We start from the raw sequence: 56,698 nt of genomic DNA, 5'->3' as shown, positions 1-56,698 counted from the left end.
CGCGGCGATGGCATCAGGCCGCAGCGAACGCCAGCAGGTCGGCGTTGAGCTGTTCGCGGCTGGTGTCGCCCAGCGAGTGCGAGCCGCCGGGATAGATCTTCAGCGTCGCACCCGGTACCAGCTTGGCCGACAGCCTGGCCGAGGCATCGATCGGCACGATCTGGTCGTCGTCGCCGTGGATGATCAGCGTGGGGACGTCGAACTTCTTCAGGTCCTCGGTGAAGTCGGTTTCCGAGAAGGCCTTGATGCAGTCGTAGGCGTTCTGGAAGCCGGACTGCATGCCCTGCGTCCACCAGGCGCGGATGTTGCCCTCCGACACCTTCGCGCCGGGCCGGTTGTAGCCGAAGAACGGACCGCTGGCGACGTCGAGGAAGAACTGCGCACGGTCGGCGAGATACGCCTGGCGGAAGCCGTCGAACACCGACATCGGCAGACCGCCCGGGTTGGCGTCGGTCTTCAGCATGATCGGCGGCACCGCGCCCATCAGCACGGCTTTCTTCACCCGCTGGGTCCCATGCCGGCCGATGTAGCGCGCGACTTCGCCGCCACCGGTCGAATGACCGATCATCACCACGTCCTTGACGCCCAGGTGCTCGAACAGCTGCTCCAGGTCGTCGGCGTAGGTGTCCATCTCGTTGCCCTGCCAGGGCTGGCTGGAGCGGCCATGCCCGCGGCGGTCGTGGGCGATGCAGCGGAAGCCGTTGCTGGCCAGGTGGAAGATCTGCGGATCCCAGGCGTCGGCGCTGAGCGGCCAGCCGTGGCTGAAGGAGACCACGGGCCCCTTGCCCCAGTCCTTGTACCAGATCGTCGTGCCGTCTTTGGTGGTGAAGGTCGCCATGCGTCGTTCCTCGTGGGGGATGGTGGGAGAGCGGGTGCCCGCTGCCGTCAGCGACAGGGCGGGAAGCGCGGCGAGCGCGGTGGCCGCCGCGCCGGCGACCAGTACGCGGCGTCGTTGCGGGTCGGCGGGCGTGGCGTCGTGATCGCGCATGCTGAGGGTCGCCTTGCGGGTGTGGAGACCGTGTCAGCGTGCACGCCCGCCATGACGGCGCGATTGCACATCCGTGCGCGAACCCGCGCCGCGGTCAGAGCGGCATGATGCCGCGCTTGATCGCGATGGTGACGGCATGGGTGCGGTCGTTGGCGCCCAGCTTGGAGAGGATGCTCTTCATGTGCGCCTTGACCGTCTCTTCCGAGATGCCCAGGTTGCGCGCCACGCGCTTGTTGGCATTGCCTTCGGCCACCTGCCGCAGCACGTCGATCTCGCGTCCGCTCAGGCCGTCATCGGCCACGTGCGCCGCCAGGCTGTCGGCGACTTCCGCCGGCACGCGCCGGCCGCCGGCATGCACGGTGCGGATGGTGTCCACCAGTTCGCGGCGCAACATGCTCTTCAGCAGGTAGCCATGCGCACCGGCGCGCAGCGCACGCAGCGCCTGCACATCGCCCTGGTAAGTGGTCAGCACCACGATCCGCGCGGCCGGATCCTGTTCGCGGATCGCGCGGATCGCGCTGATGCCATCCATGCCCGGCATCTGCAGGTCCATCAGCACCACGTCCGGGCGCAGCCTTGCATACAGTGCGACCGCCTCGGCGCCTTCGCTCGCCTCGGCCTGCACGCGCATGTCCGGCTGCGTGGCGAGCACCGCAGCGATGCCTTCGCGCAACAGCGGATGGTCGTCCACGACCAGCACCCGGATCGTGCCATCGGATGCGGAAGGACTTACGGAAGAAGGAGAGGCCAAGGGTGCGGGCTCAGGCCGGAGTGCGCGCCACCATAGCGCGCCATCCGGTCCGGCGCGAAGCCCCAATACGGGGGACCCGCGCATGGCCGGCACGTGCTTGCGGCTGCCCGGCGCCCGCCGGGGATCGGCGACGCCGCAGCCTCCCCCGATTGGGGGAGCGGTCGACTACGCCGATTGGGGTTCCGGTGCTGCGCGCGTCCCCGCACCTTAGACGAAGGGGACCACGCGATGCGCACAGCGCACGCCACATAGCCGACCACACACCATGACGCCAGCCTGCCAGGATCTCCACGCTTCCGATCCACGCCCTGCCGCCGGCCTGAACGAGCGCGCCTTCCGCCGTGCGGACACCTTCATCCTGCACAACCTCGGCCGGAACTTCACGCTCGCCGACATCGCCTCGGCCGCCTGCATCAGCCGCTTCCATTTCGCCCGCCAGTTCCGCCAGCGCACCGGCTGCAGTCCGATGGCCTACGTGATGCGGCTGCGCCTGGAGCGCGCGAAGGAAATGCTCGCGCGCGGCGACCAGCGCATCGCCGATACCGCGGCCGCCCTGGGTTTCTACGACCAGAGCCACTTCACCCGCACCTTCCGCCGCGCGATCGGCGTCTCGCCGCGCACGTTCTCGCGCCAGCACCATCACGCCGGTACCACGGGGGCGGTGCGCACACTGGCCCCGTCGGAACCGTCCTACGCGCACGCACATCCCTGAGGAGCAATGACGATGGCCAGGATCCTGGTACTGTACTACTCCGCCTACGGGCATATCGAAACGATGGCGCAGGCGATCGCCGAGGGCGCGACCGGCGCCGGCGCGCAGGTCGACATCAAGCGCGTGCCCGAACTGGTGCCCGAGGACGTGGCGCGCGCCTCGCACTACAAGCTGGACCAGCCCGCGCCGATCGCCACGATCGCGGAACTGGCCGACTACGACGCGATCATCGTCGGCACCGGCACGCGGTTCGGGCGCATGAGTTCGCAGATGGCCAACTTCCTAGACCAGGCCGGCGGCCTGTGGGCGCGCGGCGCCCTGCATGGCAAGGTCGGCGCGGCGTTCACCTCCACCGCCACCCAGCACGGTGGCCAGGAGACCACGCTGTTCTCGATCATCACCAACCTGCTGCATTTCGGCATGGTGATCGTGGGCCTGGACTACGGCCACGCCGGGCAGATGACGCTGGACGAGATCACCGGCGGCTCGCCCTACGGCGCCAGTACCATCGCCGGCGGCGACGGCTCACGCCAGCCCTCGGAAAACGAACTGAAAGGCGCCCGCTACCAGGGCCGCGTGGTGGCCGAGACGGCGATCAGGCTGCACGGCTGACCGCCGAAGCCTCCGCCTGTCAGCGCATCGCCCGCAGCGCGGACCACGCTTCCGGCGTGTTGCAGTTGCGTAGCGCCGCCCGCCACGGCGGTGCGGGCATGCATCTCGCCTGCAAGCGCGCCTGCAGCGCACGCAACGACCGTGCGCGCTCCTCACATGCGCCGATTTCGTCCATCACCGCACGCACCCGCGCATCGATCCGCAGCACCATCGGCAGCGGGTGATCCTCCACGCAGGCGCAGGCGGCGTCGGTCGCCAGCAAAGCCTGCAGCAGGTCGGCGGACAGTAGTGGCATGTCGACCGGCACCACCATCCATGTACCGTCCTGCAGACGCGGCGCGAGTTGCGCCAGTGCGCCCATCGGCCCGGTGTCGGGCATGCCGTCCGGTATGCCGTCGAACTGCGGGTGATTCCCGCTGACGACCACGTCGTTCGCGCCCGCAGCGAGCAGCAACGTGCGCATGTGCTTCAGCAGCGTGCCGTCGCCCCAGGGCAGCGCAGCCTTTTCCGTGCCCATGCGCGAGGAGCGCCCGCCTGCGAGCAATACCGCACGCCATTCGCGCGTCATGCCGGAAGCCACCCGGGCGGATGCAGATGGCCGTGGCCATGCACCTGCACGCGTGTCCCCGCGTCGATGCGGGCGGCGTCGGCAGGCACGCTGATCCACACCGACGACTGCGCGAACGGCAGCAGGCGGAACGAGGCCTGCGCCTCGGCGACATGGGCGTGCAGCCGGCCTTCCCCGTCGCAACGCAGGTGGCCGTGGAACATGGCGTGCAGCCCGGCGCGCTTGTCGCAGGCGGCCGCCAACGGCAGGCGGCGCTCCGGTTCCGGCCGCATCCCCAGCCATGCGCGAAGCAGCGGCTCGACCAGGAAGCGGAAGCCCACCGCCGTCGACAGCGGATTGCCGGGCAGGCCGACGACCACCGGACCTTCGCGCAGCCGCGCCGCCAGCAGCGGCTTGCCGGGCCGCATCGCCACGCCATGGAAGCACCGTTCGGCCTCGCGCGCCTCCAGCGCGGCGGGCACGAAGTCGTAGCAGCCCTTCGACACCGCACCCGTGCTGAGCACCAGGTCGACGTCGAGCGCCAGCGCCGCATCGATGGCGGACTGGAAGGTGGCCACGTCATCGCCAACGCGCGCGTGGTGGACCAGCTCCGCGCCTGCGGCCGCGATCGCGGCCGCGAGATACGGCGACGTCGCGTCATGGATGCTGCCGGGCGGCAGTGCCTGGCCGGCCGCGATCACTTCGCGACCGGTCGCCAGCACGGCCACGCGCGGACGTCGTGCGACCGCGACCTCGTGCTGTCCGACGCCCGCCAGCAGCATCAGCTGCGCGGCGTGGAGTACGGTGCCCGACGCCAGCAACGCGTCGCCTTCCCGCACGTCCTCGCCGCGGCGGCGTATATGCGCCCCCGGCGACGCGTCATCCCGCAGGCGGACACGCGCGTCCGGCAGCCGCTCGATGCCTTCGAGCGGCACCACGGTGGCCGCCCGCGTCGGCAATGCCGCGCCCGTCATGACCTCCCAGGCATGCGCGTCGTCCTGCGGCGGCACGTCGCCCGCCGCGATCCGCGACGCCAGCGCCCAGCAGCTGCCGGCGCGTGCTGCCGGTCCATCGCCGGCCAGCGCTACTCCGTCCATCGCGGCGTTGTCGAATGCCGGCAGCGCCATCGGACTGACGATGTCGCCGGCCAGGATGCGCCCGGCCGCACGGCCCAACGCGACGCACTCTTCGCCGCACCGCTCGGCGCCCTCCAGCAGCCGTGCCACCGCCTCGTGATAACCGATCACTGCCTCTCGCTCTTACGAACCCAGATGCCGGGCAGCCTAGTGCCACCGTGCGCGCTTGCCAAACCGCCGACCGCTGCGTGAGCCATGAGCGACCTGATGATTCCCCTGTTCCGGCATCATGTAAACGAGCGCCGTCCTTGCGGCCTTGGCCGCGCCCCGCCCTGAGTTCCGCCCCGGCGCACTGCGCACGGCGGTGCACGACCGCGGCTCCGATGACCCTGCCCCTGCCCGAGGAACCCGCATGACCACGATCCGCACCGCGACCGACGACGACCTGCCGCGCATCCTGGCGCTGCTGACGCAATCGTCGCTGCCGACGGAGGATCTGGCGGATGCGATGGCGACGTTCCTCGTCGACGAGCGCGACGGTGCATTGGCCGGCGTCATCGGCTTGCAGCGCTTCGGCCAGGCAGGCCTGCTGCGCTCGCTCGCCGTGGCGCCCGCGTACCAGGGCCAGGGCATCGCGCGCCGGCTGGTGGCGGCACTGGAAACCGAAGCGCGGCTGCAGGAGATCGATGCCCTGTATCTGCTGACGCAGACCGCGGAGCGCTTCTTCACCCTGCAGGCATTTGAAGCACTGCCTCGGGAGCAGGCGCCTGCCGCACTGCAGGCTTCCGCGGAATTCCATTCGCTCTGCCCGGCGTCAGCGGTGTGCATGCGCAAGCGGCTGTCCGCCGTGGCGCCGCGCTGAGGCCGCCACCGACAACGCTCAGGCCAGGCCCGGCAGTTCCACCGACACGGCCAGGCCGCCAAGCTGCGACGACGGCGCCAGCCGGATCGTGCCGGCATGCGTGATGACCACTTCCTTGACGATCGCCAGGCCCAGCCCGCTGCCCTCGTGGTGGCTGCCCAACCGGCGGTAGAAGCGGTCGAACACGCGCTCGCGCTCCTCCTCGGGAATGCCCGGGCCGCTGTCTTCGACCGCAAGGAAGGCCTTCTCGCCGCTCTTCCACGTGCGCACCGCGATGATGGCGCCGGCGGGTGCGTGGCGTGCGGCATTTTCCACCAGGTTGCGCACCAGCAGGCCGAGGGCGACCTCGTCGCCGGACACCTGTACGGGTTGCAGGTCGAGCCGCAGCACCTGGCTCCTGGCATCGAGCAAGGGCCGCGCCGCATCGATCTCGGTGCCTGCCAGCGCCGCCAGGTCCAGGCGCGCGCGTTCGAGAACACGTCCCGTGCTTTCGGCGCGGCTCAATGACAGCAGTTGGGCGACCAGGCGCTCGACGCGCAGCACGCTGGCCGCCAGTTGCTGCTGCGAGGCATCGCGCTCCTCATCGTCGCGGGCGTGACGCGCGTTGTCGGCATGCACCTTCAATGCGCTGATCGGCGTGCGCAGCTCGTGCGCGGCGTCGGCCACGAAGGTGCGCTCGCGTGCCAACGCGATGTCCAGGCGGTGCAGCAGGCCATTGATGGCGTCGACCAGGCCGCGCGCTTCCTGCGGCACGTCGGCCGGATCCAGCGGCGCCAGCCGTTCCGGATCGCGCTGGCCGATCTCGTGCGATATCCGCCGCAGCGAACGCGTCGCCAACGCGACGCTCCACCAGACCACCAGCGCGATCAGCGGCAGCGACAGCAGCAGCGGCAGCAGCGTACCGCCGGCGATATCGCCGGCGAGTTCCTCGCGGATGTCGGTGCGTTCGGCGGACTGGAACCAGCGGCCGTTCGGCGATTGCAGCGTGAACGCGCGCCAGTGCGCGCCATCCACCACCACGTCCTCGTAACCCGCCCGCAACGTCGCCAGCGGACGCACGGGCGCGCTGTCCGAGCGCAACAGCAGGCGGCGCTGCGCATCCCAGACCTGGAACGCCAGCTTGTTCTCGTAGGCATGCCCGTCGTCGAACGCCAGCGCCTCGCCGACGCCATGCGCCTCGCCATGCCAGCCCCGCAGCACGATCGGTTCGCCCGGATAGGCGTTGAGTTCGCTGAGCGGCTCATCGACCAGGCTCACCAGCACGCGCGTGGACTGCACCAGGCGCGCATCGAACATCTCGCCGGCTTCCTGCAGGCCGGCGCGATAGCTGAGCAGGCCGGCGGCCGCCATCACCACCGCCAGCGCGCCCAGCAACAGCCACAGCAGGGTCGCGCGCATCGACCTCATGCCGCGTCTCCGGCGAGATCGCCCAGCGCATACCCCAGGCCGCGCACGGTGCGGATGATGCCGGGCTCCAGCTTGCGGCGGAGCTGGTGGACATGCACATCGACGGCGTTGCTGGCGACATCGGCATCCCAGCCGTACAGGTGCTGCTGGATGGCCTCGCGCGCCATCGGCCGACCGCGCTGCTCCATCAGCACGCGCAACAGGGCGAACTCGCGCCGGGTCAGGTCGAGCGGACGCCCTTTCCAGGTGGCGGTGAGTGCGGCGGGATCCAGCCGCAGCGGGCCCGATTCCAGCGAAGGATGCGCGCGGCCCGCGCTGCGCCGGATCAGCGCGCGCACGCGTGCGAGCAACTCGGCGGTATCGAACGGCTTGCCCAGGTAGTCGTCCGCGCCGACATCCAGGCCGAGCGTGCGATCGGCCGGACGCTCGCGGGCGCTGAGCACGAGGATGGGCACCGCGTCGCCGGCGGCGCGCAACTGGCGGATCACCTCGATGCCATCCATCCGCGGCAGCCCCAAGTCCAGTACGACCAGATCGAAGCCGCCGTCGCGTGCCGCCAGCAGGCCGCTGGCACCGTCCTGCACCCAGTCGACGGCGAAGGCACCGCGCCGCAACGCGGTCCGGATGCCTTCGCCCAGCGACAGGTCGTCTTCCACCAGCAGGATGCGCATGTGGCCAGTCTGGTCGGCACCCCCTCAGTGCGCAAGATGGGTGTTGACGTCTTTCAAGCGGGTCTGCGCTTCCTGGCGGCGACCGGCGTCGGCGACCTCGCGGCCGGGACGCGCCGGCGCCGCCAGTGCCTTCTGGAACGCGGTGCGCGCGCCGGCCCAGTCCTTCTGGTCGCGCAGGAAGTCGGCGTAGAAGTAGTTGGCGTCGATGCCGTCCGGATCGATCGCCAGTCCCTTGCGCAGCATCGTGCGTGCGGTGTCGTCATCGCCGAAGCCGAGCGGCCAGCCGGGCACCTGGTAGTACAGCGCGCCGAGGCTGGTATAGGCCGCACCATCGAGCGCATCGGGCGCGATCTGGATGGCCGCCTCGAAGTCGGCACGCGCGCGCTTCACCAGCCCCAGCGCGCCCACGCCGCCTTTCTCGCCGGCCAGGCTCGACAGCACGATGCCTTCCCAGATCAGCGCGGACGCGTCGCGCGGATGCGCCTGGCGGATCTTCTCGGCCTGGTGCAGCAGGTCCTCGAAGGCCGATTCGCGCTGCGCCTTCGGCACCTGGTAGTTGATCTGCGCCCAGCGGTCGCGCACCTGGGTGGCGGTGGTGGCGCCAGGTTCGGCGGCCATCGCGATGCCGACGACCAGCGCGGTGGACATGAGGAGAAGGAAGAGCATGGACTTACCGTGATTGAGGTTCATGACGAAGGGTCTCGACAGCAGACGGGCGGGATCGTCGCGCGTGGCGACGGACGATGGGCAGGCTGGCGCGCAGGTTGCGGTCGACCAGACCGGGTACCAGCCCGTTGAGGCGTGCGAACAGTTTTTCCGGCCAGCCGAGCTGCAGCCGCGAGGTGCCCTGGGTGATCGCGGCGATCAATTGGCGCGCGACCTCGGCGGGCGCATCGCTGGCCACCTTCAGTTCGGCATTGAGGGCATCGACCGCCGGCGTGTTGAACGGCGTGCGGGTGGCGCGCGGTGACAGGTACTGGAATCGCAGCGACGTATCGGCGTACTCGCGCGCCAGCGCTTCGGTCAGTCCGCGCAGGCCGAACTTGCTGGCGCTGTACGCGGCGAAACCGGGAAACGCCAGGCTGCCGAAGGTCGAACCGACCACGACGACCGACGACATCGCATGCATGCGCAGTACCGGCAGCAAGCCATGCACCAGCAGCATCGGCGCCACCAGGTTGGTCTGCATGAGCCGCGCCATCTCCTCCGGCGACTGGTCCTCGAACAGGCCGAACGCGGCCTGCGCGTGCGCAAGCACCAGTACCGACGGCGTGGGACGGGCGGCATGCGCGGCGTCGAGCACGCGCGCGCGGCCTTCTTCGGTCGCGACATCGCCCACCGCCCATGACAGGCGCCCGGCGGGCAGTTGCTGGGCGAGGCGACGCAGCCTGGCTTCGTCGCGCCCCACGGCCAGCACGTGCGCACCGGCGGTGAGCAGCGCCGCACACAGCGGCACGCCGATACCCCCACTGGCACCGGTGACGATCACGGTCCTGCCGGCGAGGTCCATCATGCGGCTTCCGCCAGGCGCACACCGCCGTCGCGCAGGGTGCGGAAGATGTCGCCGTAGAGCACGTAGAAGCGGCGCGCCGCGTGCACGATGGCGGCCTGGTCGGCGGGGTCGTCGATGCGATCCATCAGCTGCCGGAAGAAGCCGACGTGCTCGATGTCCAGGTCGCCATGCGAAAGCAGGTAGCTGAAGGCGTTGCGTGGGAGGTCCAGCGATTGCTGGATCGTGTTGGCCGCACGCGTGGCCAGCGCCACGCTGGTGCCTTCCAGCACCAGCACCATGCCGAAGAAGGCGACCGGGTTGCCGCGCTGGATGGTGTCGTAGGCGTAGCTGACCATCAGTTCGGTCGCCAGCGACGGCGCGGACGCTTGCGCGGCGGCGCGGTCCTCGCCGCAGGCGGCGATGTCGTCCAGCACCCACTCGTGGTGGCCCATCTCCTCGTCGATGTACTCGCCCACCGCCGTGCGCAGCCACTCCAGGCGCGCCGGCAGGCGCGCGCCGCAGGCCATCAGCAGCGGCACGGTGTGGCGGACGTGGTGGAAGGCCTGGGTGAGGAAGGCGACGTAGTCGTCGCGCGCGATGCGGCCGGCCAGCGCCGACTGGATGATCGGAATGGACAGCAGCCCATTGCGTTCGTGCGTGGTCTGGGCGACCAGCGCGTCATGGAAACTCATGCGGGAACTCCGGCAGGCAAGGCGTTGGGGGGACGCTGGTAGCAGGCATCGACATCGGCCTGGTAGCGGGACAGGATCGCGTCGCGTCGCGGCCGGCCATTGGCGGTCAGCAGGCCGGCGTCGGCAGTGAAGGGGGCGGCCGCACGCACGAAGCGCGCCACGCGCGCGTAGTCGGGCAGCCCCGCGTTGACCTCGGCCAGGGCGCGACGCAGGCGCGTGTCGTCGAGGTCGGCGCGGCGCGGCACCAGCACCGCCACGTTGTCCGCCTGGCCTTCGCCCCAGACCACGGCCTGGCCGATGGCCGGATGCGCGAGCAGTTCGCTCTCGACCCATTCGGGCGACACGTTGCGACCGAACGCGGTGATGAAGACGTTCTTGCGGCGGCCGGTGATGTGGATGAAGCCGTCGTCGTCGCGATGGCCCAGGTCGCCGGTGCGCACCGGCCCGTCCGGCAGGGATTCGCCGCCGAGGTAGCCCAGCGCACGCGCGCCGTCGACGCAGAGCTCGCCGTCGATCAGCGAGACCCGCGCATGCGGCAGCGGACGCCCGACGCTGCCATCGCGCAGGGCGTCCGGCCGGTTCAGGCATACCACCGATCCGCACTCGGTCAGGCCATAGCCTTCGAACACCGGCATGCCGAGCGCGCGGGCGCGCTTCAGCAGGCCAGGCCCGACGCGGCCACCGCCGACCGCGATATAGCGCAGCGACGCCGGCAACGGCGCGCCCTGCTCGGCCGCCATCACCAGCGCCAGCAACAGCTGCGGCACCAGGATCACGCTCTCCGGCTGGTAGCGGTGCAGGCAGCGCAGCAGCGTGGGCACGTCCAGGCCGGTGGCGCCGGTGTAGCCGATCTCCGTCAAGGACGGCAGCGCGATCTCGGCGTCGGCCAGCAGCGTGGCGTACAGGCCGGCCACGTTTTCCAGCAGCGTCGCCAGCGGCATCAGGCACAGGTGGCGGCGCGGCGCGATGATCGCAGCGGCATCCACCAGCGAGGCCGCGACGGTGAACAGGGTGTCCGCGTCCAGGCACACGCCGCGCGGCCGGCCGGTGGTGCCGGAGGTGTAGGTGATGCACGCCGTGCGCGCCGGCAGGGGGGCCGCCGATGACCCGTCGGCCGGCGTACGCCAGCAGGCCAGGCGTTCGCCGTCGACGAATCCGGTCAGCGCTTCCGCACCCGGCGGCATGGCGTCCTCGCGCGCGGTGACCACGCATTGCGCGCCGCTGTTGGCCAGTGCGTGCCGCATCTGCGCCTCGGAGAAGAACATCGGCAGCGGCACGTGCACGCCGCCGACCTCGCGCAGCGCCAGGTCCAGCACGAACCAGGACGGCCCGTTGTCCAGACGGCTGGCGACGCGGCGCATGCCGGTCTTGGCCAGCCACATGACCAGCGCGTCGATCCGCGCCGCCAGTGCGCGATCGTCCAGCGCACCCTGCGCCGTGATCACGCGCGGCACGGCGCGATCACCGGCGCTGCGCAGCACGATATCCATCGGCCGCGTCATGGCGTGCCCGCCAGGCAGAGATCCAGGCCCACGCAGGCCGGCGGCCGCTGCGTACCACGCAGGTAGGCGACGCCATCGGCGAGGTTGCCGCAGATCAGCCGCGGCCGAGAGGCGTAATAGCGGCCCCAGTCGCCGCCGCTGTCGCCCAGCCGCTCGGCGCGCGCTTCGGCCAGCTCCACCATCGGCAGGCGCAGGCGCTCGAAGGCGTTGCGCAGCTGCTGCGTGGCCACCAGCAACACCCAGTCCATGCCGGCCGACTGCAGGGTCAGCGCGAGCTGCAGGATCAGTTCGCGGGCGATGCCCGGCGACGTGGCAGCAAAGTTGCCGACCTCGACCACGCGCTGCCGGTCCACCCGGGCGACGTGGCGCTGCGCCATGGCCTGTTCCACCGGCGCGTCCAGGTAATGTTCGACGAACAGCGGCCCCTCGCCGCCGGCGCGGATGCCGACCGCGGCGGCGAGACGGCCATCGCTGTCGCGGTAGGCGAGCAGGTGCGGGAAGAACGTCCGCAGCGTCGCGCCGTAGCGGTCGTGGTAGACGCGGGCGATGAAGGCTTCCACCTCGCCGCGACCGGGATCGTCCCGGTCGAGCAGGTGGACGCTGACGAACCGGCCGGGCAGCGGCGCGAGGGCGATGTGGGAGCGGATCCAGTGCATGGCGGGCATGCTGGAAGCGCTGGATTAAGGCTCAATTAGCCCGAAGTTAAGCACCCATTAGATTCCCGGAACGAATTCGTGAGGATCCGCGCCGCATCACGCGCTGGCTAAATCCCCTCTGAATCCTGCCGCGATCCGGCTCACCAGTTGTCGCTGCGGAACGGCGACGCGGGCAGCCCGTCGGTGTTGACCAGGTCGGCGGCGGCCGGGTTGTCGGACCAGCCGTAGCGCACGGCCGCCGGACGCGGCACCGCCGCGCTGCGCACCACCACGCGTCCGTCCTGCAGCACCGCCTCCGCCGGATGGAACACCTGGTCGGTGCCGGCCAGCGCGAATCCCCGCACGCGCGTACCGCCGCCGCGGACGGCCAGCGTGCCGCCCGACGTACCGAACTCGACATGCGCCGCCTTGCCCTCGAAGCGGGTGTACTGCGGCGTGGGACCGTGGAAGGCCACGGCCTCGCCGTACGCCACGTGGCGTGCCGCCAGGGCCAGCCGTCGTCCCACGTCCTGCTTGTTGCGCGGATGGATGTCGGACGGATCGCCGATGTCGATGGTCACCGCCTGCGCCGTGCCCGGCATCCACAGCGTCATCGACTGCGCCTCGCGCAGCACCGCCCACGGACTCGCGTCGCCGCGGTCCTTGCCCGAGGAATAGTTGGCCAGCTGCACCCACAGGAACGGCAGGCTGGGCGCGTCCCACTGCGTGCGCCACTGGCCGCGCCACTGGTCGATCAGCGCGGGGAACTGCCGGCGGTAACGCAGCGCGTCTTCCACGGTGTTGGCATTCGATTCGCCCTGGTACCAGATCACGCCGCGCATCGCGTAGGGCTGCAGCGGATGGATCATGGCGTTGTAGAGCAACGCGGGACGCTGATTGATGTCGTCGTCCTCGCCCAGCGACGCGGCGTCTGCCGCCACCTTGACCTCGTCCAGTCCCTGCGACGGCGCATCGATCCAGGCTTCGATGCGGCTGCCGCCCCAGGTGCTGTCGATGATGCCGACCGGCACCCCGGTGACCGCGCGCAGCTCGCGCGCGAAATGATGGGCGACCGCCGAGAACCTGCCCGCCACCTGCGGCGACGCGGCCACCCATTCGCCCCCGGCGAGCTGCGCCTGGGGCGTGCCGGCCCAGGAGCGGGGAATCTTGAAGTGGCGGATCTGTGGATCGGTCGCGCGTGCGATCTCGGCGTCGGGGTCGGCGGCCTGCGCGATCGACCACTCCATGTTCGACTGCCCGCTGGCCAGCCACACGTCGCCGACCAGCACGTCGTTCAGCACGCGCGGCTGCTTGCCGTCGTCGATGCGCATCACGTGGGGTCCGCCGGCGGTCTGCGCCGGCAGCTCCAGCGACCAGCGGCCGTCGGCATCGGCCTGCGTGGCCGGCGCCGCCGTACCGGCGAAGCTCACCGTGACCTGCGCGCCCGGCGCCGCGCGGCCCCAGACCTGCACGGGCTGGTCGCGCTGCACGACCATGCCATCGGAAAACAGCCGCGGCAGTTCCACCGCGTGCGCGGCGGGAACAGCCAACAGGACGAACAACGCGGTTGCGATTCGGTTCAAGGCGCCTCTCCGTGCCGGAGGCCGCACCCTGCGGGAGGGCATGGCCGTGCGGGCACCATGCCCGTCACCGTCCGGATGATGCCGGAACCGCGACGGCGCGCCGAGTGCCGCAGGTCCCGGCCGCGCCAGGGCCGCCGGCGACCGGGCGCAGGCCGGTCAGGGGGCGCGGCGTTCGGCGTCGCGGTCGTTCTCGCGCAGCTCGTACCACATGCCGTTGAGGATGGCGAAGCTCGCGGCCAGGCCGGCGCCCAGGATCCAGCTGAAGTACCACATGGCGATGCTCCTCAGTACGCGTTGGGGTTGCGGCCCATGCCGTGCTGGTCGACCTTGCCGCGCAGCACGCGGAAGACCCAGGCGGTGTAGAGCAGCACGATGGGCAGGAAGAACGCCGTGGCCAGCAGCATGATGAAGAGCGTCATGTGGCTGGACGAGGCGTCCCACAGCGTCAGGCTGGAACCGGGTTGTGTGGACGACGGCAGCAGGAACGGAAACGCCGCCACGCCCAGGGTCAGGATGATGGCGGTGATGCTGGTCGCCGACGACAGGAAGGCCTGCCCGGCGCGCCCGGCACGCAACAGCAGCGCACTCAGCAACGCACCCGCCACGCCTAGCCCCGGCAGCAGCCACGCCAGCGGCCAGCGCGCGTAGTTGTCCATCCACGCGCCGGGCTGCGCGACCACCACCTTGGCCAGCGGATTCGAGGCGCCGGCGGGGTCCATCGCCACCTGCAGCGCATAGCCGTCGATGCGCGCGACCCACAGGCCGCCGATCACGAACAGCACCGCCGTCGCCAGCGCCGCAAGGCTGCCGTAGCGGCGCGCACGCAGCGCGATGTCGCCGGAGGTCTTCATCGCCAGCATGCCGGCGCCGTGCATCACCAGCATCGCCACACTGACCAGGCCGCACAGCAGCGCGAACGGCGTCAGCAGGCCGAACAGCCCGCCTTCGTAGAAGATCCGCAGGGTGTCGTCGAAGTGGAACGGCACGCCCAGCAGCACGTTGCCCATCGCCACGCCGAACACCAGCGCCGGCACCAGCCCGCTGACGAACAGCGACCAGTCCCACGCGGCGCGCCAGCGTGGATCGGGCACCTTGCTGCGGAACTTGAAGCCGACCGGCCGCAGGATCAGCGCGAACAGGATCAGGAACATCGCCAGGTAGAACCCGGAAAAACTGACCGCATACAGCGGCGGGAACGCGGCGAAGATCGCGCCGCCGCCGAGGATCAGCCACACCTGATTGCCTTCCCACACCGGACCGATGACGTTCAGCACGATGCGGCGCTCTTCGTCGGTGCGCGCCACTGCGGGCAGCAGCGTCGCCACGCCCAGGTCGAAACCGTCCATCACCGCGAAGCCGATCAGCAGGATGCCCAGCAGCAGCCACCAGATCAGGCGCAGCGTGGCGTAGTCGAGCGGAATCGTGTCCATGCGTCTCTCCCGTCAGCCCGCCGGGGCCGGTTGTGGTACGCCTTCCCCATCGGGCTGCGGCGCCGACAGATGCTCGGGGCCCTTGAGGATCAGCTTGCGCATCAGCCACACCTCGATGATCGCCAGCACCGTGTAGACCAGCACGAAGCCGGTGAGCGAGATCACGACCTGGTGCAGCTGCAGTCCGGACGCGGCGAGGAACGTGGGCAGCACGCCGTCGATGATCCATGGCTGCCGCCCGTACTCGGCGATCAGCCAACCGGCTTCGATCGCCAGCCACGGCAACGGCAGGCTCCAGAACGCCACCTTCAGGAACCACCGGTAGCGGTCCAGCCGCTGCCGGCTGGCCAGGTAGAACGCCACCGCGAAGAAGGCGATGAAATAGAAGCCCAGCCCCGCCATCAGCCGGAAGCTCCAGAACAGTGGCGCCACGTGCGGCACGGTGTCGTGCGCGGCACGCACGATCTCCTCCTCGGTGGCGTTGCCGATGTCCTCGCGGTAGCGCTTCAGCAGCAGGGCGTGGCCGATGTCGCGCCAGTGCGCCTCGAAGACCTGCCGCGCAGTGCCGTCGTGCTTGTTGGCGCGCAGCGTCTGCAGCGCCTCGTAGCCCAGCAGGCCGTTGCGGATGCGGCCCTCGGCGCGTTCCACCAGGTCCAGGATGCCCGGCATCTCGGTAGTGAACGAGCGCGTGCCGATCAGTCCCATCACGTACGGGATGTGCAGCGCGTAATGGTTGGTCTGGTTCTTCTGGTCGGGAAGCGCGAAGGCGTTGAAACCAGCCGGCGCGGGTTCGGTCTCCCACATCGCCTCGATCGCGGCCAGCTTCATCTTCTGGTGTTCGCTGGTGGCGTAGCCGCTCTCGTCGCCCAGCACCACGACCGACAGCGCCGCGGCCAGGCCGAAGCTGGCGGCCACCGCCATCGAGCGCTTGGCGAAGTCGACGTTGCGGCCGCGCAGCAGGTAGAACGCGCTGATCGCCATGACGAACATCGCACCGGTCACGTAGCCGGCCGATACGGTGTGCACGAACTTCGCCTGCGCCACCGGATTGAAGATCACCGCCATGAAGTCGGTGATCTCCATGCGCATGGTCTCGGGATTGAAGACCGCGCCGACGGGATTCTGCATCCAGCCGTTGGCCACCAGGATCCACAGCGCCGAGAAGTTGGACCCCAGCGCCACCAGCCAGGTCACCACCAGGTGCTGCACCTTGCTCAGCTTGTCCCAGCCGAAGAAGAACAGGCCGATGAAGGTGGCTTCCAGGAAGAACGCCATCAGGCCTTCGATCGCCAGCGGCGCCCCGAAGATGTCGCCGACGTAGTGGCTGTAGTAGGACCAGTTCATGCCGAACTGGAACTCCATCACGATGCCCGTGGCCACGCCCATGGCGAAGTTGATGCCGAACAGCGTGCCCCAGAACAGGGTCATGCGCCGCCAGATGTCGCGCCCGGTCATGACGTAGACGCTCTCCATGATGGCGATCAGGAAGGAGAGCCCCAGCGTCAGCGGGACGAACAGGAAGTGGTACATCGCGGTGAGCGCGAACTGCAGCCGGGACAGTTCGACAACGGTCATGTCGGGCATGGGGAGCTCCTGGGACCTTGCCGGGGATTCTAGCCCTGTCATGTCACAGCGAGGGGCGACCGTCTGTCGCACCCCCTTTCCCTGGCCTCGCCCTCCCTCTCCCGGCCTCCCGCGCGCCCCCTCTGCCATCGACCACCACGAGGGGTTGATCCTGATCAATGCGGTTCCGTCGGCCGGTCCCGAGAATCCGCCGTACCAGAACAGGAGAGGCCGCATGCAAGGCGTCCAGGGGACTTACAACGACAAGGTGGTGCGCCAGTTCACGGTGATGACCGTGGTCTGGGGGATCGTGGGGATGCTCGTGGGCGTACTGATCGCCGCCCAGCTGTACTGGCCGGCGCTGAACTTCGACGTGCCGTGGCTGAGCTATGGCCGGCTGCGCCCGCTGCACACCAACGCGGTGATCTTCGCGTTCGGCGGCTGCGCGCTGTTCGCCACCAGCCTGCATGTGGTGCAGCGGACCTGCCATGTGCGGTTGCTGTCCGACAGGTTGGCCGCGTTCGTGTTCTGGGGCTGGCAGCTGGTCATCGTGGCCGCGGCGGTCTCGCTGCCGCTGGGCCTGACCCAGGGCAAGGAATACGCCGAGCTGGTCTGGCCGATCGACGTGCTGATCGCGGTGGTGTGGGTGTCCTACGCGGTGCTGTTCTTCGGCACCATCGCCCGGCGCGCGGTCAAGCACATCTACGTGGCGAACTGGTTCTTCGGCGCCTACATCATCGCCGTGGCGCTGCTGCACATCGTCAACAGCCTGGCGCTGCCGAGCGGGCTGCTGCATTCGTACCCGGTCTACAGCGGCGCGGTCGATGCGATGGTGCAGTGGTGGTACGGCCACAACGCGGTGGGCTTCTTCCTGACCGCCGGCTTCCTCGGGATGATGTACTACTTCGTGCCCAAGCAGGCCGGCCGCCCGATCTATTCTTACCGGCTCTCGATCGTGCACTTCTGGGCGCTGATCGCCATCTACATGTGGGCCGGTCCGCACCACCTGCACTACACCGCGCTGCCGGACTGGGCACAGAGCCTGGGCATGGTGTTCTCGCTGATCCTGCTCGCGCCCAGCTGGGGCGGCGCCATCAACGGCGTCATGACGCTGTCCGGGGTGTGGCACAAGCTGCGCACCGACCCGATCCTGAAGTTCCTGATCGTCTCGCTCTCGTTCTACATGATGAGCACGTTCGAGGGGCCGATGATGTCGATCAAGACGGTCAACTCGCTGAGCCACTACACCGACTGGACCATCGGCCACGTTCACGCCGGCGCGCTGGGCTGGGTGGCGATGATCACCATCGGCTCGGTCTACGCGCTGCTGCCGAAGCTGCTGGGCCGCGAGCAGATGTTCTCGGTCAAGGCGATCGACACGCACTTCTGGCTGCACACGCTGGGCGTGGTGTTCTACATCGCCTCGATGTGGATCGCCGGCGTGATGCAGGGCCTCATGTGGCGCGCCACCAACGCTGACGGCACGCTGACCTACAGCTTCGTCGAGGCGTTGAACGCGACCTATCCCTACTACCTGGTGCGGCTGGGCGGCGGCCTGCTGGTGTTCGCCGGCATGCTGATCATGGCCTGGAACACCTGGAAGACCTTCCAGGTCGCCAGCGCCCGCGCCACCGCCCCGCAGCCGATCCTGCCGCCCGATGCCAGCCAGGCGCGCGCCTGAGGAGCCCACGACATGAGCAATGGAAATTCACACGAGAAAGTCGAGAAGAACGTCGGCCTGATGGCGGTGCTGATCGCGGTGGCGGTGTCGTTCGGCGGCCTGGCCGAGATCGTCCCGCTGATGTTCCAGGCCGAGGCGATCAAGCCCCTGGAAGGCGTGAAGCCCTACCCTGCGCTGCAGCTCGCCGGCCGCGACATCTACATCCGCGAGGGCTGCTACAACTGCCACTCGCAGATGGTGCGCACGCTGCGCTTCGAGTCCGAGCGCTACGGCCACTACTCGCTGGCCGGCGAATCGGTCTACGACCGCCCGTTCCAGTGGGGCAGCAAGCGCACCGGGCCGGACCTGGCCCGCGTGGGTGGCCGCTACTCCGACGACTGGCATCGCGTGCACCTGATCAATCCGCGCGACGTGGTACCCGAATCGAACATGCCGTCCTTCCCCTGGCTGGAAAACGCCAAGGTCGACGGCGTCGAGGTCGCGCAGCGCATGAAGACGCTGCAGCGCATCGGCGATCCGTACAGCGACGAAGAGATCGACAACGCCACCACCGACGTGGAGGGCAGGACAGAACTGGACGCCGTGGTCGCCTACCTGCAAGGGCTGGGCAAGGCCGCGCCGAGGGGAGGCTGAGCCATGGTATCGGGGATCGTGACCGGGGTACTGATCGTGCTGTTCATCGCCGGCTGGGTGTGGGCCTGGAGCCCGCGCCGCAAGGCGGATTTCGAGGATGCGGCGCGCATGCCGCTGGGTGAGGACGGGGAGAGCAACCCATGAGCGCAGGCTGGATCGGTTTCATCGTCGCGCTGGTCGTACTGAACATCCTGGGCTGCGTGTGGCTGCTCTGGTGGACCGGCCGCCGCCGTCCGGGCGACCCGGCGCCGGAAGACACCTCGCACGTCTGGGACGGCGACCTGACCGAGTACAACAAGCCGCTGCCGCGGTGGTGGATCAACCTGTTCTACCTGACCATCGTCTTCAGCATCGGCTACATCGCGTGGTACGGCGGCCTGGGCATCGTTCCGGGATACGCCAAGTGGTCCTCCACTGGCGAGCACGACCAGGCCAAGGCCTTGCAGGACAGGAAGCTGGAAGCGACCTTCGCGCCGTTCGCCCACCAGCCCATCGACCAGCTGGCCAAGGACCCGAAGGCGCTTGCGCTGGGACAGTCCATCTTCAACAACACCTGCGCCACCTGCCACGGCTCCACCGGCCAGGGCGCAATCGGCTATCCCAACCTCACCGATGGCGTCTGGCACTGGGGCGGCACCCCCGACCTCGTGCTGCAGAGCGTGCTGGACGGCCGCGAGGGTGTGATGCCGGAATGGGGGACCGCACTGACCAACATGGGCGGCCCCAACGCGGTCGACTACGTCATCGCCTACGTCAACGTGTTGAACGATCCGCAGGCCGGCATGAAGAACAACTTCATGGCCGCGCAGGGCAAACCGCTCTACGACGGCCTCTGCGTCGCCTGCCATGGCGCCGACGGCACCGGCAACCAGGAACTCGGCGCGCCCGACCTGACCGACGACTACTGGCTGTACGGCAACAGCAAGGACAGCCTGCGCACGACGATCAACCGCGGACGCCATGGCGTGATGCCGGCCCATCGCGAACTGCTGGGCGAGACGCGCGCGCGGCTGGTGGCGTCGTACGTCTGGTCGCTCTCGCACAAGCAGGGCCAGGCGGCCGCCGGCGCGAAATGAGCGACTTCACCGAGCCCCGCTTCGATCATCCGCCCCGGCCGCTCGCGCAGCGCGTCGGGGCGGTGCTCTGGCCCAGCTTCTTCGCGGCCGGCGTGGCGACGATGGTGTTCTTCGCCTTCGTCGATCCGCTGACGCTGCGCGACATGACCTTCCCCGACCTGGCGATCAGCCGCGAACTCGGCTACACGCTGGGTTTCTTCATGTTCTGGCTGGCGACCGCCGCCAGCAGCCTGTTCACCTGGATCCTGCTGCGCCCGGCCAGCCGCTTCAACCGCGCGCTGCCGCCGGAGTGAGCGGCCTGCGACAACCCGTCGCTCCCTCGCGCGCCGACGCGGCGCCAGCATGACGCCCGCCACGACAGAGCCGCCCATGTCCACGCCAGCACCGCCGACGCCGCCCGCTGCCGACACCGCCCGACGGCGCATCCCGCTGGACGTGGTGGATGCGCAGGGCAATGCGTTCTATGTCAGCGAGCGCAAGGTGTATCCGCGCGACGTGGCCGGCAGGCTCAACCGCCTGCGGGTGGTGGCGGTGTGGTGGCTGCTGGGCATGTACTACCTGTTCCCGTGGCTGCCGTGGGACGACCGCCAGGCCGTGCTGTTCGACCTGCCGGCGCGCAAGTTCTACGTGTTCGGGCTGGTGTTCTGGCCGCAGGATTTCCTGTTCCTCGCCATGCTGCTGATCATCGCGGCGATGGCGCTGTTCTTCTTCACCGCGCTGGCCGGACGCCTGTGGTGCGGCTATGCCTGTCCGCAGACGGTGTGGACGGAAGTGTTCCTGTGGATGGAGCGCTGGACCGAAGGCGACCGCAGCGCGCGCATCAAGCTGGATGCGGCGCCGTGGAGCGCCAACAAGTTGCTGCGCAAGGGCGGCAAGCACGTGCTGTGGACCGTGTTCGCGCTGTGGACGGGCTTCACCTTCGTCGGCTTCTTCACCCCCATCCTCGATCTCGGTGCGCGCCTGTGGCCGTTCGCCTGGGGCGGCTGGGAAACGTTCTGGGTGCTGTTCTATGCGCTGGCCACGTGGGGCTTCGCCGGTTTCCTGCGCGAGCAGGTGTGCAAGTACATGTGTCCGTATGCGCGCTTCCAGAGCGCGATGTTCGACCGCAACACGCTGATCATCGCCTACGACCCGATGCGCGGTGAGCCGCGCGGCCCGCGCAAGCGCGGCCTGGGCAGCGTGCTGGAACGCGCGCGCGGCCTGCTCGACCAGGTCACCGCCTACGACTACGTGGTGCGTGCCAACGCGCACCCCAGCGCTGCCGACCAGCGACTCGGTGCGCACGGTACCATCACCTTCGCCGGTGCCGGCGCGGTGATCGAACCGCTGCCGAAGTTCGTCCCGGACCAGCTGGGCGACTGCATCGACTGCACGATCTGCGTGCAGGTCTGCCCCACCGGCATCGACATCCGCAACGGACTGCAGTACGAGTGCATCGCCTGCGGCGCGTGCATCGACGCCTGCGACGACGTGATGGACAAGATGGGCTATCCGAAGGGACTGATCCGCTACACCACCCAGAACGCCATCGACGGCAAGCCGTCGAAGGTGCTGCGGCTGCGCATCGTCGTCTACGGCGCCCTGCTGCTGGGGCTGGTGATGGCCTGGGGCTGGGGCGTGTTCCACCGCGACGCGCTGATCGCCGAAGTGCTGCGCGACCGCAATGCGCTGTACCGCGAAGTCGCCGAAGGTCAGGTCGAGAACAGCTACACGCTCAAGCTGATCAACAAGGACCAGCAATCGCATCGCTATGTCGTGACGCTGGCATCGGACTCGCCCGGCATCGTCCTGCGCGACGGCGACCTGACGGTGCGCGCCGAACCCGAGCAAGTCCTGTCGCTGGCCGTCACCGCCAACGCACCCGCCACCCTCCATGGCCGCCATGCCGTGACATTCACCGTCCGCGATGTCGATACCGGCACGCAGAAGACCGTGGACAGCAGTTACTTCGGACCCTCCCCATGACCACGAAACCCGATGCCTCCGCCGCCAACGCCCGCCCGTTCTGGAAGGAACCGATGGTGTGGCTGGTCTGGGGCCTGCCGCTGGCCTCGGTCGTGGCCGGCCTCTGGCTGGTGGTCACCGCCGTGCGCGCCGGTGGCGCCGATCCCGTCATCGACGAGGTGCAGCGCGTGTCGCAGATCCAGACCACTGACCTGGGACCGGACGAGCGCGCCGCGCAGCGCAAGCTCAGCGCCATCCTGCAGGTGCGCCCGGACCATGTGGAACTGACCGCGGTGACCGGCGAGTTCGGTCGCGAAACCTCGCTCGTGCTGGTGCTGACCCATCCCACCGAAGCGGCACAGGACCTGCGCCTGCCGCTGTCGCGCACGACTACCGGCTGGACCGCCCCCGCCGAGATCGACACGCGGCACGACTGGAACCTGCAGCTCACGCCCGCGAACAGCGCCTGGCGCATCCGCGGCCGCCTGCAGAAGGAGACGCAGGCCTCGCGGCTGGCACCTTCGCTCGGAGGCGGCTGAGCCCGGCCATGGACGCGCCCGTGGTGTCCTGCCATCACTGCGGCGAGCCGGTCGCCGGCGGGCCTCCCGTCACCGCGGACGGGCACGCGTTCTGCTGTCAGGGCTGCGCCGCCGCCGCGACGTGGATCCAGGACGCCGACCTCGGCAGCTACTACCGCCTGCGCAGCGCGAACGGCAACCGCGTGCAGGCCGATCGGCTGGACCTGCAGAGCTGGGACCGCAGCGAACTGCTGGACGAACACAGCCGCGCCATCGACGGCGGATGCGAGATCGTGCTGCTCACCGACGGCATGCGCTGCGCCGCCTGCGCCTGGCTGATCGACCGCGCCCTGGCGCGCGAGGCCGGCGTGCTCGACACCAGCGCCAACGCGGTCACCGGCCGCATCCGCATCGCCTGGGATCCGGCGCGCACGACGCTGTCAGTACTGCTGCAGCGCCTGGCGATGCTCGGCTACCGGCCGTATCTCGCCACCGGCGACGCGCGCGAACAGGCGCGCCTGTCCGAGCGTCGGCGCTGGCTGCTGCGGCTCGGCGTGGCCGGCTTGGGTTCGCTGCAGGCGATGATGCTGGCCGAGGCGCTGTACCTCGACGTCAACGCGACGATGCCGCTGCCCACGCGCGACCTGTTCCGCTGGCTGACCTTCCTGGTCAGCACGCCGGTGGTGTTCTACAGCGGCTGGCCGTTCCTGGCCGGCATGGCGCGCGAACTGCGCGCGCGCCACGTGGGCATGGACACGCTGATCGCCAGCTCCACCCTCATGGCCTACTTCGCCAGCCTGCTCGAGACGATCCGCGGCGGCACGCATGTCTGGTACGACGCGGCGGTGATGTTCGTGTTCCTGCTGCTGGCCGCACGCATGCTGGAACAGCGCGCGCGCAACGTCGCCACCGCGCAGGTGGACGCGCTGGCGCGCGCACAACCGGTGTTCGCGATCCGCGAGCGCGACGACGGCACGCGCGAATCGGTGCCGCCGTCGGCGCTGCGGGTCGAAGACGTGGCCTGCGTGGCCGCCGGCGACGGCGTGCCGGCCGATGGCGTGCTGCTGGACGCGGCCGCCGATTTCGAGGAAGCGCTGCTGACCGGCGAGTCCCGGCCGGTGCGCCGCCATGCCGGCGAGACGGTCTACGCCGGCACCACGTGCCGCGAGCGCCCGGCACGCCTGCGCGTCACCGCCACCGGCACCGCGACGCGCCTGTCGCAGCTGGCGGAACTGGTCGATCGCGCGCAGGGCCATCGCCCGCCGCTGGCGCAGCTCGCCGACCGCATTGGCCGCCATTTCGTGGTCTCGCTGCTGCTGCTCGCGGTGTGCGTTTACATCGGCTGGCGGATGTACCAGCCCGAACGCGCATTTGAAGTAACGCTCGCCCTGCTGGTGATCAGTTGCCCCTGCGCGCTGTCGCTGTCGGTGCCGGCGGTGCTGGCCGCCGCACACGGCGCGCTGGCGCGCTGCGGCGTGCTGGCCACGCGGCCGCAAGCGCTGGACACGCTGGCGCGCGCCACCGACGTGGTGTTCGACAAGACCGGCACGCTCAGCGACGGCCGGCCGGCGCGCGTGGCCGTGGACGCCTTCGGCGGGCTGGACGCGGACGCGGCCACGCGCCTGGTCGCGGCGCTGGAAAAGGACAGCGGCCATCCCATCGCTACCGCTTTCGCCGATGTCGATGTGTGCCGCCCGGCCCAGTCCGTTGTCACCCATGCCGGCCTCGGCGTGGAAGGCGAGGTCGATGGCCGCCACTGGCGCTTCGGACGCGCCGACTGGGCCGCGGGTCGCGACGACGACGGTGCACTGTGGCTGGGCGACGGCACGCGTGGCGTCGGCCGCTTCACCCTGGACGAGCGGCCACGCGACGATGCCGCCGCGGCGGTCGCGGCGCTGCGCGTGCAGGGCCTGCGGATCCATCTGGCCAGCGGCGACGGCGACGCGGCGGTGCGGCGGCTGGCGCATGTGCTCGGCATCGGCACGGCGCTCGCACGCCAGTCGCCGGAAGAAAAACTGGCCTACGTGCGCCAGCTGCAGGCGGAAGGCCGCATCGTCGCGATGGTCGGCGACGGTCTGAACGATGCGCCGGTGCTGGCCGGAGCGGATGTGTCCATCGCCATGGGCGAAGGCGCACCGCTGGCGCAGCAGGCGGCCGATCTCGTCGCCACCGGCCCGTCGCTGCTGCGCATCGCCGACGCGGTGCGCATCGCCCGCCTGTCGCGGCGGCTGGTGAAGCAGAACTTGGCGTGGTCGGCCGGCTACAACCTGCTCGCCGTGCCGTTGGCGGCCGCCGGCCTGGTGACCCCGTGGATCGCGGCGCTGGGCATGGCGGTATCCTCGCTGGTGGTCACCCTCAATGCGCTGCGGCTGGCGCGCACCTCCACGGAGATGGCGGCATGAACATCCTGCTGATGCTGTTGCCGATCAGCCTGGTCCTGCTGGGCCTGGCCATCGCCGCGTTCGCGTGGGCGGTACGCAAGGGCCAGTTCGACGACCTGGACACGCCGGCGCTGGACATCCTCGACGACGCACCGGCGCAGCCGCGCGCGCCGGCCACGCCGCCCGTCCGCGCAGGCGACGATGGCGCCTGACGTCCCGGTCCTGCTCGCCGCGCTGCTGGCTGGCCTGGTGGGCAGCACGCATTGCGCGGTGATGTGTGGCGGCATCGCTACCGGCTTTTCCGCCGTCTCGTCCCGCCAGGGCTGGGGCAGCGCGTTGCAGCTCAATCTCGGACGCGTTGGCGGCTACACGCTGGCCGGTGCGCTGGTCGGCGCGTTCGGCGGTGGCCTGCTATCGCTGGCGCGGCACGACACCGCGGTGCTCGCCATGCGCGTCGGCGTGGGGCTGGCGCTGGTGCTGCTGGCGCTGCGCCTGCTGGACCAGCGTGGCCGACTCGACGTGCTTGCCCGTCCCGGCGCCCGGGTGTGGCAGGCGCTGCGCCCGCTGCATGCGCGCGTGCTGCCGGCGGACACGCTGCCGCGGCGACTGGTGGCGGGCGCGCTGTGGGGCTGGCTGCCCTGCGGCCTGAGCCTGAGCCTGCTGACGGTGGCGTGGCTGCAGGCCAACGCAGGCGATGCCGCGCTGACGATGGCCGTGTTCGGCCTGGGCACGCTGCCGATGATGGTGACGCTGACCTGGTCCGGTGCGCGCCTGGGCCGCCACTGGCAGCGCGCATCGGTGCGTCGCACGGCCGCCGCCTTCGTCTTCGCCGCCGGCGTGCTGACGATCGCCTCGCCGTGGCTGATGCGGCACCCCGCGCTGCACGGCGTGCTGGCAGCGCTCGGCTGCCAGCCGCTGCCGACATGATCGGCGACGCGCCCACGCGCGCGACAGCGAAGACGCGTCTGCAGGCGCTGGGCGATGTCGCACGCAAACCCCTTCGTGCCGCCAGTGCATTGGGCGTGATCGGCGGCATGCTGGTGCTGCCGCAGGCCGCGCTGATCGCGCTCTGCCTGCAGCGCGCGTTCGTCGACGGCGAACCACCGGTCAGGCTGCTGCCGCTACTCGGTGCCCTGCTGGCGACACTGCTGCTGCGCGCCGGCCTGGGCTGGGCCAGCCGCCGGCTCGCGGATCGTGCCGTCGAGCGCATCCGCATCGACCTGCGGGCGCGCATCGCGCGTGGCCTGGTCGCGCGCGGGCCGGTCTGGGTGCGCTCGCAGCAGAGCGGTGCGCTGGCCGAACGCATGGGCGCGCACGTGGATGCGCTGGAAGGCTACTTCGGCGGCTTCGTGCCGTTGCGGGCGGAAGTCGTGGGCGTACCGCTGGCGATCCTGCTGGCCGCGTTCGTCGTCGACCGCACCGTCGGCCTGGTGCTGCTGCTGACGATGCCGCTGGTACCGGTGTTCATGATGCTGGTCGGCTGGGGCGCGCAGGCGGCCAGCCAGCGCCAGTTGCAGGCGCTCACCCGGATGGGCGGGCATTTCGCCGACCGTCTGCGCGGACTGGGCCTGATCCGGCTGTACGGACGCGGCGCGTCGGAACTGGCGGGCATCCGCGCCGCCGCCGAGGAACTGCGCGTGCGCAGCCTGCGCGTGCTGCGCATCGCCTTCCTGTCCTCGGCGGTGCTGGAGTTCTTCGCTTCGCTCAGCGTGGCGATGATCGCGCTGTACCTGGGCCTGACCTATCTCGGCATGCTCGACCTGCGCGCGGCACCGCTGACGCTGGGCATGGGCGTGTTCTGCCTGCTGCTGGCGCCGGAGTTCTACGCGCCGCTGCGGCGCTTGGCCACGCATTACCACGACCGCGCCGCGGCGCTGGCGGCGATGGACGAGATCGCGCTGGTGCTCGACGTCGACGCGCCTGCCCTTTCGACCGGCGATGGAGCGGAAGCATCGGCCACCTCGCTGGTCAGCGCGCAGGGGGGCGCGCTGCGCCATCCCGCTGCCGCGCGCGACGTGCTGCACGACATCACGCTGCAGCTGCAACGCGGCCAGCATGTCGCCCTGGTCGGCGCCAGCGGAGAGGGCAAGAGTACGCTGCTGGAAGCGCTGGCCGGTTGGCTGCCGGTGCACGCGGGCAGCCTGCAGCGCGCGCCCGGCCTGCGCATCGGCTACGCACCGCAGCGGCCGTTCCTGTTCGCCGGCAGCCTGCGCGACAACCTGCGCATGGCCAGGCCCGATGCCAGCGAGGCGGAACTGGAGCAGGCCGCCGAAGCCGCGCAGGTCATGCGCTTCGCGGCGCGCCTGCCCGATGGACTGGACACGGTGATCGGCGAACGCGGCTTCGGCCTGTCCGGCGGCGAAGCGCGGCGCGTGGCGCTGGCGCGTGTGTTCCTGCGCGATCCCGACCTGCTGCTGCTCGATGAGCCCACCGCCTTCCTCGATGCCGATACGGAAGCCGCCGTGCTGCGGGCGATCCAGCAGTTCGCGCGCGGCCGCGCCGTGGTGCTCGCCACCCACAGCGCCACCGCGCAGGCGGCGATGACGCGGGTCTGGCAGGTACGCGACGGCCGCGTGCATATCGATGGAGGCACGCCGTGAGCCCGCACCGGGACGACGACACGACATCGCTGCGGGACGTGATCGCACGGCATCGCCCGCGCATGGCGCTGTCGGTCGGGTTGCTGCTGCTGACGCTGCTGGCCGGCACCGCACTGCTCGGCCTGTCCGGACACTTCCTGACGGCGGCGGCCCTGGCCGGCAGCGCCGCGGTCGGCTTCAACTTCTTCGGCCCGTCGGCCGGCATCCGCGCGCTGACCTTCGTGCGCATCCTGTCGCGCTACGGCGAGAAGCTGCTCGGTCACGACGTGACGCTGCGGATCGCGCGCGACCTGCGGGCGTGGTTCTTCAGCCGCGCGCTGCCGCTGGCGCCGCTGGGGCTGGGCCGGTTCCGCATCGGCGAACTGATGGCGCGGCTGATGGCGGACATCGACGCGGTCGATGGCGTGCTGGTGCGCGCACTCGGGCCCTTGTTCGCGCTGCTGGCGCTGTGCCTGTTTGCCGTCACCGTGGCACTGATGGTGCTGCCGCTTGCCGGCATCGTGCTGCTGGTCGCACTGGTGCTGATCGCGGTGCTTGCGCCGTGGCTGTCCGCGCGCAGCGTCGCCGCGCTGGAACAGGAACGCGCGAGCGCCCGCATGCGCCTGCGGGCCGCCGTGCAGGAAGGCATCGAAGGCCAGCAGGACCTGGCGGCGATGGACGCGACATCGGCGTGGCTGGTGGCGCTGGATGCACGCAGCCGCGACATTGCCCATTGGGAGGACCGGCGCAAGCAGCGGCTCGCCCTCGCCGCCCTGGCCCATGCCGGGGTGACCGCACTGACCCTGCCGGCGATGCTGTGGGTGCTGATGGCGGCGGTGCACGCGGACCGCGTGGGCGCGGCCGCGGCCGGCGGCCTGTTCTTCATGAGCGTCGCGGTGCTGGAGGCCTGCAGCGCCATCGCGCCGTCGTGGCAGGCCTGGCGCGCGGCGACGGTGGCCGCGCAACGGCTGCAGGACGTGGTCGATCCGACCGCGACGGAGGGCGATGTCACCGGCGTGCGGCCACCGGCAGTGGAGGGTGCCCTGGACCTGCACGACATCGTGTTCGCGTGGCCAGGCACGACCCGGCGCGTGCTGGATGGCGCCAGCCTCCACGTCGCGCCCGGCGAGCGCGTGCTGGTGGCCGGCGACAGCGGCGAAGGCAAGTCGTCGCTGCTGGCGTTGGTACTGGGACTGCGCGCGCCGCAGGCAGGCCGCATCTGCTTCGCCGGCGACGACCTGCGGTCGCTGGACCCCGCGCAGTGGCATGCGCGCATCGCCTGGCTGCCGCAGGATGCGCCGGTGTTCTCCGGCAGCGTGCGCGAGAACCTGCGCCTCGGCGATACCGAAGCGGACGATGCGCGCCTGTGGCAGGTACTGGCGCAGGTGAAGCTGGACAACCGCTTCCGCGACGCCGGCCTCGACACCTGGGTCGGCGAGAACGGCGCCACGCTGTCCGCCGGCCAGTCGCGCCGGCTGGCGCTGGCGCGCGCCCTGTTGCGCGACGCGCCCCTGCTGCTGCTCGACGAACCCACCGAAGGGCTCGACCAGGACACCGCCGACGCGCTGATGCGGGACCTCGCCGATGCCGCGAAGGGACGCAGCGTGCTGATCATCAGCCACGCCGAACTGCCCGACGGCGTGGTGGACACGCGCTACCGGCTGCGCGATGGAAAGCTGGCCCTGGAACAGCTCACGCAGTCGGATGTGGGAGCGACGTAAGTCGCGATGGACCACCAGTAAAGCTTCATCGCGACTTACGTCGCTCCCACACCCAGGAGTTTCGGAAATCCGGACGCCTCAGCCCCGCGCTTCCGCCAGCGCATCCAGGCGTATGCGGTTGAGCAGGCGCACATGGTGCGGGTCGTCGGTGGCGATGCTGGCTTCCTGGCGCAGGCGGGTGAAGCTGCGGCTGACGGTTTCCACGGTCAGGCCCAGGTAGTCGGCGATGTCGGTGCGCGTCATCGGCAGGACCACCTCGCTGTCGTCCTGGCCCTGGCGGCGGCGGCGCTGCGCCATGTCGACCAGGAAGCCCGCCAGCCTCTCCATCGGGTTGAGCCTGGCCAGCGTCATCAGGTTGCCGCGGGTCGCATCCAGTTCCACGCAGGCGCGCTCCAGCAGTTCGCGCTCGAGCTCGGGATGGTCATGGCACAGGCTGCGCATGTCGGCCATCGAGAACTCGCACAGCGTGCTGTCGGTGATGGCCTCGATCGTGTGCCTGTAATGCGAGGTGCCGGAGAAGCCGATGAAATCGCCCGGCATCAGGAAGCCGGCCACCAGCCGGCGGCCGTCCGGCAGCAGCCGGATCCGGCGCAGCGCGCCCTTGGTCACGGTGAACACGCCGCGCCGCGGCTCGCCCTCGCGGACCAGCGCCTCGCCCGCCTTCAGCCGCGCGTCGTCGGCCAGGGCTTCCATCGCATGGGCCTTGGACACCGGCAGGGCCGCGCAGATGGCCAGGTGGCGTACCAGGCAGCCGCTGCAGCCCGCCGCATTGGCCTGGCAGACCACGCCATCGGCCGGCGCAGCGGGCACCGGGGCGTCGTTCTGGCGGAGGATGCGAAGGCTCATGGCGGTCGGCTGGGCGGGTCTTCAAAAGTGATGATACGCCTGCAAGTCACTGATTCCCGGGCTGCGACAATCGGTCGCAGACGACGGTTTCAGCCCCCGTTCCCCCATTCAGGCCCGGATTCGGGTACAGTGCGCGCCGCTTGCCTGCGGCCGTTCGTTTCCCCGATGGTCCGCCGGCGCAGGGAACTCCCCGCGAGTTCCCGCGCCCGCCCCGCTCCGACTTCTTTCGTTGCGCAAGCTCGGATCCGCCGTTTTGGCGCCTCCGCACCCCTTCTCGCAGCGCGGTTTCAGGGAACGCTTCGAGTCACGGTCTTGCCGCATTCTGCGCGTCCTACGTTGCCGCACTTCGCTGTGCCGGCGTTGCGTGCGTGTCCGGCCGGCCGGCTTTGGAGCTTTCACCATGACGTTTGAAAACCTGGGCCTGGCGCCCGCCCTGCTGCGCGCGCTGGACGAACAGGGCTACACCCAGCCCACCCCCATCCAGGAACAGGCCATCCCACTGGCCCTGGCAGGCCATGACCTGCTGGCGGGCGCCCAGACCGGCACCGGCAAGACCGCCGCATTCGGCCTGCCGCTGATCCAGTACCTGGCCACCACCCCGCAGGAAGTCGCCGCCCGCGGCCCGCGCAAGCCGCGCGCCCTGGTGCTGACCCCCACCCGCGAACTGGCCGTGCAGGTGCACGACAGCCTGCGCGGCTACGGCAAGTACCTGCGCATCCCCAGCACCACCATCTACGGCGGCGTCGGCATGGGCAACCAGCTGGACGCGCTGCGCCGTGGCGTGGACATGGTGATCGCCTGCCCGGGCCGTCTGATCGACCACCTCGAGCGCCGCAGCGTGGACCTGTCCGGCATCGAGATCCTGGTGCTGGACGAAGCCGACCGCATGCTCGACATGGGCTTCCTGCCGTCGATCAAGCGCATCCTGGCCAAGCTGCCCAAGCAGAATCGCCAGACCATGCTGTTCTCCGCCACCTTCGCCGAGCCGATCCGCGAGCTGGCCATGGAGTTCATGCGCGATCCCAAGCAGATCCAGGTCACCCCGAAGAACACGGTGGCCGAGACGATTACCCACCGCGTCCACCCGGTCGACGGCAGCCGCAAGCGCGACCTGTTGCTGCACCTGCTGGCCAAGGACAGCCGCCTGCAGACGCTGGTGTTCGCCCGCACCAAGCACGGCAGCGACAAGCTGGCGACGTTCCTGGACAAGAGCGGCATCAAGACCGCGGCGATCCACGGCAACAAATCGCAGGGCGCCCGCCAGCGCGCGCTCAGCGACTTCAAGGCCGGCCGCATCAACGTGCTGGTGGCCACCGACATCGCCGCGCGCGGCATCGACATCGACCAGCTGCCGCAGGTGATCAACTTCGACCTGCCGATGGTGGCCGAGGACTACGTGCACCGTATCGGCCGCACCGGCCGCAACGGCTCGACCGGCGAAGCGATTTCGCTGGTGGCGCAGGATGAAGCCAAGTACCTGCGCGCCATCGTGCGCATGCTGGGCCGCGACGTGGACCTGCGCGACGTGCCGGGCTTCGAGCCGCAGACCCCGATCCGCTGGGGCAACAGCGCCCCGGGCAAGGCCGAGCAGCCCGCCGGCGAGCGCACCCCGCGCCGCAACGGCCCGCAGAAGCACGCACGCCGCCCGCACAGCGAGGCTCCGCGCCATGCCCACGCTGGCCCCAAGAAGCACAGCAGCGGCCCGCGCCGCGACGGCGGCCGCACCGGTGGTGCCCGCCAGGGCCAGGGCCAGGCGCGTCCCGCCCGTTGAGTTGATCCACCCGCGCGGCACCTGACCGGTGCCGCGCGTTCCACCGCTTCCGGAACCGTCGCATGGACATCTTCAAGGTCTTCACCGTCGAAGCCGCTCACCGCCTGCCGCACGTGCCGGAAGGCCACAAGTGCGCGCGCCTGCACGGCCACTCGTTCCGCATCGAGCTGCACCTTTCGGGGCCGATCGATCCGCAGGCCGGCTGGGTGATGGACTTCGCCGACGTGAAGGCCGCCTTCAAGCCGATCTACGAGCGGCTGGACCACCACTACCTCAACGACATCCCCGGCCTGGAAAACCCCACCAGCGAGCAGCTGGCCAAGTGGATCTGGGACCAGACCAAGCCGGTGCTGCCGCTGCTGAGCGCCATCGTGGTGCATGAAACCTGCACGTCCGGATGCCGCTACACCGGCCCGTAAGGCATGGAACCGGTTTCATACCACCGCATACAAGCGTTTGATTTTTAACGGCTCCTGACCGTTCGTCGGATTTCCATACGCCACTTATTGCACTGCAACATGGATCTGTCTATGCTGCGTCGCAACAGATGGAAATCCCCTTTCAGGAGCACGCCATGACCACGCAATTCAACGAAAGCTTCAGCCAGTTCACCCACCAGTTCGCCGCCGCTGCCTCGCGCGCCAACCGTCTGGCCCTGGAAAGCGCCGAGACCGTGTTCGGCGTGCAGCTGAAGACCTTCGAGAAGAACATCGACGCCACCACCGCCTTCTTCGGCGAACTGGCCGAAACCCGCGACCTCGAGGGCTACAAGACCCTGTGGCCGAAGGGCATGCAGGTGGCCAAGGACAACGCCGAGCGCGTCGTCGCCGCCAGCCAGGAAGTGTTCGGCCTGAGCCTGAAGACCGGTGAGGCCTTCGGCCAGCTAGTGAAGACCCAGTTCGAATCCGCGACCGACAACGTCCAGGCCTCCGTGGCCAAGGCGACCAAGGCCGCCAAGGGCAAGTAAGACCCGCCCGCTCCACCGTTTTCATTGCGCGGCTCCCCCTCCCTCCGCGCAGCCGACCCGGCAGCCCCCACGCTGCCGGGTTTTTTATGCGCCCGCTGAAGTCATCAGCGCCGGGGGCGAACGCGTTGCAACGCGCCCATCAGCGGGACGCCCGGGCTGTTGGTCGCACCGCCATTGTCCTCTGCGCAGCGCACACCCCAGCCCGCTAGGGCACCGATAGGTGTGCGGCCTGCACGCGCGCATCAACGTCCGGCGCATACGGCAGCCTGCCCCAGCACGGCACCGGCAGGCGCGCTGACAGCAGCGCGAAGTTCTCGTCGCGGCGTTCCATGTCCGGATCGACCTCGTTGGCGATCCAGCCGACCAGGCGCGCGCCGTCGTCCTGGATCGCCCGCGCGCTGAGCCGCGCGTGGTTGATGCAGCCCAGCCGCATGCCCACCACCAGCACTACCGGCAGACGAAGTTCCTGCACCAGATGGCGCTGGTCCAGCGTGGCGGTCAGCGGCGCCGCCCAGCCGCCGACGCCTTCGACCAGCACTAGGTCGGCCAGCGGATGCAGGCGCTCGAACGCGGACACCAGCACGCCGAGCTGCACATCCACGCCCGCCTCGCGCGCGGCGATCTCCGGCGCCAGCGGCGCCGACAACGCGTACGGATTGAGGTCGTCGTAGGGCGGTACCGGATCGCTCGCCGCCTGCAGGGCCAGCGCATCGTCGTTGCGCCAGCCATCCGGCGTCGCCACGCATCCGCTGGCGACCGGCTTCATGCCGACCGCACGCATTCCGCGCGCGCGGAAGGCATGCAGCAGCGCGGTGCTGGCGACGGTCTTGCCGACGCCGGTATCGGTGCCGGTGACGAACAGGCGGTCCATGGCGCGGTCCATCACGATCCTGCGACGGCGATGCCGCCCACGTGTCCAGTCGCTGCGGCGTTCGGGTAATGCGTAGTCATGCCCGCGATGATATCCGGCCCCCACCGTAGCGGCGGAGTAGAATCGGCCCCATGTCATTCGCCTCGCAAACGCTCACCGGCAGCAAGCCGGAACAATACGCACAGCTGGCCGAGCAGGCCCGCGCCCTGCTGGCAGGCGAACCGGACCGGATCGCCAATGCCGCCAACCTGGCCGCGCTGCTGTACCACGCCCTGCCCGACTTCAACTGGGCGGGCTTCTATTTCTTCGATGGCCGGGAATTGGTGGTCGGTCCGTTTCAGGGCTTACCAGCCTGCGTGCGGATCCCGTTGGACAAGGGGGTCTGCGGAGCCGCCGCACGCACCCGCCAGACCCAGCGCGTGGACGATGTGGAGGCCTTCCCGGGCCATATCGCCTGCGATTCCGCATCGCGCTCGGAACTGGTGGTACCGCTGGTGAAAGGGGACGAACTGGTCGGCGTGCTCGATCTGGACAGTCCCCGCCTGGCGCGCTTCGATGCCGACGACCAGGCGGGCATGGAACGCATCGCCGCCATCTTCGTGGATTCGCTGACATGACAGGCACCAAGCTGCGCAACATCGGCCCCAAGTCCGCCGCCTGGCTGCGCCAGGTCGGCCTGCGCACGCAGGAGGACCTGGAGGGCGTGGGCGCGGTGGAAGCCTTCATCCGGGTCAAGCGCGCGGGCTTCCGCCCCAGTCTCAACCTGCTCTACGCGCTGGAAGGCGCCCTGCTGGACTGCCATTGGCAACAGCTGCCGGAGGACCGCCGCGCCGAACTGCTGGTGGCCTACGACGCGGCCGCCGCGCTGCTGCCACCGCCGCGTGGCCGGCCCGCTGCCGGCCCGGTGACCACCACGCACACCGAGCGCGAAGAGGACACGGGCCCCTCGCTCAACCTGTTCGATTCGCGCGGCGGGGACGACTGACTCCGATGTAGCGTCGAGCTTGCTCGACGCCGCGCACCGTCCCCTCCCGGAAAGCAGCAGAGCAAGCTCCACTCCACGCATTGCCTCACGGCAGCAGCTCCTCGCAATACCGCCCCACGTAGCGTCGAGCTTGCTAGACGCAGCACACCTTCTGTCGCTGAAAGCAGCGGAGCACGCGCCGCTCTACGTCGCGGACGGAGGCTTCCCGTATACTGCGCGCGCTTTCAGGTGACCCGCGGCGTCCGCGTCCGGGTTGAAACGGGAAGCCGGTGACCCGCGCAGGCGGCATTCCGGCGCTGCCCCCGCAACGGTAGGCGAAGACAACCGCGGCATCGGCCACTGTGCGACTTATGCATGGGAAGGCGCCCCGGCAGCGTGCATCGTGCACGCCTTCGCAAGCCCGGAGACCGGCCCGGAAGTCCACTGGTTGCGATGCGGAGGGCGTCGCGGCGTGCCGCGCCGCCGCTCGTCTGCCGCGCTGTCCGCAACGTTTCCCTCTCTGTCGCAACTCCACGCCGAAAAATGCGCGCGGGGCGCGCGATGGAGTTCGAATCCGATGTACAGCCGTCATTCCCTTTCCCTTCTTGCCGCCGCGGTCGCGCTGGCCCTGCCGTTCGCTGCGCAGGCGCAGGACGCCACCGAGCTGGACGAAGTCGTCGTCACCGGCACGCGCACGGACATTCCGCTGCAGGACAGCCTGGTGCCCGCGCAGGTCATCACCCGCGAGGACATCGAGCGCAGCCAGGCCCGTTCGCTCGTCGATGTGCTGAAGGGGCGCGCCGGCGTCGGCTTCAGCAATCAGGGCGGCCTGGGCAAGCTGACCACCCTCAACCTGCGCGGCACCGAGTCCGACCAGGTGCTGGTGCTGGTCGACGGCATCCGCATCGGCTCGGCGACCGCCGGCCTGGCGTCTTTCCAGGATCTGCCGGTCGACCAGATCGAGCGCATCGAGATCGTGCGCGGTCCGCGCTCCAGCCTGTACGGCTCGGAAGCGATCGGTGGCGTGATCCAGATCTTCACCCGTCGTGGCGGCAAGGGCCTGTCGCGCGAGCTGCGCATCGGCGGCGGCAGCCACCACCTGCGCGAAGCCAGCGGCGGTTTCGCTTACGGCGGCGAGCGTGGCTGGATCGGCGCGAATGCGGCGTACCAGGAAACGGACGGCATCAACGCCTGCCGCGGTTCCGGCACGCTGTTCCAGGGCTGCTTCACCGATGAGCCCGACGACGACGGTTACCGCAACGTCTCGCTCAACGTGCGCGGCGGCTACCGGTTCACCGACACGCTGACGCTGGAAGGCCACGCGCTGAATGCCGATGCTTTCAACGAATTCGACGGCAGTAGCTTCAGCGGCAACGAGGCCGACAACGTGCAGCGGGTGCTGGGCGGCAAGCTGACCTGGAAGCCCTCCACGCGGACCACGCTCACCACCCAGCTCGGCCGCGCTTCGGACGAGTCGGACAACCACTTCGCCGACGCCGCCACCGGCACGCGCACCTACGTCAGCACCTTCGATACGCGTCGCGACAACGCCTCGATCCAGGGCGACGTCGCGATCGGCGAACAGCATCTCCTGACCGCCGGCGCCGACTGGCTGCGCGACGAGATCACCAGCACCACGCCCTTCACCGTGGACACGCGCGACAACACCGGCGCCTTCGTCGAGTACCAGGGCCGCTTCGGTGCGCATCGCCTGCAGGCGAGCGTGCGCAACGACGACAACGAACAGTTCGGCAACCACGCCACCGGCACGCTCGGCTGGGGCATGGACCTGGCCCGCGGCTTCAAGCTGACCGCCAGCGCCGGCACCGGTTTCAAGGCGCCCACCTTCAACGACCTGTACTACCCCGGCTTCAGCAATCCCGATCTGGAACCGGAAGAGTCGCGCAGCCTCAACCTGGGCGTGGCGCAATACGGCGACGACTGGAACTGGACCTTCAACGTGTACGACACGCGTGTGGACGAGCTGATCGGCTACGACAGCAGCTTCAACATCGTCAACATCGAGGAAGCCCGCATCCGGGGCGCCGAACTGACCGGCGCGGTGACGCTGGCCGGCTTCGACCTGAATGCCGAGCTCAGCCACACCGATCCGCGCAACCGCACCGCCGGGGTCACGCACGACAACCTGCTGCCGCGTCGTGCCCGCAATACCGCACGCATCGATGTGGACCGCGCGTTCGGCGACTTCCGCATCGGCCTGACCGCCAACGGCGCCAGCCACCGCTACGACAACGTCGCCAACAGCGTCCGCCTGGCGGGTTACGGCACGCTGGACCTGCGACTGGAGTACGCCATCACCGAGGAATGGTCGGTGCAGGCGCGCGCCAGCAACGTGTTCGACCGCCAGTACGAAACGATCGCCTGGTACAACCAGCCCGGTCGCGAGTACGGCCTGAGCCTGCGTTACCGCGCGCGCGACTGATCGCGCAGGCGATCCTGTCAGTGGACCCTGCGCGCGCCGTGCAGGGTCCACGCATCGGTGAACCGTTCACCGCGGATGCCGCGCAGCGCCGCGACCAGGTGGTGATAGCTGTCCGCCAGTTGCGCGAACAGCTCCGCATAGCCGCTGCGTCCGCTATCGGCCACGCCCTGGTAGGCGCCGCGTCCCAGGTCGATGAAGTAGTCCACGCTGACCCGTCGGCGCTGCGCCAGCGCGGGAAACAGGCCGGCGATCAGCAGGCAGCGATCGCCCACGTCGCGCAGCGCGTCGGCGCGCGCGCTGCCCACGCGCAACTGCGCATCCAGCCACTCCAGCGCCTGCGTGCGCGCCAGCAGGTGTCCGTCGCGCTGGTGCCGCAGCAGCACGAAGACCAGGTAACTCTCCTGCGCTTCGTCCAGCGTCTGTCCACAGCGCGCGCAGGCCTCGCGCACCAGCGACTGCCACAGTTCGGCGGCCGCGCCTTGTCGGATCGCTTCCATCGTCTGCCTCCCCCGGTTGACGGCACGAGCCTACCGCCGTGCACGGAGGCGTGCTGGCAGGGACGTGGGACGAGTGCCAGCGGCGCCGACCAACGCCACAGCGACGCCGTGACCGCGATCAAGCGCAGCTATCGAACAGCCCCGGCTGCGTCGCCATCTCGTCCCGGTCGCGGAATCCCGACAGGCCCACGCCGACCAGACGGTAGCGGGTGGCGGGTGGCAGATCGATGCGCTCACGGAGCGCCAGCGCGATGGCGATGAACTCCTGCGCCGACGCCGGCGGCGACTCCGGCGTGAAGCTGCGCGTGAGGATGCGGAACTGCGACGTCTTCAGCTTCAGCACCACCGTGCGGCCGACACGCTCGGTCTTGCGGCTGGCCTGCCAGGCCTTTTCCGCGATGCGGACGATGTGCGGCTCCAGTTCGGACAACAGCAGGTCGCTGGCGAAGGTGTCCTCGGATGAGATCGACTGCACCGGCTGGTCGGGTTCCACCGGCCGCTCGTCGATGCCGCGCGCGCGCCGGTACAGGCCGCCGCCGAAGCTACCGTAACGCGCTTCCAGTTCATGCTGCGGATACGCGCGCAGGTCGCCGACCGTACGGATGCCGTCGGCGTTGAGCCTGCCCTGCATCACCTTGCCCACGCCGGGAATGCGCTCGACCGGCAGCGGCGTCAGAAACGCTTCCACCTGGTGAGGACGCAGCACGAACTGTCCATCGGGCTTGCGCCAGTCCGAGGCGATCTTTGCCAGAAACTTGTTCGGCGCCACCCCGGCCGATGCCGTGAGCTGCGTCTCTTCGCGGATCTGCGCACGGATAGTCTCGGCCACGGCGGTGGCCGTCGGCAGGTCGGACTTCGGCGTGGTGACGTCGAGATAGGCCTCGTCCAGCGACAGCGGTTCGACCAGGTCGGTGTGGCGCAGGAAGATCTCGCGCACCTGCCGCGACACCGCCTTGTAGCGCGCGAAGTCCGGCGGCACGAACACCGCCTGCGGGCACAGCCGCTCCGCGCGCACCGCCGGCATCGCCGAGCGCACGCCGAACACGCGCGCCTCGTACGATGCCGCGCAGACCACCGAACGCTCGCCGCGCCACGCCACCACCACCGGTCGTCCGCGCAGCGACGGATCGTCGCGCTGCTCCACCGACGCGTAGAAGGCGTCCATGTCGATATGGATGATCTTGCGCATCACGCGATGATATCGGCCGCCGTACGCGATCGCATGGAGGCATCTTCAAACGATACGGTTGCGTGTGGACTTGCGGAAAGAACGCGCGAAACCCTTGCCGCAATTGCGTCGCGCCGATGGTACGGCGGCGTATGGAAAAAACCGGTTGATCTGCATCAAGACAAGCGTATGCACATGTGTGCATTATTTGCGCTTCGCAGAATGGACGACGCAATGAACGCCCCCGCTTCCTTCTCGCGCGAACAGCTGCTGGCCAGCGCGCGCGGTGAACTGTTCGGCCCCGACAGCGGCCGCCTGCCCAACGACCCGATGCTGATGTTCGACCGCATCACCGAGATCCGCGAGGACGGTGGCGCGCACGGCAAGGGCATGGTGCGCGCCGAACTCGACATCCATCCGGACCTGTGGTTCTTCCAGTGCCACTTCCTCGGCGACCCGGTGATGCCGGGCTGCCTGGGCCTGGATGCGATGTGGCAGCTGACCGGCTTTTTCCTCACCTGGCTGGGCGCGCCCGGTCGCGGTCGCGCGCTGGGCTCGGGTGAAGTGAAGTTCACCGGCCAGGTGCTGCCGACCGCCAAGCGCGTCAGCTACGAGATCGACATCAGCCGCGTGATCAACCGCAAGCTGGTACTGGCGGTGGCCGACGGCCACATGCTGGTCGACGGCCGCGAGATCTACACCGCACGCGATCTGCGCGTGGGCCTGTTCACCTCGACGGAGAACTTCTGATGCGCCGCGTCGTCATCACCGGCCTGGGCATCACCTCCTGCCTGGGCAACGATGCGGACACCGTGTCGGCCGCGCTGCGCGAAGGCCGCTCGGGCATCCGCCACATTCCGCAGTACGCCGAACTCGGTTTCCGCAGCCAGGTCGGTGGCGCGCCGGAGATCGACCTGGAGGCGCAGATCGACCGCAAGCAGAAGCGCTTCATGGGCGACGCTGCCGCGTTCGCGCATGTCGCGCTGCGCGACGCCATCGCCGATGCCGGCCTGGACGAGACGCTGGTCAGCCAGCCGCGTACCGGCCTGATCGCCGGCTCCGGCGGTGGTTCAGCCGAATGGCAGATCGAGGCCGCCGACCTGCTGCGCGCGCGCGGCATCCGCAAGGTCGGCCCGTACATGGTGCCGCGCACGATGTGCTCGACCGTGTCGGCCACGCTCGCCACCGCGTTCAAGATCAAGGGCGTCAGCTATTCGATCTCGGCTGCATGCGCGACCTCCGCGCATTGCATCGGCGCGGCGGCGGATCTGATCCGCGCCGGCCGCCAGGACATCATGTTCGCCGGCGGCGGCGAGGAACTGCACTGGGCGTTGACGATGATGTTCGATGCCATGGGCGCGCTGTCGAGCAAGCGCAACGACGATCCCGCCCATGCCTCACGGCCGTACGATGCCGACCGCGACGGCTTCGTCATTGCCGGTGGTGGCGGCATGCTGGTGCTGGAGGACTACGAGCACGCGGTGAAACGCGGCGCGCGCATCCACGCCGAGTTGCTGGGCTATGGCGTGACCTCCGACGGCGCCGACATGGTGGCCCCGTCCGGCGAAGGTGCCGTGCGCTGCATGCGGATGGCGCTGGAAGGCGTCACCGCGCCGCTGGACTACCTCAACACGCACGGCACGTCGACGCCGCTGGGCGACGTGATCGAACTGGAAGCGATCCGCAACGCACTCGGCGACGCGCTGCCGCCGATCTCGTCGACCAAGGCGCTGTCGGGCCACTCGCTCGGCGCCGCCAGCGTGCACGAGGCCATCTACTGCCTGCTGATGATGCGCGACGGCTTCATCGCCGGCTCGGCCAACATCGAGACGCTGGCCGAGGACGCCGCGAGCTTCCCCATCGTGCAGACCAGCCGCGATGCGAGGCTCGACACGGTGATGTCCAACAGCTTCGGCTTCGGCGGCACCAACGCCAGCCTGGTGTTCGGCCGGGTCTGACCCGGCTCAGCGCGCGTCCACCGCGCGCCGACCCAGCGCCGGATCGTCGGTGAAGAACCCGCCGATCCCCAGCGCGAGATGGGTACGGATCTCGGCGAGCGATCCCGCCTCGCTGCGCGTGCGCGGATCGTCGCCTTCGCGCAGCGCCGCCGGCAGGAAGTGGTTCTCCGGCCGGAACGTGTACGGCCACACCTGCAGACCCACCGTGCGCGCATCCGCCATCAGCGCTGTCGGCGCCTCCCACGTGCCGTCTTCCGCCACCGGGATCAGCAGGCGCGTCCAGGGACCGATGATCTCGGCATAGCCGGCGATGTCCTGCAGTCCCGCCGCCGTCATCAGGTCGGCATAGCGGGTCGGCTTTCCCGCGGCCAGCGCATCGCCCGGTTGCGCGTCCGCCGGACCCAGCAACTGCAGCAGGCGGATGTTCCGCTGCGACGGCCCCAGGCGCGCGCGCAATGCGCGCAGGTTGGCCTGCTCGAACGACTGGATCACCACCGGCGCCGCGCGCGTGTAGGCGTGCGCCGCCAACGTATCAAGCAGACGCTCCTCCATCGGCAGGCCGATGCGCTGGAAGTGGCTGGGATGCTTGAGCTCGGGAATCAGGCCGAGGGTGCGCCCGCTGCGTGCGGCGTGGTCGGCCACCAGCGCGATGATCTCGTCCAGCGTCGCGATCCCGTAGCGGCCATCGTGCGCGGTGCCGCGCAGTTCCGGCAGGCGTTCGCGTGCGCGCAGGGTCTTCAGTTCCGCCAGGGTGAAGTCTTCGGTGAACCAGCCGTCGAACACCTCGCCGTCGATCACCTGCCGGCGCTTGCGGGCAGCGAACGCGGGCCGCTGCGCGACGTCGGTGGTGCCGCCGATCTCGTTCTCGTGGCGCGCCACCAGCACGCCATCGCGGGTAGCGACCAGGTCCGGCTCGATGTAGTCGGCACCGGCATCGATCGCACGCGCGTACGCGGCCAGGGTGTGCTCCGGCAGATGCGCACTGTCGCCGCGGTGGGCGATGACGAGCGGCTTCTCCGGCACGTCGCCTGACCGCGCGGGCAGTACCGACATCACGGCCATCAGCAGAAGGAACAGGCGGGCGAACGGCATGGACATATCCTCATGAAGGCCAGCATGCCACGGCCGGCGGCGGGCCCGGAAAGCACGAAGCCCGGCTTCCGCCAGGCTCCGGTGCAACGCGGGAGGAGAGAGGTGCCTCGTTGCAGGGCGCAGTTTGCATGCCGCCTGTTACAGGCCTGCGACAGCTCCACTCCGGCCACGACGCCGGCAGCGCCATCACGCCATGCCGCTTGACAGCATTACATGTAAGAACTAAGTTCCATTTCATGACAGCTCCGCGCCCTGCGATCAAGGCCTCCACGTTGCATGTCCGCAACTATCGGGAGCGCATGCGCGAACAGGGCCTGGTCAAGAAGGACGTGTGGATCCGGCCGGAGTACGCCGAGGAGCTGGCCGCCATCGAGAAGTCGATGCGCGACGCCGAGCGCGACGCCGGCATCCCCTACCTGCCCACGCAGCCCGCCGAGGCCGGCTGGACCGTCGCCGCCATCCGCCATGCATTGCAGCAGGCCAGCACCGTGCGCGACGGCCTGATCAGCCTGGAGACCATCGAGGGCGCGGAACCCAGCCTGCATCTGGTGATGCACGAATACGGCGACCTGTCGGTGTTCCTGGCCGTAGGTGGCGAGCAGATCCTGGTGGAGGCCTACCTGTGGCCGGTGGAGGACGTGGTCGATCCGGCCGCCTTCAATGCGCATGTGCTCAGCACGCACGTGTTGCTGCCGCTCTCGACGATCGGGATGCAGCGCATCGGCGGCGTCGCCGGCTACACCATGTTCGGCGCGCTCGATACGCACTCCAGCCTGGCCAACGTCATGTTCGAGATCGAGACGCTGGCCGAGAACGTCATCAGCGCCACCGACGCCTACCGGCCCTTCCTGCGCACGACGACGCGGAGGAAGGCCTGATGCCCGACACGCTGAAGACGCTGTTCAAGCGGATCCAGGAAGGCATGGAAGGACTTGCCGGCGCCGTGATGGGCGACCGTGCCGAGCGTCTGCTCGACGAGGAGATCCGCGCCGTCGACGATGCCCTGCACGGCGCGCGCGGCGAACACACGGCGGCGAAGGCGCGCCGCATCGCCAGCGAGCAGCACCAGGCGGCGCTGGCCGCGCGGATCGGCGAGATGGAAGCCAAGGTCGAAGCCGCCCTGCGCCAGAGTCGCGCCACGCAGGCGCGCAAGGCCGCGGACGAGGTCGTCCAGCTCCAGGCCGAACGCCGCCAGCGCGCGGCGGAAAGCCAGCAACTCGCCACGCAGGAACGCCAGTTCGCGCATGTCGTGGAGCAACTGGAAGGGCGCCTGCGCCGGCTCAAGCACCAGTTGGACATCCTGCGCGCCTCGAACAGCCTGCAGCGGGCACAGGCGACCGTGGCGCGTCGGCAGCCCGGCGACCTGCTGTATCCGGAGCCGGCGTTCGCGTCTGCCGCGCGGATGAAACAGCGTCGCGCGCCCACGCCGTCAAGCAGCGCCACCGGCGAGGGGAAGAGCAAGAAGCATGCCGCCGATCCCGCACAGGCCGTGCTGGACCGCGCCCGCAAGCGCATCACGTCGTCCGCGCGCAAGCGCTGAACCAAGGGAGCCACCATGACCGAGTTCCTGAACACCGCCCTGACCTTTCCGACGCTGGTCTACAGCGTGCTGCTCGCGTTCTGCACGGTGTACTGGCTGCTGGCGGCCACGGGCATCGTCGATCTCGACACGGTCGACGGCTGGCTGACCACCGACGGCGACACCGCCGAACCCAACGTGGTCGCCGGCATGCTGGCCAAGCTCGGGCTGTCCGGCGTGCCGATGATGCTGGTGCTCACGATCCTGTCGTTCTTCGGCTGGCTGATCACCTACTTCGTGCACCTGTTCCTGCTGCAGCACCTGCCCGACAGCCTGCGCTGGATCGCCGGCGCCGGCACCCTCATCGCCGCGCTGCTGCCCGGCGCGCTGGTGACCTCGCTGCTGCTGCGTCCGCTGGCCGCCGTGATCGCGCGCCTGCGACCGCCGGTGCCGCCATCGGTCCTGGGTCGCGCTGGCGCCGTGATTTCGCCTTATGCCGATGCGGGCACGGGACGCGCCCACTTCGACGACGGCGGCGCCGGCCTGATCCTGCAGGTCCGCACGCTACCGGGCGAACGCCTGTCGCGCGGCGACCGCGTCGTGCTGATCGAGCATCTAGAAAGCGACAACACCTACCGCGTCATGTCCGAAACCGCCTTCCACCAGCAGTAAGCACCCGCGCCGTCTACAAGGAGTTCTGCAATGAGCACTGCCACCATCCTTCCCTTCGCCATCGGCCTGGTTGTCCTGCTGGTGCTGGGATTCGGTTTCATCGGCATCTTCAAGGCCTTCTACAAGAAGGTCGAACAGGGCACCGCCCTCATCGTCAACGACATGAGCGCGCAGCCCAAAGTGCACTTCACCGGCGCGCTGATCATCCCGGTGCTGTACAAGGCCGAGCTGATGAAGATCAGCCTGATCACCCTGCAGGTGGACCGCCGCGGCAAGGAAGGCCTGGTCTGCAAGGACAACATGCGCGCCGACATCGCGGTGGCGTTCTACCTGCGCGTCAACGAGACGCCCGGCGACGTGCTGCGCGTGGCCAAGGCCATCGGCGCCGACCGCGCGTCGGACAAGCACGCCGTGGACGAACTGTTCAACGCCAAGTTCTCCGAGGCGCTGAAGACGGTCGGCAAGAAGTTCGACTTCACCGAACTGTTCGACAAGCGCCAGGCGTTCCGCGACGAGATCGTCGCCGTCATCGGCCAAGACCTCAACGGCTACGTGCTGGAAGACGTCGCCATCGACTACCTGGAGCAGACGCCCAAGCACCTGCTCGACCCCAGCAACATCCTGGACGCCGAAGGCATCCGCAAGATCACCGAGCTGACCGCGCGCCAGAACGTGCAGACCAACGAGTTGGAGCAGAACGAGAAGCTGGCGATCACCAAGAAGAATACCGAGGCCCGCGAGGCCCTGCTTGCGCTGGAGCGCCAGCAGGCCGAGGCCGAGGCGCGCCAGCAGCGTGAGGTCGAGACCGTGCGCGCCCGTGAAGCGGCCGAGACCGCCAAGGTGATCGAGGAACAGCGCCAAGTGTCCGAGCGCGCGCGCCTGGAGACCGAGGAGCAGATCAAGATCCGCGAACAGGAACAGCTGCGCCAGGTCGAAGTGGCCGAGCAGAACCGCCGCCGTGCGGTGGCCATCGAACTCGAACGCGTCGCCCGCGCCGAGCAGCTCGAACGCGTCAACACCGACAAGGAAGTGCAGATGCAGCAGGTCGACCGCGACAAGGTGGTCGAGCAGGGCCGCATGGAAGTGGCCAACGTCGTGCGCGAGCGTACCCAGATCGAGCAGACGGTCGCCGTCGCCGAAGAGAAGATCAAGGAGACCCGCGAAATCGCCGAAGCCGACCGCGCCAAGCAGGTGACCGTGCTGGCCGCCGAGGCCGCCGCGCAGGAAACGCTGGTCAAGGACGTCAAGGCCGCCGAAGCCGCCGAGCAGGCCGCCCGCCACCGCGCGGTCGAGATGACCGTGCTGGCCGACGCCGAACTGCAGGCCGCCGGCAAGCAGGCCGAAGCCAAGCGCGTGCTGGCCGACGGCGTGCGCGCCGAGAGCGCCGCGCCCGGTCTGGCCGAGGCACAGGTGCGCGAAGCCAACGCCGTGGCCATGGAGAAGACCGGCCTGGCCGAGGCCCGCGTGCTGGAAGCCAAGGCCGATGCGACCTACAAGCAGGGCAACGCCGATGCGCGCGTGCTCAACGAACGCCTGACGGCCGAAGCCGATGGCACGCAGAAGCTGGGCCAGGCCAACGCCAGCGCCACCCAGGCGATGGGCGATGCCGAAGCCAGCAACATCGCCAAGAAGATGTCCGCCGAAGCCGAGGGCCTGACCTCGAAGTTCGACGCGATGGGCAAGATGAGCCCGGATGCGCGCAGCCACGAGGAGTTCCGCATGCTGCTGGAAACCCAGCTGCGCCAGTTGCTGGCGTCGATCGATGCGGGCAAGGCGATCTCGCGCGAGAACGCCGAGGTGCTGGCCGGCGCGCTGAAGAACGCCAACATCGAGCTGATCGGCGGCGACGGCGGCGTGTTCAATGCGCTGACCAAGGGCATCTCGCTGGGCAAGGCGCTGGAAGGCATCGTGGGCGAAAGCCCGATCGCCTCGCAGCTGCTGGGTCGGCTGGCGGGTGCCGGCCTGCCGGCGCCGGGACGCCCGGCCGAAGCGACCGACGCCTGACGCGCCACGCCTGAACCGTGCCGGCGGCTCCGTCCGCCGGCTCCGATTTCCGCATCGACCGCCCAGGACGGGCGAGGATGAGGCCTGATGTCCGTGACACCGAACGCAGAAGCTCCTTCCACCGACGCCCAGGTCGATCAGGCGGTCGCCCAGGGCGGCGCCTACGACGTGCTGCGCCGGCGCCTCGACGAGCAGGGCTTGCGCCTGCGCGGCGTCGTGGAAACGCTCAACACGCGCCGCCTGCAGGAGTTCGGCGACAGCCGGATGGAGGCCATCGGCCGACTGCGCATCCGCACCGAACACAATTCCGTGGGGCGCGACATCGTGCAGGTCGGCGACCTGCTGCTGTTCGGCTTCAACGTCTACATGGGCCTGAAGGCGACCACTTCGGTCGCCGACGTGTTCGGCATCCATCGCCTGGTCGAGACCGGCGAAGGCTACGACGTGGCGCCGGTCGACATCGCCGCCAGCTTCCTCGCCGACGGCGCCTTCCAGCGCGACTTCAACGAGCTGTACAGCTACTACAAGGACGCGCGCCTGCTGCAGCTGATCGTCCGCGACGGCCGCCTGCTGATGGCGTTCCAGATCGGCCTGAAGAACACCGACGTGCGCGTGTTCCGCTGGACGCTGACCGCCGACGGCGAGGTGAACTACCTGGATGCGCGCGGCGAGCGCGACATCGTGCTGCCGCCGCCTTTCGATTTCGAGTGGACGCGGGCGACCAAGGACATGGAAGTCAGCGGCCGCCATCCGCACCTGAACATCCTCGACACCCTGTTCGTCGAGACCATCGGCGGCGACCTCACTCTGAAGGTGGAGAACAATACCGAGAGCGGCGCCGGCGTCTACAGCGAACCGGTCGAGGACCGGACGCAGTCGCTGGACGATGCGCAGATCGAGTTCGCGCGCGTCGGCTCGCTGATCCTGCTGAAGGTGCTGCCTTACCGCGAAAGCGCCTGGCGCGGACTGGTCTACAACACCCAGACCGGCAAGGTGACGCGGCTGGACGCCATCGTGCAGGCCTGCATCCAGCTGCCCGAAGACCACGGCATCATCTTCCCCGGCGGCTACTACCTGCAGAACGGCGAACACAAGGCGTTCGATGCCGCCGTGCAGGACATGCAGTACAAGCGCACGATCCGCTCGCCGAACGGCGAAGACGTCATGTACGTGTTCTACGAGCGCGAGACCGGCCAGGCCGCGCTGCTGGTCTACAACCTGGTGCAGCGCCGCCTGCAGCCGCCCGTGCTGGCGCACGGCTACGCGCGCCTGCACGACGGACGGATGGTGCTGTTCCGCGCCGAGAACGACGACCCGACCCGCGTCCACCAGATGCAGCTCTGGCAGACGCCGTTCAGTTCGGACGAGTTCGCCGCGGCGCGACCGGCCGGCACCTCGTTCATGGCCAGGCTGGGCAATGCCGAACTGGTGCGTGCGGTGTCCAACCTGTTCGATCTCGCCCGCGAGATCGAACGTCCCGATGTCTCGGCGCAACGCTACCAGCTGCTGACGCACGCGACCCGCCGGCTGTTCGACCTGCACCACTGGATCGATGACGCGCAGTGCGAGGGACTGGCCACGCTGCTGCACGAGATCGCCGGTACCGGGGAATCGGTGCTGGACGAGTACGAGAAGGTGCAGGAGATCCGGCGCCAGTCCGAGACAGCGATGGCGCAGGCGCAGCGCGACCACCGCGCCCTGCTCGGCCGCCTGCAGCCGGAAGGATGGAACGGCATCGGCGAGTTCGTCGATGCACTGGGCGCGGTCTCGCGCCTGCGCGGCCATCTGCTGACACTGCGCGACTATCGCTACATCGATATCCCGGCCATCGACACGATGGTCGCCGCATTGCAGGAGGCGCACGAACGCGTCGGCACGGCGACCGGCAGTTTCCTCGCCGACGAGAAGGCGCTGGCGCCGTTCCAGCAGCGCCTCGGCGAACTCGACGCACGCGCCCAGAAAGCCGCCAGCGCACGCGAGCTGGCCGAGGCGATCGACGCCATGCAGGGCATGGCCGGCGAGCTCGACATGCTGTCCGAACTGATGGCGACGCTGCGGGTCGACGACGCCACCCAGCGTACCCGCGTGGTCGACGCGCTGTCGGCCATCTACGCGAAGCTCAACCAGACCCGCGCTCGCGCCACCCAGCGTCGCCGCGAGCTTGGCTCGGCCGAAGCGGTGGCACAGTTCGGCGCACAGTTCACCCTGTTCGGCCAGGCCGTCAGCAATGCCCTGGCGATGGCGACCACGCCGGAGCGCGCCGACGAACAGCTGTCGCGCCTGATGGTGCAGCTGGAGGAACTGGAGAGCCAGTTCGGCGAACACGAACAGTTCCTCGGCGACATCCTGTCCAAGCGCGAGGAGATGCTGGAGGCGTTCGAAGCGCACAAGCAGGCGCTGCTGGACGAGCGCCAGCGCAAGGCGCAGTCGGTACAGGAAGCCGCAAGCCGCATCCTGGAAGGACTGGGCCGACGCACCGAGCGCTTCACGACCCCGGATGAACTCAACGCGTTCTTCGCCGGCGACGCGCTGATCCTCAAGCTGCGCGAACTGGCGGGCCGCCTGCGCGAGCTGAAGGACTCGGTGAAGGCCGACGACATCGAGGCGCGCATCAAGGGCGCGCGCGACCAGGCGGTGCGCGGACTGCGCGACCGCAGCGACCTGTTCGAGGACGCCGGCAACGTCATCAAGCTGGGGCCGCGCCACCGTTTCAGCGTCAACACGCAGCCGCTGGACCTGACCCTGATCCCGCGCGGCGATACGCTGGCCGTGCACCTGACCGGCACCGATTACCTGGAGCCGTTGCAGGAACCCGCATTGGACGCGCTGCGCGACTATTGGGACGTCAGCCTCGCGTCGGAGTCGCCCTCGCTGTATCGCGGCGAGTATCTCGCCTGCCGCCTGCTGGAGGATGCACTGGCAAACGAGGCGGGCCTGAGTGCGGACCAGCTGGAGCATGCGCTGGCCGATCCGGAAGCGCTGGACAGGATCGTCCGCGACTATGCCGCGCCGCGTTACCGCGAGGGCTATGAAAAGGGCATCCACGACCACGACGCCGCCGCGATCCTGCGCGCGTTCCTGCCGCTGCGCAACGCCGCCGGTACGCTGCGGCACTCGCCTTCGGCACGCGCCCTGGCAGTGGCATGGTGGTGCCGCCGCGATGCCGCACCGCAGGAGACAACCGACCGGATCCGCGCGGCGCGCGCGATCGACACGATGTCACCTGCGGGTCGCGCCCTGCAGGCGATGCGCGAGGAACTGGCGGCCACGATTGCGGAGTGGATCCAGCGCGACGCGCTGCCCTTCCCCACTGCGGAAGCGTCGGCGGCCGCGGCCTTCCTGCTGGATACGATCACCAGCGCGACGCCCACGTTCCGTTTCACCCACTACGCCGATGCGCTGGTGACCGCATTCCGCGCGCGCCTGTCCGACGACGCCGGCGGCAGCGTGCTCGCCAGTGCACTGCAGCGCCTGGACGGACAACCAGCGGCGGCGTGGTCGCTGCTGCGGCAGGCGCTGGATGCGCTCGCCGCACTACCCGAGCACGCGCACCTGGCCGCCTACGTGCCGGAAGCGATCGCCCTGTTCCGCCATGGCGCGCAGCTGACGCACGTGGTGGAGCACGTGACGCTGATGGGCCAGGTCGACGGCCTGCTCGGCGAACATCCGCGCATCCGCGAGGGACGCCTGGCGCTGGCGGTGGACGACCTGCCGGCGCGCTTCGCCGCCCACCGCGACCACTTCGTCCCGGCGTGGCAGCGTTACCAGGCGTTGCGCAGCGACGTCGCACAGCGCGAGCGCGCCGCGATGCGGCTGTCCGAATTCAAGGCCCGCCCCCTCAGTTCGTTCGTGCGCAACAAGCTGATCAACGACGTCTACCTGCCGGTGATCGGCGACAACCTCGCCAAGCAGATGGGCACGGTCGGCGAGAACAAGCGCAGCGACCTGATGGGCCTGCTGATGATGATTTCGCCGCCGGGCTACGGCAAGACCACGCTGATGGAATACGTGGGGCACCGGCTGGGCTTGGTCTTCATGAAGATCAATGGGCCCGCGCTGGGCCATGAGGTGCGTTCGCTGGATCCCGCGCAGGCGCCGGATGCGACCTCGCGGCAGGAGCTGGAAAAACTCAACCTCGCACTGGAGATGGGCAACAACGTGATGCTGTACCTGGACGACATCCAGCACACGCATCCCGAGTTCCTGCAGAAATTCATCTCGCTGTGCGACGGCACGCGCCGCATCGAGGGCGTCTGGCGCGGCAAGACCAAGACCTACGACATGCGCGGGCGCAAGTTCGCGGTGGTGATGGCGGGCAATCCTTACACGGAGTCCGGCGAGGTCTTCAAGATCCCCGACATGCTGGCCAACCGCGCCGACATCTACAACCTGGGCGACGTACTCGGTGGCATGGAAGACGCCTTCCTGCTGAGCTACGTGGAGAACTGCCTGACGTCGAACCCCGTGCTGGCGCCGCTCGCAACCCGCGACATGGCCGACCTGTACCTGCTGGTCGACAAGGCGCGCGGCAAGGACGTCAGCACCAACCAGCTGTCGCATGCTTACAGCGGCGCGGAGATCGGCGAGATCGTCGCGGTGCTGCAGCGCCTGCTGACCGTGCGCGACGTGGTCTACCGCGTCAACCAGCAGTACATCGCCAGCGCCGCGCAGGCGGACAAGTACCGGGTCGAGCCGCCGTTCCGCCTGCAGGGCAGCTACCGCAACATGAACAAGCTTGCGGAAAAGATTTCGCCGGTGATGAATGCCGCCGAGCTGCAGCAGCTGATCTCCGACCACTACCTGGGCGAAGCGCAGTTGCTGACCACCGGCGCGGAAGAGAACCTGCTGAAGCTCGGCGAGCTGCGCGGCACCCTGAACGACGACGAACAGGCACGCTGGCAGCAGATCAAGGCCGACTTCCTGCGCAACAAGGCGATGGGGACCGACGATGCCGATGTCGGCGGCCGCGTCGTCGCGCAACTGGCCGACATCGCCGTCGGATTGCAGCGGCTGGGCGAACCGGCGCCGGCCGAAGCGGCACCGCCGGCACCGTGGGACGCCTTGTTGTCGGCGCTGCACTCGCTGCGTGTACCGGAGCCCGTCGCACCTGCCATGCCCGCCGCGGCGGCACCGGCTGCGGATACCGCGCCCGTGCTGCAGGCGCTGCAACAGACGATGGCCCGACAGGACCAGCTCAACGCCGCGCTCGTCGCGCTGGCGCAGGCATTGCGCAGCGGCGCCACGGCGTCCGCACCGGCAGTCGCGCGCAAGGCCAAGTCACGCTCGCCGCGTGAAGCCGAATTCGACCAGGTGATCGCCAGCCTCGCCTTCAAGGAAGAACGCCCGACACCGACGCTGGACGTATCGCCATCGCCGTCGACGTACGACCTCGATCCCGACGGAGACGCGCCGCGGTGAGTCACTCTCCCGCCCCGGACACCGGCATCCCCGGCCTGACCGAACACGCCGCCGCCATCCGCGCGCTGGCGCAGGCGGGCGCGGGCGATCTGCAGGCAACGCTGCGCGACCTGCGCACCGTGCTGCTCTCGGCCGACCCGCGCGCACTGCGTCGCAGCGTCGGCTTCTGGGGCCGGCTGATCGGCCGCGACATCCGCCTGGCCGCCGAAGCGCGCGCCCTGCGCGAGCGCAGCGGCATCCTGCTGCGGCAGGCGGGGTTCGAGGCCGAACGACTTCGCCACCAGCATGCGACGCTGTCGGAACACGCCCAGCGACTCCGCGATGCCGGCGCGCGCCTGCAACGCGAGATCGACGACCTGGCGCGCCAGCACGCCACGGAAGCCTCGCACGCCGGGACGTCGCGCCTGGCGCACCTCATCACGCTGCGCAGCGCGTACGAGATCACCATCAGCCAGTTGGACATCGTCGCCGCCAATGCGCTGGCCATCGCCGAACGCCACGCGCAGCAACTGCCCCGGCTCGGCGTGCTGCTGGACCAGCAGGCGGGCGTTGCCGCCGGTGCCGGCCACGGAATGCAGCTATCCTCCGCAACGCGGGCGATAGACGAGCTGGAAGCCCATATCGAACACCTGCCCGCGCCACCGGCTGCACCCGCAGCGGCAGCGCGCGCCACCCACGCCCAGGAGGCCTCATGACGACGACGAACCCCGAACAGACGCTGGTCCCCGCTGCGCTGTCGCCGCAGCTGCTGACCGACCTGGGTCTGGAGAGCGCCGACATCCCGCGCATCCAGGAGGCGACCAAGGCGCTGCAGGACATCGCGCCCGGCAACCTGCACACCTACGGCCGCGAAGCGACCACCAAGACCAGCGCGTTCAGCACGCAGCTGCTGGACAAGGTGCGCAATGCCGACCTCGACAGCAGCGGCGACAAGCTGGGCGAAGTCGTGCGCATCGCGCGCTCGCTGAACCTGGAGTCCTTCCACGGGCGCTCCAAGCTGCCGATCCTCGGCCCGCTGATCGACAAGCTGCGCGCCACCAAGGACGATCTGGTCCAACGCTACAGCTCGACCAACCGCCAGATCGACCAGCTGATGGCGGATGTCGGCAAGACCCAGCAGATCCAGCAGCAGCGCGTGCGCGAGTACGACCAGATGCACGACATCGTGCTGGACGAACGCCGCGAACTGGGCGTGCACGTGGCCGCCGGCCGCGTGCGCATTGCCGAGCTGGAAGCGGAACTGGCGTCGCTGTCCGGTCTTGAGGATCCCGAATCGCGCACCCGCCGCGCCGCGCTCGACACCGCGCTGCGCCTGATCGACAAGCGCGTGTCCGACCTGCAGGTGCTGCAGCACGCGGCCACGCAGACGCTGCCGATGATCCGCCTGATCCAGGCCAATGCGATCCAGCTGATCGAGAAGTTCAGCGCGGTGCGCGACATCACCATCCCGATGTGGCGCAACCAGTTCGCTATCCAGCTGTCGCTGGCCGACCAGCGCAATGCGGTGGAACTGGCCAACGCGATCGACGACGCCAGCAACGAGCTGATGCGCAAGAACGCCGAACTCGTGCACTCCACCGCTGTAGGCACCGCGCGCGCCAACCAGCGCTCGGTGATCGACGTCGAAACCCTGCGCACCGTCAACGAAACCCTGATCCGCACAGTGGAGGAAGTCCGCGAGATCCATCGCGAAGGCATGGCCAAGCGCAAGCAGCTGTCCACCGAACTGGTGGACATGCGCGAAGACCTGGAGAAGCGACTGGCGCTGCCGACCACCGGCAACGCCACGCAGTAGCGCGGGTACGACGCGGTCGTCATCGGCGGGTTCGATGCGTCGCTGCGCCGGCAGCGCGCGTGGACGTCGAAGATCGGCCGGCGTGTCTTTCCCGATTCGACGCGGGCGTCGGGCGAAGGCGGCATGCCGGCGTCTGTCGACACGAATATGTCACGTCACCTCACGTTATCGACCCGCACGCTGTGCTTTCCTTCGCTCGGCGCGGCCAGCGTGCTCCCGCGCGGTTAAACTGGCCCGCCGCGCGGATGACCGTGTCGGGACAGCAGCGGATCAAAGAACAGATGAGCGACGACACCCGCGTCACCCCCGTCCGGGCCGAGGGACTGACGGCTTGGGCATACGACCCTGACACGCGCCTGTTGGCGGGACGCATGGACGGGACGGTCGACGGCTGATGACGACCACCCTGATCCGCAACGCGGATGTGTACGCGCCCGAACCCATGGGACGCCGCGACCTGCTGCTCGGCGGCGGCAAGGTGCTGTGGATCGGCACCGATGCGCCCGACCTGCCCGCCGCCTTCGGCACACAGGTGCTGGATCTCGGTGGTCGCCGGCTGCTGCCGGGCCTGATCGACGGCCACGTGCATGTCACCGGCGGCGGTGGCGAGGCCGGCTTCGCCAGCCGCGTGCCGGCGCCGACACTGTCGCGCTACACCCGCAGCGGCGTGACCACGGTGGTCGGCCTGCTGGGCACGGACGATGTCACCCGCGGCACGCGCGAACTGGTGGCCCACGTCAACGCGCTGCGCGAAGAAGGGCTGTCGGCCTGGGGATACGCAGGTGGCTACCACCTGCCGCCGGCCACGCTGACCGGCAGCGTGCGCACGGACCTGGTCTTCATCGACTGCCTGCTCGGGGTGGGCGAACTGGCGATCAGCGACCACCGCTCCAGCCAGCCGACCCTGGACGAACTGCTGCGGATCGCGTCCGAAGCGCACGTGGCCGGGCTGATGACCGGCAAGGCCGGCATCGTCCACCTGCACATGGGCGACGGCCCGCGCGGCCTGGACCTGGTGCGGCGCGCGCTCGACCAGAGCGAGCTGCCGCCGCGGGTGTTCAACCCGACCCACGTCAACCGGCGCAAGGCACTGTTCGACGAAGCCATCGAACTGGCCCGGCGCGGCTGCAGCATCGACATCACCGCCTTCCCGGTGGACGAGGACGAGGACGCGTGGAGCGCGGCTGATGCGCTGGTCCGCTACTTCGACAGCGGCGCCCCGCGCGACCGGGTCACCATCAGTTCCGACGCCGGCGGCTGCCTGCCCTGCTTCGATGCGCAGGGCCGCGTGTGCAGCATGGATGTCGGCCACTCCGGCGCGCTGATCGACACGCTGCACGAACTGCTGGCCCGCGGCATCGCCCTGCAGGACGCACTGCCGGCCTTTACGTCCAACGTCGCCGGGCTGCTGCGCCTGCCCGGCAAGGGCCGCATCGCAGCGGGCGCCGACGCCGACCTGGTGGTGCTGGACGCCACCGGCGCGGTGACCGATGTGTTCGCCGGCGGCCGCCCGCACCTGCGCGATGGCGCGGTGCTGCGGCGTGGTACGTTCGAATCGCAAGACACCTGAAACACCGGAGCACTCGATGCCAAGCAAACCCGTCAACGGGGAGCAACGCGGCTGGATCATCCCGATCGGCGGCGCTGAGGACAAGGAAACCAACCCGCGCATCCTGGCGCGTTTCGTCGAACTGAGCGGTGGCGCCGACGCCGACATCGTCGTCATTCCGACCGCGAGCCGGCTGAAGGACTCCGGCACCCGCTACGAGGACCTGTTCCGGGGCATGGGTGCACCGCGGGTCGACGTGCTGGACTTCGACACCCGCCGCGACTGCCAGGAGGAAGGCCGGCTGGCGCGGCTGGCGGAGGCCAGCGGCATCTTCTTCACCGGCGGCAACCAGTTGCGCCTGTCCACCATCCTCGGCGGCACCCAGGTGGCGCGCTGCATCCGTTCGCGCAACGCGCAGGGGGTGACCGTGGCCGGCACCAGCGCCGGTGCCGGGTTCCTGAGCGAGCACATGATCGCCTTCGGTACCGAGGGCTCGTCGCCGCGCGCCAGCAGCGTGCGCCTGGCTCCCGGACTGGGCCTGACCAACCGCTTCGTGATCGACCAGCATTTCCGCCAGCGCGACCGCCTCGGCCGGCTGACTGCGGCGCTGGGCTACAACCCGTTCGCGATCGGCATCGGCCTGGACGAGGACACCGCCGCCTTCATCTCCCCCGACGACACGCTCGAGGTCGAAGGCAGCGGCGCGGTCACCGTGGTGGATGCCCACGACCTGCAGTTCTCCTCCATGGCCCAGGCCGGCGAGGACGACCCCGTGTGCCTGCTGGGACTGGGCGTCCATATCCTGATCGCCGGCGCCACCTTCAACCTGCATACGAGGCGGGCCTCGGCCGGCCGACTGGCGACCCGCAAGACCTGATCCGACGAGGGAACCTCCTGCATGCGCATCCTCGAACGCACCGTCTACGTTGGCCCGTCGCAGCATGCGCACTTCCCGGTGATCCGGCTGCTGCTGGACCTGGGCGACCTGGAACAGTGGCCCACCGCGCGCCTGGGCACCGGCTTCATCGACGGCCTGGTGGCCGCGGTGCCCGGCCTGGCCGAGCATGGCTGTTCCTACCGCGAGCCCGGCGGTTTCCTGCGCCGCATGCGCGAGGGCGAAGGCACCTGGCTGGGCCACGTGCTGGAACACGTGGCGATCGAACTGCAGAACATCGCCGGCGAGGACGTCACCTTCGGCAAGACCCGCAGCGTCGACGGTCGCGCGGGCGTCTACACCGTGGTCTACGAATACGCCCAGCGCGAGGAAGGCATCGCCGCAGGCGAACTGGCGCTGCGCCTGCTGTGCTCGCTGATGCCCGAAGGCGTCCGCCCTGCCGGCAGCGTGCCCGAGGACTGGGACTGGGAACCGGCGCGCGACGACTTCATCCGCTACGCCCAGCGGCGCGCGCTGGGGCCGTCCACCGCCTCGCTGGTGCGCGCGGCCGAGGAGCGCGGCATCCCGTGGCTGCGACTCAACAACCAGTCGCTGGTGCAGTTCGGCCACGGCAAGTACCAGCAGCGCATCCAGGCCACCATCACCGGCAAGACGCCGCACATCTCGGTCGAACTGGCCAGCGACAAGGAGGAAACCAACAAGATCCTCGGCTCGCTCGGCCTGCCGGTGCCGCGCCAGCACCTGGTCACCAGCCAGACCGACGCGATCAAGGCCGCGCAACGGCTCGGCGGGCCGGTGGTGCTCAAGCCCTACAACGGCAACCATGGCCGCGGCATCACCATCAACATCACCGGGGACGACGAGATCCGCGCCGCGTTCGACGCCGCGCGCGAGCATTCGCGTTCGGTCATCGTCGAGACCTTCCAGGAAGGCGCCGACCATCGTCTGCTGGTGGTCAATGGCGAACTGATCGCGGCGACACGACGCACGCCCGGCCACGTGGTCGGTGACGGCCGCAGGACCATCACCGAACTCGTCGAGATCGTGAACCAGGACCCGCGCCGCGGCATCGGCCACGAGAAAGTGCTGACGCGCCTGGAGCTAGACCGCGAAGCGAACCTGATGATGGAACGCGTCGGCTACACCGCCGACGCGGTGCCGAAGCAGGGCGAGGTGGTGTTCCTGCGCTCCACCGCCAACCTGTCCACCGGCG

The 56,698-nt window shown here is 69.5% G+C and carries 52 protein-coding genes, 1 pseudogene and 1 riboswitch (1 of these 54 cut by a window edge); of the genes and pseudogenes, 33 read left to right on the top strand and 20 right to left on the bottom strand.

What is annotated here, in order from left to right; all coding sequences use genetic code 11:
- Positions 1-13: 13 nt before the first annotated feature.
- Positions 14-838, bottom strand: coding sequence for an alpha/beta hydrolase (locus tag ASD77_RS07730; RefSeq protein ID WP_055941161.1), 825 nt, complete (start codon positions 836-838; stop codon positions 14-16).
- Between the two features lie 244 nt (positions 839-1,082).
- Positions 1,083-1,688, bottom strand: coding sequence for a response regulator transcription factor (locus ASD77_RS07725; protein ID WP_055939662.1), 606 nt, complete (start codon positions 1,686-1,688; stop codon positions 1,083-1,085).
- Between the two features lie 316 nt (positions 1,689-2,004).
- Between ASD77_RS07725 and ASD77_RS07720 the strand changes: the two genes are divergently transcribed.
- Together ASD77_RS07720 and wrbA are read left to right on the top strand one after the other, a co-directional pair.
- On the top strand, positions 2,005-2,451 hold the full coding sequence (locus ASD77_RS07720) for a helix-turn-helix transcriptional regulator (RefSeq protein ID WP_055939660.1): 447 nt from the start codon (positions 2,005-2,007) through the stop codon (positions 2,449-2,451).
- 12 nt (positions 2,452-2,463) lie between these two features.
- Positions 2,464-3,063: an NAD(P)H:quinone oxidoreductase gene (wrbA, locus tag ASD77_RS07715; protein WP_055941158.1), complete on the top strand. Its 600-nt coding sequence runs from the start codon at positions 2,464-2,466 to the stop codon at positions 3,061-3,063.
- Between the two features lie 19 nt (positions 3,064-3,082).
- On the opposite strand, the gene ASD77_RS07710 is transcribed toward wrbA, so the two are convergent.
- Together ASD77_RS07710 and ASD77_RS07705 are read right to left on the bottom strand one after the other, a co-directional pair.
- Positions 3,083-3,631 (bottom strand): molybdenum cofactor guanylyltransferase, encoded by a 549-nt coding sequence (locus ASD77_RS07710; protein ID WP_055939658.1) that lies wholly within the window; start codon positions 3,629-3,631, stop codon positions 3,083-3,085.
- The gene (locus ASD77_RS07705) at positions 3,628-4,857 is read right to left on the bottom strand and encodes a molybdopterin molybdotransferase MoeA (protein WP_055939656.1); all 1,230 of its coding nucleotides are present in this window, start codon (positions 4,855-4,857) and stop codon (positions 3,628-3,630) included. The genes ASD77_RS07710 and ASD77_RS07705 overlap by 4 nt, the downstream gene beginning before the upstream one ends.
- A gap of 241 nt (positions 4,858-5,098) precedes the next feature.
- On the opposite strand from ASD77_RS07705, the gene arsN2 reads away from it, so the two are divergent.
- Positions 5,099-5,548: an arsenic resistance N-acetyltransferase ArsN2 gene (gene arsN2, locus ASD77_RS07700; protein WP_055939655.1), complete on the top strand. Its 450-nt coding sequence runs from the start codon at positions 5,099-5,101 to the stop codon at positions 5,546-5,548.
- An 18-nt stretch (positions 5,549-5,566) separates the two neighbouring features.
- Here arsN2 and ASD77_RS07695 read toward each other — a convergent pair whose 3' ends face one another.
- The 11 genes from ASD77_RS07695 to ASD77_RS07650 form a co-directional block, all read right to left on the bottom strand.
- Positions 5,567-6,934, bottom strand: a complete 1,368-nt coding sequence (locus tag ASD77_RS07695; protein ID WP_055941155.1) for an ATP-binding protein — start codon at positions 6,932-6,934, stop codon at positions 5,567-5,569.
- 17 nt (positions 6,935-6,951) lie between these two features.
- Complete coding sequence (locus tag ASD77_RS07690; protein WP_055939652.1) at positions 6,952-7,626, bottom strand: response regulator transcription factor; 675 nt, start codon at positions 7,624-7,626, stop codon at positions 6,952-6,954.
- A 24-nt stretch (positions 7,627-7,650) separates the two neighbouring features.
- Positions 7,651-8,316, bottom strand: a complete 666-nt coding sequence (locus ASD77_RS07685; RefSeq protein ID WP_082563172.1) for a hypothetical protein — start codon at positions 8,314-8,316, stop codon at positions 7,651-7,653.
- Positions 8,297-9,136, bottom strand: coding sequence for an SDR family oxidoreductase (locus ASD77_RS07680; RefSeq protein ID WP_055941153.1), 840 nt, complete (start codon positions 9,134-9,136; stop codon positions 8,297-8,299). Before ASD77_RS07680 ends, ASD77_RS07685 begins: the two co-directional genes overlap by 20 nt.
- The gene (locus ASD77_RS07675) at positions 9,136-9,810 is read right to left on the bottom strand and encodes an iron-containing redox enzyme family protein (protein WP_055939648.1); all 675 of its coding nucleotides are present in this window, start codon (positions 9,808-9,810) and stop codon (positions 9,136-9,138) included. Before ASD77_RS07675 ends, ASD77_RS07680 begins: the two co-directional genes overlap by 1 nt.
- Positions 9,807-11,312, bottom strand: a complete 1,506-nt coding sequence (locus ASD77_RS07670; RefSeq protein ID WP_055939646.1) for an AMP-binding protein — start codon at positions 11,310-11,312, stop codon at positions 9,807-9,809. The genes ASD77_RS07675 and ASD77_RS07670 overlap by 4 nt, the downstream gene beginning before the upstream one ends.
- Positions 11,309-11,968: a thermostable hemolysin gene (locus ASD77_RS07665; RefSeq protein WP_055939644.1), complete on the bottom strand. Its 660-nt coding sequence runs from the start codon at positions 11,966-11,968 to the stop codon at positions 11,309-11,311. The genes ASD77_RS07670 and ASD77_RS07665 overlap by 4 nt, the downstream gene beginning before the upstream one ends.
- Positions 11,969-12,108: 140 nt before the next feature.
- Positions 12,109-13,572, bottom strand: coding sequence for a sialate O-acetylesterase (locus ASD77_RS07660; RefSeq protein ID WP_055939642.1), 1,464 nt, complete (start codon positions 13,570-13,572; stop codon positions 12,109-12,111).
- Between the two features lie 114 nt (positions 13,573-13,686).
- A complete protein-coding gene (gene cydX, locus ASD77_RS17715) occupies positions 13,687-13,803 on the bottom strand; it encodes a cytochrome bd-I oxidase subunit CydX (protein ID WP_082563171.1) in 117 nt (38 codons plus the stop codon).
- A gap of 11 nt (positions 13,804-13,814) precedes the next feature.
- Entirely contained in the window at positions 13,815-14,960 is a 1,146-nt protein-coding gene (gene cydB, locus ASD77_RS07655; protein ID WP_055939640.1) for a cytochrome d ubiquinol oxidase subunit II, read from the bottom strand.
- Between the two features lie 12 nt (positions 14,961-14,972).
- Positions 14,973-16,544 carry a cytochrome ubiquinol oxidase subunit I gene (locus ASD77_RS07650; RefSeq protein ID WP_055939635.1) on the bottom strand — a complete coding sequence of 524 codons (1,572 nt, stop codon included), beginning with the start codon at positions 16,542-16,544 and terminating at the stop codon, positions 14,973-14,975.
- Between the two features lie 214 nt (positions 16,545-16,758).
- On the opposite strand from ASD77_RS07650, the gene ccoN reads away from it, so the two are divergent.
- The 12 genes from ccoN (at position 16,759) to cydC (ending at position 29,056) form a co-directional block, all read left to right on the top strand.
- The gene (gene ccoN, locus ASD77_RS07645; RefSeq protein WP_055939633.1) at positions 16,759-18,204 is read left to right on the top strand and encodes a cytochrome-c oxidase, cbb3-type subunit I; all 1,446 of its coding nucleotides are present in this window, start codon (positions 16,759-16,761) and stop codon (positions 18,202-18,204) included.
- Between the two features lie 12 nt (positions 18,205-18,216).
- Positions 18,217-18,837: a cytochrome-c oxidase, cbb3-type subunit II gene (ccoO, locus tag ASD77_RS07640; RefSeq protein WP_055939631.1), complete on the top strand. Its 621-nt coding sequence runs from the start codon at positions 18,217-18,219 to the stop codon at positions 18,835-18,837.
- Positions 18,838-18,840: 3 nt separating this feature from the next.
- On the top strand, positions 18,841-18,981 hold the full coding sequence (locus tag ASD77_RS17710; protein WP_082563170.1) for a cbb3-type cytochrome c oxidase subunit 3: 141 nt from the start codon (positions 18,841-18,843) through the stop codon (positions 18,979-18,981).
- Positions 18,978-19,913, top strand: a complete 936-nt coding sequence (gene ccoP, locus ASD77_RS07635) for a cytochrome-c oxidase, cbb3-type subunit III (protein ID WP_055939629.1) — start codon at positions 18,978-18,980, stop codon at positions 19,911-19,913. Before ASD77_RS17710 ends, ccoP begins: the two co-directional genes overlap by 4 nt.
- Positions 19,910-20,206 (top strand): hypothetical protein, encoded by a 297-nt coding sequence (locus tag ASD77_RS07630; RefSeq protein ID WP_055939627.1) that lies wholly within the window; start codon positions 19,910-19,912, stop codon positions 20,204-20,206. The genes ccoP and ASD77_RS07630 overlap by 4 nt, the downstream gene beginning before the upstream one ends.
- Before the next feature lie 76 nt (positions 20,207-20,282).
- Positions 20,283-21,878 carry a 4Fe-4S dicluster domain-containing protein gene (locus ASD77_RS07625; protein ID WP_055939626.1) on the top strand — a complete coding sequence of 532 codons (1,596 nt, stop codon included), beginning with the start codon at positions 20,283-20,285 and terminating at the stop codon, positions 21,876-21,878.
- Positions 21,875-22,396, top strand: coding sequence for a FixH family protein (locus ASD77_RS07620; RefSeq protein ID WP_055939624.1), 522 nt, complete (start codon positions 21,875-21,877; stop codon positions 22,394-22,396). The genes ASD77_RS07625 and ASD77_RS07620 overlap by 4 nt, the downstream gene beginning before the upstream one ends.
- A gap of 8 nt (positions 22,397-22,404) precedes the next feature.
- On the top strand, positions 22,405-24,777 hold the full coding sequence (locus tag ASD77_RS07615; RefSeq protein ID WP_055939621.1) for a heavy metal translocating P-type ATPase: 2,373 nt from the start codon (positions 22,405-22,407) through the stop codon (positions 24,775-24,777).
- On the top strand, positions 24,774-24,968 hold the full coding sequence (ccoS, locus tag ASD77_RS07610) for a cbb3-type cytochrome oxidase assembly protein CcoS (protein WP_055939617.1): 195 nt from the start codon (positions 24,774-24,776) through the stop codon (positions 24,966-24,968). The genes ASD77_RS07615 and ccoS overlap by 4 nt, the downstream gene beginning before the upstream one ends.
- Positions 24,958-25,683, top strand: a complete 726-nt coding sequence (locus tag ASD77_RS07605; protein ID WP_055939614.1) for a sulfite exporter TauE/SafE family protein — start codon at positions 24,958-24,960, stop codon at positions 25,681-25,683. The genes ccoS and ASD77_RS07605 overlap by 11 nt, the downstream gene beginning before the upstream one ends.
- Complete coding sequence (gene cydD / locus ASD77_RS07600; RefSeq protein WP_055939611.1) at positions 25,680-27,356, top strand: thiol reductant ABC exporter subunit CydD; 1,677 nt, start codon at positions 25,680-25,682, stop codon at positions 27,354-27,356. The genes ASD77_RS07605 and cydD overlap by 4 nt, the downstream gene beginning before the upstream one ends.
- Positions 27,353-29,056: a thiol reductant ABC exporter subunit CydC gene (gene cydC / locus ASD77_RS07595; RefSeq protein ID WP_268793368.1), complete on the top strand. Its 1,704-nt coding sequence runs from the start codon at positions 27,353-27,355 to the stop codon at positions 29,054-29,056. Before cydD ends, cydC begins: the two co-directional genes overlap by 4 nt.
- Before the next feature lie 78 nt (positions 29,057-29,134).
- Here the strand turns inward: cydC and ASD77_RS07590 are convergent, their stop codons facing one another.
- Positions 29,135-29,902, bottom strand: coding sequence for a cyclic nucleotide-binding domain-containing protein (locus tag ASD77_RS07590; protein ID WP_082563169.1), 768 nt, complete (start codon positions 29,900-29,902; stop codon positions 29,135-29,137).
- Between the two features lie 400 nt (positions 29,903-30,302).
- Here ASD77_RS07590 and ASD77_RS07585 point away from each other — a divergent pair.
- The 3 genes and pseudogenes from ASD77_RS07585 to ASD77_RS07575 all read left to right on the top strand — a co-directional run.
- Positions 30,303-31,592 (top strand): annotated as a pseudogene (locus tag ASD77_RS07585) (DEAD/DEAH box helicase); the annotation flags it as partial.
- Positions 31,593-31,735: 143 nt separating this feature from the next.
- The gene (queD, locus tag ASD77_RS07580) at positions 31,736-32,092 is read left to right on the top strand and encodes a 6-carboxytetrahydropterin synthase QueD (RefSeq protein ID WP_055939602.1); all 357 of its coding nucleotides are present in this window, start codon (positions 31,736-31,738) and stop codon (positions 32,090-32,092) included.
- A gap of 155 nt (positions 32,093-32,247) precedes the next feature.
- A complete protein-coding gene (locus ASD77_RS07575) occupies positions 32,248-32,640 on the top strand; it encodes a phasin family protein (protein WP_055939599.1) in 393 nt (130 codons plus the stop codon).
- Between the two features lie 205 nt (positions 32,641-32,845).
- Here ASD77_RS07575 and bioD read toward each other — a convergent pair whose 3' ends face one another.
- Entirely contained in the window at positions 32,846-33,523 is a 678-nt protein-coding gene (bioD, locus tag ASD77_RS07570) for a dethiobiotin synthase (RefSeq protein ID WP_055939596.1), read from the bottom strand.
- A gap of 119 nt (positions 33,524-33,642) precedes the next feature.
- Here bioD and ASD77_RS07565 point away from each other — a divergent pair, with 119 nt between their 5' ends.
- From ASD77_RS07565 to btuB, 3 genes are all read left to right on the top strand, one after another.
- Positions 33,643-34,128 carry a GAF domain-containing protein gene (locus ASD77_RS07565; protein ID WP_055939594.1) on the top strand — a complete coding sequence of 162 codons (486 nt, stop codon included), beginning with the start codon at positions 33,643-33,645 and terminating at the stop codon, positions 34,126-34,128.
- Positions 34,125-34,496: a TfoX/Sxy family protein gene (locus tag ASD77_RS07560; protein WP_055939591.1), complete on the top strand. Its 372-nt coding sequence runs from the start codon at positions 34,125-34,127 to the stop codon at positions 34,494-34,496. Before ASD77_RS07565 ends, ASD77_RS07560 begins: the two co-directional genes overlap by 4 nt.
- 209 nt (positions 34,497-34,705) lie before the next feature.
- Positions 34,706-34,927: riboswitch (cobalamin riboswitch) on the top strand.
- Positions 34,928-35,052: 125 nt separating this feature from the next.
- Positions 35,053-36,918, top strand: a complete 1,866-nt coding sequence (gene btuB / locus ASD77_RS07555; RefSeq protein WP_055939588.1) for a TonB-dependent vitamin B12 receptor — start codon at positions 35,053-35,055, stop codon at positions 36,916-36,918.
- Between the two features lie 17 nt (positions 36,919-36,935).
- On the opposite strand, the gene ASD77_RS07550 is transcribed toward btuB, so the two are convergent.
- Positions 36,936-37,415: a hypothetical protein gene (locus ASD77_RS07550; RefSeq protein WP_055939584.1), complete on the bottom strand. Its 480-nt coding sequence runs from the start codon at positions 37,413-37,415 to the stop codon at positions 36,936-36,938.
- A gap of 118 nt (positions 37,416-37,533) precedes the next feature.
- The gene (dinB, locus tag ASD77_RS07545) at positions 37,534-38,604 is read right to left on the bottom strand and encodes a DNA polymerase IV (protein ID WP_055939581.1); all 1,071 of its coding nucleotides are present in this window, start codon (positions 38,602-38,604) and stop codon (positions 37,534-37,536) included.
- A 213-nt stretch (positions 38,605-38,817) separates the two neighbouring features.
- Between dinB and fabA the strand changes: the two genes are divergently transcribed.
- Both fabA and fabB read left to right on the top strand, forming a co-directional pair.
- On the top strand, positions 38,818-39,333 hold the full coding sequence (gene fabA, locus ASD77_RS07540; RefSeq protein WP_055941149.1) for a 3-hydroxyacyl-[acyl-carrier-protein] dehydratase FabA: 516 nt from the start codon (positions 38,818-38,820) through the stop codon (positions 39,331-39,333).
- On the top strand, positions 39,333-40,541 hold the full coding sequence (gene fabB / locus ASD77_RS07535; RefSeq protein WP_055939579.1) for a beta-ketoacyl-ACP synthase I: 1,209 nt from the start codon (positions 39,333-39,335) through the stop codon (positions 40,539-40,541). Before fabA ends, fabB begins: the two co-directional genes overlap by 1 nt.
- 6 nt (positions 40,542-40,547) lie before the next feature.
- On the opposite strand, the gene ASD77_RS07530 is transcribed toward fabB, so the two are convergent.
- Positions 40,548-41,594, bottom strand: coding sequence for a glycerophosphodiester phosphodiesterase (locus tag ASD77_RS07530; protein WP_235578518.1), 1,047 nt, complete (start codon positions 41,592-41,594; stop codon positions 40,548-40,550).
- A gap of 275 nt (positions 41,595-41,869) precedes the next feature.
- Between ASD77_RS07530 and ASD77_RS07525 the strand changes: the two genes are divergently transcribed.
- From ASD77_RS07525 to cphA, 10 genes are all read left to right on the top strand, one after another.
- Positions 41,870-42,511: a DUF2170 family protein gene (locus ASD77_RS07525; RefSeq protein WP_055939573.1), complete on the top strand. Its 642-nt coding sequence runs from the start codon at positions 41,870-41,872 to the stop codon at positions 42,509-42,511.
- Complete coding sequence (locus ASD77_RS07520; RefSeq protein WP_055939570.1) at positions 42,511-43,173, top strand: PspA/IM30 family protein; 663 nt, start codon at positions 42,511-42,513, stop codon at positions 43,171-43,173. The genes ASD77_RS07525 and ASD77_RS07520 overlap by 1 nt, the downstream gene beginning before the upstream one ends.
- A gap of 15 nt (positions 43,174-43,188) precedes the next feature.
- Positions 43,189-43,824 carry a hypothetical protein gene (locus tag ASD77_RS07515; protein WP_055939567.1) on the top strand — a complete coding sequence of 212 codons (636 nt, stop codon included), beginning with the start codon at positions 43,189-43,191 and terminating at the stop codon, positions 43,822-43,824.
- 30 nt (positions 43,825-43,854) lie between these two features.
- Positions 43,855-45,828 (top strand): hypothetical protein, encoded by a 1,974-nt coding sequence (locus tag ASD77_RS07510; RefSeq protein WP_055939564.1) that lies wholly within the window; start codon positions 43,855-43,857, stop codon positions 45,826-45,828.
- A gap of 87 nt (positions 45,829-45,915) precedes the next feature.
- Positions 45,916-51,246, top strand: a complete 5,331-nt coding sequence (locus ASD77_RS07505; RefSeq protein WP_055939563.1) for a DNA repair ATPase — start codon at positions 45,916-45,918, stop codon at positions 51,244-51,246.
- Positions 51,243-51,941 carry a hypothetical protein gene (locus tag ASD77_RS07500; RefSeq protein WP_055939560.1) on the top strand — a complete coding sequence of 233 codons (699 nt, stop codon included), beginning with the start codon at positions 51,243-51,245 and terminating at the stop codon, positions 51,939-51,941. Before ASD77_RS07505 ends, ASD77_RS07500 begins: the two co-directional genes overlap by 4 nt.
- Entirely contained in the window at positions 51,938-53,041 is a 1,104-nt protein-coding gene (locus ASD77_RS07495; RefSeq protein ID WP_055939557.1) for a toxic anion resistance protein, read from the top strand. Before ASD77_RS07500 ends, ASD77_RS07495 begins: the two co-directional genes overlap by 4 nt.
- Before the next feature lie 394 nt (positions 53,042-53,435).
- On the top strand, positions 53,436-54,611 hold the full coding sequence (gene iadA, locus ASD77_RS07490) for a beta-aspartyl-peptidase (protein ID WP_055939553.1): 1,176 nt from the start codon (positions 53,436-53,438) through the stop codon (positions 54,609-54,611).
- A 16-nt stretch (positions 54,612-54,627) separates the two neighbouring features.
- The gene (locus ASD77_RS07485; RefSeq protein ID WP_055939545.1) at positions 54,628-55,467 is read left to right on the top strand and encodes a cyanophycinase; all 840 of its coding nucleotides are present in this window, start codon (positions 54,628-54,630) and stop codon (positions 55,465-55,467) included.
- 21 nt (positions 55,468-55,488) lie between these two features.
- Positions 55,489-56,698 carry the 5' portion of a cyanophycin synthetase gene (gene cphA / locus ASD77_RS07480; RefSeq protein WP_055939542.1) on the top strand. Its footprint extends 1,589 nt past the window's final position, so only the first 1,210 of its 2,799 coding nucleotides appear in the window; its start codon is at positions 55,489-55,491; the stop codon falls past the right edge of the window.

The organism is Pseudoxanthomonas sp. Root65, assembly GCF_001427635.1.
GTDB lineage: Bacteria > Pseudomonadota > Gammaproteobacteria > Xanthomonadales > Xanthomonadaceae > Pseudoxanthomonas_A.
Note: the sequence above shows the minus strand (reverse complement) of the source record. Positions and strands in the feature narration are given on the sequence as shown.

Bases quoted from the DNA above. Each gene is read 5' to 3' on its own strand.
- ASD77_RS07485 (WP_055939545.1), top strand. From the start codon at position 54,628: ATGCCAAGCAAACCCGTCAACGGGGAGCAACGCGGCTGGATCATCCCG.
- ccoS (WP_055939617.1), top strand. From the start codon at position 24,774: ATGAACATCCTGCTGATGCTGTTGCCGATCAGCCTGGTCCTGCTGGGC.
- ASD77_RS07710 (WP_055939658.1), bottom strand. From the start codon at position 3,631: ATGACGCGCGAATGGCGTGCGGTATTGCTCGCAGGCGGGCGCTCCTCG.
- ASD77_RS07520 (WP_055939570.1), top strand. From the start codon at position 42,511: ATGCCCGACACGCTGAAGACGCTGTTCAAGCGGATCCAGGAAGGCATG.
- ASD77_RS07675 (WP_055939648.1), bottom strand. From the start codon at position 9,810: ATGAGTTTCCATGACGCGCTGGTCGCCCAGACCACGCACGAACGCAAT.
- cydD (WP_055939611.1), top strand. From the start codon at position 25,680: ATGATCGGCGACGCGCCCACGCGCGCGACAGCGAAGACGCGTCTGCAG.
- fabA (WP_055941149.1), top strand. From the start codon at position 38,818: ATGAACGCCCCCGCTTCCTTCTCGCGCGAACAGCTGCTGGCCAGCGCG.
- ASD77_RS07720 (WP_055939660.1), top strand. From the start codon at position 2,005: ATGACGCCAGCCTGCCAGGATCTCCACGCTTCCGATCCACGCCCTGCC.
- dinB (WP_055939581.1), bottom strand. From the start codon at position 38,604: ATGCGCAAGATCATCCATATCGACATGGACGCCTTCTACGCGTCGGTG.
- ASD77_RS07690 (WP_055939652.1), bottom strand. From the start codon at position 7,626: ATGCGCATCCTGCTGGTGGAAGACGACCTGTCGCTGGGCGAAGGCATC.
- queD (WP_055939602.1), top strand. From the start codon at position 31,736: ATGGACATCTTCAAGGTCTTCACCGTCGAAGCCGCTCACCGCCTGCCG.
- ASD77_RS07510 (WP_055939564.1), top strand. From the start codon at position 43,855: ATGAGCACTGCCACCATCCTTCCCTTCGCCATCGGCCTGGTTGTCCTG.
- ASD77_RS07515 (WP_055939567.1), top strand. From the start codon at position 43,189: ATGACCGAGTTCCTGAACACCGCCCTGACCTTTCCGACGCTGGTCTAC.
- ASD77_RS07665 (WP_055939644.1), bottom strand. From the start codon at position 11,968: ATGCACTGGATCCGCTCCCACATCGCCCTCGCGCCGCTGCCCGGCCGG.
- ASD77_RS07550 (WP_055939584.1), bottom strand. From the start codon at position 37,415: ATGGAAGCGATCCGACAAGGCGCGGCCGCCGAACTGTGGCAGTCGCTG.
- arsN2 (WP_055939655.1), top strand. From the start codon at position 5,099: ATGACCACGATCCGCACCGCGACCGACGACGACCTGCCGCGCATCCTG.
- ASD77_RS07730 (WP_055941161.1), bottom strand. From the start codon at position 838: ATGGCGACCTTCACCACCAAAGACGGCACGACGATCTGGTACAAGGAC.
- cydB (WP_055939640.1), bottom strand. From the start codon at position 14,960: ATGGACACGATTCCGCTCGACTACGCCACGCTGCGCCTGATCTGGTGG.
- ASD77_RS07495 (WP_055939557.1), top strand. From the start codon at position 51,938: ATGACGACGACGAACCCCGAACAGACGCTGGTCCCCGCTGCGCTGTCG.
- ASD77_RS07625 (WP_055939626.1), top strand. From the start codon at position 20,283: ATGTCCACGCCAGCACCGCCGACGCCGCCCGCTGCCGACACCGCCCGA.
- ASD77_RS07530 (WP_235578518.1), bottom strand. From the start codon at position 41,594: ATGTCGGTACTGCCCGCGCGGTCAGGCGACGTGCCGGAGAAGCCGCTC.
- ASD77_RS07670 (WP_055939646.1), bottom strand. From the start codon at position 11,312: ATGACGCGGCCGATGGATATCGTGCTGCGCAGCGCCGGTGATCGCGCC.
- ASD77_RS07565 (WP_055939594.1), top strand. From the start codon at position 33,643: ATGTCATTCGCCTCGCAAACGCTCACCGGCAGCAAGCCGGAACAATAC.
- ccoP (WP_055939629.1), top strand. From the start codon at position 18,978: ATGAGCGCAGGCTGGATCGGTTTCATCGTCGCGCTGGTCGTACTGAAC.
- ASD77_RS07590 (WP_082563169.1), bottom strand. From the start codon at position 29,902: ATGAGCCTTCGCATCCTCCGCCAGAACGACGCCCCGGTGCCCGCTGCG.
- ASD77_RS07605 (WP_055939614.1), top strand. From the start codon at position 24,958: ATGGCGCCTGACGTCCCGGTCCTGCTCGCCGCGCTGCTGGCTGGCCTG.
- cydX (WP_082563171.1), bottom strand. From the start codon at position 13,803: ATGTGGTACTTCAGCTGGATCCTGGGCGCCGGCCTGGCCGCGAGCTTC.
- ASD77_RS07525 (WP_055939573.1), top strand. From the start codon at position 41,870: ATGACAGCTCCGCGCCCTGCGATCAAGGCCTCCACGTTGCATGTCCGC.
- ASD77_RS07560 (WP_055939591.1), top strand. From the start codon at position 34,125: ATGACAGGCACCAAGCTGCGCAACATCGGCCCCAAGTCCGCCGCCTGG.
- ASD77_RS07620 (WP_055939624.1), top strand. From the start codon at position 21,875: ATGACCACGAAACCCGATGCCTCCGCCGCCAACGCCCGCCCGTTCTGG.
- btuB (WP_055939588.1), top strand. From the start codon at position 35,053: ATGTACAGCCGTCATTCCCTTTCCCTTCTTGCCGCCGCGGTCGCGCTG.
- ASD77_RS07575 (WP_055939599.1), top strand. From the start codon at position 32,248: ATGACCACGCAATTCAACGAAAGCTTCAGCCAGTTCACCCACCAGTTC.
- ASD77_RS07615 (WP_055939621.1), top strand. From the start codon at position 22,405: ATGGACGCGCCCGTGGTGTCCTGCCATCACTGCGGCGAGCCGGTCGCC.
- wrbA (WP_055941158.1), top strand. From the start codon at position 2,464: ATGGCCAGGATCCTGGTACTGTACTACTCCGCCTACGGGCATATCGAA.
- ccoN (WP_055939633.1), top strand. From the start codon at position 16,759: ATGCAAGGCGTCCAGGGGACTTACAACGACAAGGTGGTGCGCCAGTTC.
- ASD77_RS07505 (WP_055939563.1), top strand. From the start codon at position 45,916: ATGTCCGTGACACCGAACGCAGAAGCTCCTTCCACCGACGCCCAGGTC.
- bioD (WP_055939596.1), bottom strand. From the start codon at position 33,523: ATGGACCGCGCCATGGACCGCCTGTTCGTCACCGGCACCGATACCGGC.
- ASD77_RS17710 (WP_082563170.1), top strand. From the start codon at position 18,841: ATGGTATCGGGGATCGTGACCGGGGTACTGATCGTGCTGTTCATCGCC.
- fabB (WP_055939579.1), top strand. From the start codon at position 39,333: ATGCGCCGCGTCGTCATCACCGGCCTGGGCATCACCTCCTGCCTGGGC.
- ccoO (WP_055939631.1), top strand. From the start codon at position 18,217: ATGAGCAATGGAAATTCACACGAGAAAGTCGAGAAGAACGTCGGCCTG.
- ASD77_RS07630 (WP_055939627.1), top strand. From the start codon at position 19,910: ATGAGCGACTTCACCGAGCCCCGCTTCGATCATCCGCCCCGGCCGCTC.
- iadA (WP_055939553.1), top strand. From the start codon at position 53,436: ATGACGACCACCCTGATCCGCAACGCGGATGTGTACGCGCCCGAACCC.
- ASD77_RS07650 (WP_055939635.1), bottom strand. From the start codon at position 16,544: ATGCCCGACATGACCGTTGTCGAACTGTCCCGGCTGCAGTTCGCGCTC.
- ASD77_RS07660 (WP_055939642.1), bottom strand. From the start codon at position 13,572: ATGCCCTCCCGCAGGGTGCGGCCTCCGGCACGGAGAGGCGCCTTGAAC.
- ASD77_RS07685 (WP_082563172.1), bottom strand. From the start codon at position 8,316: ATGAACCTCAATCACGGTAAGTCCATGCTCTTCCTTCTCCTCATGTCC.
- ASD77_RS07680 (WP_055941153.1), bottom strand. From the start codon at position 9,136: ATGGACCTCGCCGGCAGGACCGTGATCGTCACCGGTGCCAGTGGGGGT.